Source organism: Pseudomonas sp. PvP028 (genome assembly GCF_017832255.1).
Lineage (GTDB): Bacteria > Pseudomonadota > Gammaproteobacteria > Pseudomonadales > Pseudomonadaceae > Aquipseudomonas > Aquipseudomonas syringae.
This window is the reverse complement of sequence record NZ_JAFIBL010000001.1, coordinates 2,316,596-2,374,266: the sequence shown is the minus strand read 5'-3', so window position 1 is coordinate 2,374,266 and position 57,671 is coordinate 2,316,596. Positions and strand designations below refer to the sequence as shown.

General features: G+C 59.7%; 48 protein-coding genes (2 of these 48 running past the window's edge). 21 read left to right on the top strand and 27 right to left on the bottom strand.

The window, feature by feature from the left end:
• On the bottom strand, positions 1–242 hold the 5' end (the start) of the coding sequence (locus JOE34_RS10600; RefSeq protein ID WP_161421138.1) for an alpha-xenorhabdolysin family binary toxin subunit A. 958 nt of this gene lie to the left of the window's left edge; only the first 242 of its 1,200 coding nucleotides appear in the window; its start codon is at positions 240–242; its stop codon lies beyond the left edge, outside the window.
• Positions 243–525: 283 nt separating this feature from the next.
• Complete coding sequence (locus JOE34_RS10595; protein ID WP_003313775.1) at positions 526–1,689, bottom strand: type III PLP-dependent enzyme; 1,164 nt, start codon at positions 1,687–1,689, stop codon at positions 526–528.
• Positions 1,690–2,157: 468 nt separating this feature from the next.
• Between JOE34_RS10595 and JOE34_RS10590 the strand changes: the two genes are divergently transcribed.
• Positions 2,158–4,638 (top strand): M60 family metallopeptidase, encoded by a 2,481-nt coding sequence (locus JOE34_RS10590; RefSeq protein ID WP_161421139.1) that lies wholly within the window; start codon positions 2,158–2,160, stop codon positions 4,636–4,638.
• Positions 4,639–4,678: 40 nt separating this feature from the next.
• Here JOE34_RS10590 and JOE34_RS10585 read toward each other — a convergent pair whose 3' ends face one another.
• Genes JOE34_RS10585 through JOE34_RS10570 form a run of 4 tightly spaced genes read right to left on the bottom strand, consistent with a single transcriptional unit; the run spans position 4,679 to position 8,121 of the window.
• Positions 4,679–5,836 (bottom strand): ABC transporter ATP-binding protein, encoded by a 1,158-nt coding sequence (locus JOE34_RS10585; RefSeq protein WP_003400013.1) that lies wholly within the window; start codon positions 5,834–5,836, stop codon positions 4,679–4,681.
• The gene (locus JOE34_RS10580; RefSeq protein ID WP_003396269.1) at positions 5,833–6,486 is read right to left on the bottom strand and encodes an ABC transporter permease; all 654 of its coding nucleotides are present in this window, start codon (positions 6,484–6,486) and stop codon (positions 5,833–5,835) included. Before JOE34_RS10580 ends, JOE34_RS10585 begins: the two co-directional genes overlap by 4 nt.
• Positions 6,487–6,499: 13 nt before the next feature.
• Positions 6,500–7,393, bottom strand: a complete 894-nt coding sequence (locus JOE34_RS10575; protein WP_010418548.1) for a glycine betaine ABC transporter substrate-binding protein — start codon at positions 7,391–7,393, stop codon at positions 6,500–6,502.
• A gap of 14 nt (positions 7,394–7,407) precedes the next feature.
• Entirely contained in the window at positions 7,408–8,121 is a 714-nt protein-coding gene (locus JOE34_RS10570; protein WP_003340453.1) for an ABC transporter permease, read from the bottom strand.
• A 344-nt stretch (positions 8,122–8,465) separates the two neighbouring features.
• On the opposite strand from JOE34_RS10570, the gene JOE34_RS10565 reads away from it, so the two are divergent.
• Positions 8,466–10,049 carry a peptide chain release factor 3 gene (locus JOE34_RS10565; protein WP_003396266.1) on the top strand — a complete coding sequence of 528 codons (1,584 nt, stop codon included), beginning with the start codon at positions 8,466–8,468 and terminating at the stop codon, positions 10,047–10,049.
• Positions 10,050–10,306: 257 nt separating this feature from the next.
• Entirely contained in the window at positions 10,307–10,549 is a 243-nt protein-coding gene (locus JOE34_RS10560) for a hypothetical protein (RefSeq protein ID WP_032662667.1), read from the top strand.
• Positions 10,550–10,628: 79 nt separating this feature from the next.
• Here the strand turns inward: JOE34_RS10560 and JOE34_RS10555 are convergent, their stop codons facing one another.
• From JOE34_RS10555 to JOE34_RS10535, 5 genes are all read right to left on the bottom strand, one after another.
• On the bottom strand, positions 10,629–11,246 hold the full coding sequence (locus JOE34_RS10555) for an FKBP-type peptidyl-prolyl cis-trans isomerase (protein WP_003340445.1): 618 nt from the start codon (positions 11,244–11,246) through the stop codon (positions 10,629–10,631).
• Between the two features lie 152 nt (positions 11,247–11,398).
• A complete protein-coding gene (locus JOE34_RS10550) occupies positions 11,399–11,707 on the bottom strand; it encodes a DUF6482 family protein (protein ID WP_032662666.1) in 309 nt (102 codons plus the stop codon).
• A 108-nt stretch (positions 11,708–11,815) separates the two neighbouring features.
• Entirely contained in the window at positions 11,816–12,304 is a 489-nt protein-coding gene (locus JOE34_RS10545; protein WP_003313787.1) for a TIGR00645 family protein, read from the bottom strand.
• Positions 12,305–12,426: 122 nt separating this feature from the next.
• Positions 12,427–12,756, bottom strand: coding sequence for a hypothetical protein (locus JOE34_RS10540; RefSeq protein ID WP_004416072.1), 330 nt, complete (start codon positions 12,754–12,756; stop codon positions 12,427–12,429).
• A 168-nt stretch (positions 12,757–12,924) separates the two neighbouring features.
• Positions 12,925–15,360 carry an ATP-binding protein gene (locus tag JOE34_RS10535; RefSeq protein WP_003424634.1) on the bottom strand — a complete coding sequence of 812 codons (2,436 nt, stop codon included), beginning with the start codon at positions 15,358–15,360 and terminating at the stop codon, positions 12,925–12,927.
• A gap of 276 nt (positions 15,361–15,636) precedes the next feature.
• Here JOE34_RS10535 and JOE34_RS10530 point away from each other — a divergent pair, with 276 nt between their 5' ends.
• The 4 genes from JOE34_RS10530 to JOE34_RS10515 all read left to right on the top strand — a co-directional run bounded on the left by JOE34_RS10530 (position 15,637) and on the right by JOE34_RS10515 (position 19,104).
• Positions 15,637–16,125, top strand: coding sequence for a DUF3015 domain-containing protein (locus JOE34_RS10530; RefSeq protein ID WP_002555221.1), 489 nt, complete (start codon positions 15,637–15,639; stop codon positions 16,123–16,125).
• A 62-nt stretch (positions 16,126–16,187) separates the two neighbouring features.
• Positions 16,188–18,044 (top strand): DUF4105 domain-containing protein, encoded by a 1,857-nt coding sequence (locus JOE34_RS10525; RefSeq protein ID WP_024683021.1) that lies wholly within the window; start codon positions 16,188–16,190, stop codon positions 18,042–18,044.
• 134 nt (positions 18,045–18,178) lie between these two features.
• Positions 18,179–18,532 (top strand): lipoprotein, encoded by a 354-nt coding sequence (locus JOE34_RS10520; RefSeq protein WP_003313791.1) that lies wholly within the window; start codon positions 18,179–18,181, stop codon positions 18,530–18,532.
• A 74-nt stretch (positions 18,533–18,606) separates the two neighbouring features.
• Positions 18,607–19,104, top strand: coding sequence for a GreA/GreB family elongation factor (locus tag JOE34_RS10515; RefSeq protein WP_024663292.1), 498 nt, complete (start codon positions 18,607–18,609; stop codon positions 19,102–19,104).
• Between the two features lie 60 nt (positions 19,105–19,164).
• Here JOE34_RS10515 and ettA read toward each other — a convergent pair whose 3' ends face one another.
• Positions 19,165–20,829 carry an energy-dependent translational throttle protein EttA gene (gene ettA / locus JOE34_RS10510; protein WP_003399986.1) on the bottom strand — a complete coding sequence of 555 codons (1,665 nt, stop codon included), beginning with the start codon at positions 20,827–20,829 and terminating at the stop codon, positions 19,165–19,167.
• A gap of 463 nt (positions 20,830–21,292) precedes the next feature.
• On the opposite strand from ettA, the gene JOE34_RS10505 reads away from it, so the two are divergent.
• From JOE34_RS10505 to JOE34_RS10490, 4 genes are all read left to right on the top strand, one after another.
• A complete protein-coding gene (locus JOE34_RS10505; protein ID WP_245227007.1) occupies positions 21,293–25,048 on the top strand; it encodes an EAL domain-containing protein in 3,756 nt (1,251 codons plus the stop codon).
• A 138-nt stretch (positions 25,049–25,186) separates the two neighbouring features.
• A complete protein-coding gene (locus JOE34_RS10500) occupies positions 25,187–26,179 on the top strand; it encodes a helix-turn-helix transcriptional regulator (RefSeq protein WP_096116295.1) in 993 nt (330 codons plus the stop codon).
• Between the two features lie 96 nt (positions 26,180–26,275).
• On the top strand, positions 26,276–27,211 hold the full coding sequence (locus JOE34_RS10495) for a transporter (RefSeq protein ID WP_170855837.1): 936 nt from the start codon (positions 26,276–26,278) through the stop codon (positions 27,209–27,211).
• A gap of 47 nt (positions 27,212–27,258) precedes the next feature.
• Entirely contained in the window at positions 27,259–28,710 is a 1,452-nt protein-coding gene (locus tag JOE34_RS10490; RefSeq protein ID WP_209995712.1) for an amidase, read from the top strand.
• Positions 28,711–28,794: 84 nt separating this feature from the next.
• Here JOE34_RS10490 and JOE34_RS10485 read toward each other — a convergent pair whose 3' ends face one another.
• Positions 28,795–31,533: a HopW family type III effector protein gene (locus JOE34_RS10485; protein WP_209995710.1), complete on the bottom strand. Its 2,739-nt coding sequence runs from the start codon at positions 31,531–31,533 to the stop codon at positions 28,795–28,797.
• A gap of 342 nt (positions 31,534–31,875) precedes the next feature.
• On the opposite strand from JOE34_RS10485, the gene glyA reads away from it, so the two are divergent.
• Entirely contained in the window at positions 31,876–33,129 is a 1,254-nt protein-coding gene (gene glyA, locus JOE34_RS10480; protein ID WP_024664010.1) for a serine hydroxymethyltransferase, read from the top strand.
• A 105-nt stretch (positions 33,130–33,234) separates the two neighbouring features.
• Here the strand turns inward: glyA and yjiA are convergent, their stop codons facing one another.
• The 3 genes from yjiA to JOE34_RS10465 form a co-directional block, all read right to left on the bottom strand.
• The gene (gene yjiA, locus JOE34_RS10475; protein ID WP_010418440.1) at positions 33,235–34,212 is read right to left on the bottom strand and encodes a GTPase; all 978 of its coding nucleotides are present in this window, start codon (positions 34,210–34,212) and stop codon (positions 33,235–33,237) included.
• Between the two features lie 95 nt (positions 34,213–34,307).
• Positions 34,308–34,505, bottom strand: coding sequence for a YbdD/YjiX family protein (locus JOE34_RS10470; RefSeq protein WP_003313802.1), 198 nt, complete (start codon positions 34,503–34,505; stop codon positions 34,308–34,310).
• Positions 34,506–34,532: 27 nt separating this feature from the next.
• A complete protein-coding gene (locus JOE34_RS10465; protein ID WP_004416062.1) occupies positions 34,533–36,608 on the bottom strand; it encodes a carbon starvation CstA family protein in 2,076 nt (691 codons plus the stop codon).
• A 284-nt stretch (positions 36,609–36,892) separates the two neighbouring features.
• Here JOE34_RS10465 and JOE34_RS10460 point away from each other — a divergent pair, with 284 nt between their 5' ends.
• Positions 36,893–37,267, top strand: a complete 375-nt coding sequence (locus JOE34_RS10460) for a PilZ domain-containing protein (RefSeq protein ID WP_003313806.1) — start codon at positions 36,893–36,895, stop codon at positions 37,265–37,267.
• Positions 37,268–37,281: 14 nt separating this feature from the next.
• Here JOE34_RS10460 and radA read toward each other — a convergent pair whose 3' ends face one another.
• Entirely contained in the window at positions 37,282–38,649 is a 1,368-nt protein-coding gene (gene radA / locus JOE34_RS10455; RefSeq protein ID WP_024664007.1) for a DNA repair protein RadA, read from the bottom strand.
• A gap of 196 nt (positions 38,650–38,845) precedes the next feature.
• On the opposite strand from radA, the gene mscL reads away from it, so the two are divergent.
• Complete coding sequence (gene mscL / locus JOE34_RS10450) at positions 38,846–39,292, top strand: large-conductance mechanosensitive channel protein MscL (RefSeq protein ID WP_003313807.1); 447 nt, start codon at positions 38,846–38,848, stop codon at positions 39,290–39,292.
• Positions 39,293–39,732: 440 nt separating this feature from the next.
• Here mscL and JOE34_RS10445 read toward each other — a convergent pair whose 3' ends face one another.
• Positions 39,733–40,509, bottom strand: coding sequence for a ferredoxin--NADP reductase (locus JOE34_RS10445; RefSeq protein ID WP_209995708.1), 777 nt, complete (start codon positions 40,507–40,509; stop codon positions 39,733–39,735).
• Between the two features lie 336 nt (positions 40,510–40,845).
• Between JOE34_RS10445 and JOE34_RS10440 the strand changes: the two genes are divergently transcribed.
• Both JOE34_RS10440 and JOE34_RS10435 read left to right on the top strand, forming a co-directional pair.
• On the top strand, positions 40,846–41,079 hold the full coding sequence (locus JOE34_RS10440) for a helix-turn-helix transcriptional regulator (RefSeq protein ID WP_003340758.1): 234 nt from the start codon (positions 40,846–40,848) through the stop codon (positions 41,077–41,079).
• 130 nt (positions 41,080–41,209) lie between these two features.
• Positions 41,210–42,334, top strand: coding sequence for a methyltransferase (locus JOE34_RS10435; RefSeq protein ID WP_024664035.1), 1,125 nt, complete (start codon positions 41,210–41,212; stop codon positions 42,332–42,334).
• A gap of 92 nt (positions 42,335–42,426) precedes the next feature.
• Here the strand turns inward: JOE34_RS10435 and JOE34_RS10430 are convergent, their stop codons facing one another.
• From JOE34_RS10430 to JOE34_RS10405, 6 genes are all read right to left on the bottom strand, one after another.
• A complete protein-coding gene (locus JOE34_RS10430) occupies positions 42,427–42,594 on the bottom strand; it encodes a DUF2474 domain-containing protein (RefSeq protein ID WP_002555239.1) in 168 nt (55 codons plus the stop codon).
• A gap of 21 nt (positions 42,595–42,615) precedes the next feature.
• Positions 42,616–43,623 carry a cytochrome d ubiquinol oxidase subunit II gene (cydB, locus tag JOE34_RS10425; RefSeq protein WP_003396217.1) on the bottom strand — a complete coding sequence of 336 codons (1,008 nt, stop codon included), beginning with the start codon at positions 43,621–43,623 and terminating at the stop codon, positions 42,616–42,618.
• Positions 43,624–43,626: 3 nt separating this feature from the next.
• Positions 43,627–45,066, bottom strand: a complete 1,440-nt coding sequence (locus JOE34_RS10420) for a cytochrome ubiquinol oxidase subunit I (protein ID WP_003396216.1) — start codon at positions 45,064–45,066, stop codon at positions 43,627–43,629.
• A gap of 422 nt (positions 45,067–45,488) precedes the next feature.
• A complete protein-coding gene (locus tag JOE34_RS10415; protein WP_209995706.1) occupies positions 45,489–47,690 on the bottom strand; it encodes a xanthine dehydrogenase family protein molybdopterin-binding subunit in 2,202 nt (733 codons plus the stop codon).
• Entirely contained in the window at positions 47,687–48,676 is a 990-nt protein-coding gene (locus JOE34_RS10410; RefSeq protein WP_209995704.1) for a xanthine dehydrogenase family protein subunit M, read from the bottom strand. The genes JOE34_RS10415 and JOE34_RS10410 overlap by 4 nt, the downstream gene beginning before the upstream one ends.
• Complete coding sequence (locus tag JOE34_RS10405; protein ID WP_003368718.1) at positions 48,673–49,203, bottom strand: (2Fe-2S)-binding protein; 531 nt, start codon at positions 49,201–49,203, stop codon at positions 48,673–48,675. The genes JOE34_RS10410 and JOE34_RS10405 overlap by 4 nt, the downstream gene beginning before the upstream one ends.
• A 265-nt stretch (positions 49,204–49,468) precedes the next feature.
• On the opposite strand from JOE34_RS10405, the gene JOE34_RS10400 reads away from it, so the two are divergent.
• The 5 genes from JOE34_RS10400 (at position 49,469) to JOE34_RS10380 (ending at position 55,559) form a co-directional block, all read left to right on the top strand.
• Positions 49,469–50,764 carry an NCS2 family permease gene (locus JOE34_RS10400; RefSeq protein ID WP_209995695.1) on the top strand — a complete coding sequence of 432 codons (1,296 nt, stop codon included), beginning with the start codon at positions 49,469–49,471 and terminating at the stop codon, positions 50,762–50,764.
• Positions 50,761–51,846 (top strand): tRNA (uridine(54)-C5)-methyltransferase TrmA, encoded by a 1,086-nt coding sequence (gene trmA / locus JOE34_RS10395; RefSeq protein WP_003399943.1) that lies wholly within the window; start codon positions 50,761–50,763, stop codon positions 51,844–51,846. Before JOE34_RS10400 ends, trmA begins: the two co-directional genes overlap by 4 nt.
• A 368-nt stretch (positions 51,847–52,214) precedes the next feature.
• A complete protein-coding gene (locus JOE34_RS10390; protein WP_046266174.1) occupies positions 52,215–53,501 on the top strand; it encodes an MFS transporter in 1,287 nt (428 codons plus the stop codon).
• 170 nt (positions 53,502–53,671) lie between these two features.
• Complete coding sequence (locus tag JOE34_RS10385; protein WP_003313827.1) at positions 53,672–54,565, top strand: neutral zinc metallopeptidase; 894 nt, start codon at positions 53,672–53,674, stop codon at positions 54,563–54,565.
• A 4-nt stretch (positions 54,566–54,569) separates the two neighbouring features.
• Positions 54,570–55,559 (top strand): hypothetical protein, encoded by a 990-nt coding sequence (locus JOE34_RS10380; RefSeq protein ID WP_003313828.1) that lies wholly within the window; start codon positions 54,570–54,572, stop codon positions 55,557–55,559.
• Between the two features lie 282 nt (positions 55,560–55,841).
• On the opposite strand, the gene JOE34_RS10375 is transcribed toward JOE34_RS10380, so the two are convergent.
• From JOE34_RS10375 to JOE34_RS10365, 3 genes are all read right to left on the bottom strand, one after another.
• Positions 55,842–56,432, bottom strand: coding sequence for an HAD family hydrolase (locus JOE34_RS10375; RefSeq protein WP_003313829.1), 591 nt, complete (start codon positions 56,430–56,432; stop codon positions 55,842–55,844).
• A complete protein-coding gene (tesB, locus tag JOE34_RS10370; RefSeq protein WP_003313830.1) occupies positions 56,429–57,298 on the bottom strand; it encodes an acyl-CoA thioesterase II in 870 nt (289 codons plus the stop codon). The genes JOE34_RS10375 and tesB overlap by 4 nt, the downstream gene beginning before the upstream one ends.
• Before the next feature lie 139 nt (positions 57,299–57,437).
• Positions 57,438–57,671, bottom strand: partial view of a GNAT family N-acetyltransferase gene (locus JOE34_RS10365; RefSeq protein WP_003313831.1) — the end only. Its footprint extends 336 nt past the window's final position; 234 of the gene's 570 nt are visible here — the last part of the coding sequence; its start codon lies beyond the right edge, outside the window — the gene reads right to left on this strand; its stop codon occupies positions 57,438–57,440.

Here is a 57,671-nt window from a genome sequence, read left to right as displayed (position 1 = left end):
CCGTTGTCCTGCCCCCCTGTCAGCTGGCTGACTTCGTCCAGTGTGGTCGGCAGTTCCAGGCCCGTATTGACATAACGCCTGATGCGGCGAACATCTTCGTTGGTAATCAACAAGCCCGGGGCACGCGCCACCTCTGCGCCCCGACTGGTCAGGGCATCCATCAAGTCCTTGCTGACACGACTGACTTCTTCGACGCTGTGTGCTTCGCCGTCCGTAAATTGCGGTTCAACGGTCGTAACCATGATTAATTTCCTTATTATGTAGAGCCTGTTTTGCGCCGACTATAAATCGGTGCTTCAAGGTCATTGGAAATTAACAAAGGGTATCGACTTCACACAGTGAGCGGAACGGACAACACCTGTAGGAATAAGCAACACATTCTGCTGGGTCTATTATATTACCCCGCAAACGTTTAATAACACGCCCCTCACTTACTGCACGTTTCAGCGCACCGAGACTTATATAATTATTTTTTACGGGCAAAAAAAAAACCCATTTTCATGGGTTTTTTTTGACGCGAGGAAATTACAGGTAGAACGACTTCAGCGGCGGGAAGCCATTGAACTCCACTGCGCTGTAGCTGGTGGTGTAGGCGCCGGTGGACAACCAGTACATACGATCACCGATGGCCAGGTTGAGTGGCAGGCCGTACTTGTAGTTTTCGTACATGATGTCGGCGCTGTCGCAGGTAGGACCGGCGATGACCACCTCTTCCATTTCGCCTTTCTTCTCGGTCCAGATCGGAAACTTGATGGCTTCGTCCATGGTTTCGATCAGACCGGAGAACTTGCCCACGTCGGTGTATACCCAACGCTCGACCGCGGTACGCGACTTGCGGGCAACCAGTACCACTTCGCTGACCAGGATGCCGGCGTTGGAGATCAACGAACGGCCCGGCTCGAGAATGATTTCCGGCAGGTCATCACCGAAGTCTTCCTTCAGGAAGCGGATGATCTCTTCGGCGTAGGTTTCCAGGCTGTTGGTGCGGGTGATGTAGTTGGCCGGGAAGCCGCCACCCATGTTGATCAGCTTGAGAACGATGCCGTCTTCTTCTTTCAGACGCTCGAAGATCACTTTGACCTTGGCAATGGCAGCGTCCCAGACGCTGATGTCACGCTGCTGCGAGCCGACGTGGAACGAGATGCCGTAAGGCACAAGACCCAGGTCGCGGGCAAGAATCAGCAGGTCCATGGCCATGTCGGTCTGGCAGCCGAATTTGCGCGACAGAGGCCAGTCGGCCGTGGTCGAACCTTCGGTCAGGATGCGCACGTAGACTTTCGAGCCCGGTGCCGCCTTGGCAATGTTACGCAGGTCGGCTTCGGAGTCGGTGGCGAACAGACGCACGCCCTTCTCGTAGAAGTAACGAATGTCCTTGGATTTCTTGATGGTGTTGCCGTAGCTCATACGCTCCGGGCCGACACCACAGCTCAGGACCTTGTCCAGCTCGTAGATCGACGCGATGTCGAAGCTCGAACCCTTTTCCTTGAGCAGATTGATGACTTCAACGGCAGGGTTGGCCTTGACCGCGTAATAAACCTTGGCGAATTCGAAGCCCGCACGCAGGTCGTCATATGCCTTGCTGATGATGTCAGTATCAATGACCACGAACGGGGTTTCTTGCTTGTCAGCGAACGCCTTCATTTTCTTGAAGGTTTCGGCTGAGTAGTAGTCTTCGACATTGATCGGCATGCTGCTGGAACTCCTATTGGCAAACGGTATTGGTCAATGGGTACAAATGAACGCCCTCCGTATCCCCACTTTGGTTCGCCTACTTCCCAAGGCATGTCGCCGAAAGCAAAAAGGCCCTGAAGGGCTGCCTTCCTGGCCTTGCTGTCTCGTCGTCAGTACTTGAGCCGGATGGATCGTTTCCAGCATGGACGTTCGGCGCGAACTTTAGGACCTGAGGGGCCGGATATCAACAAAAAATGTCGCGTTTTTGCACAGGGCTTTTGAGTTGCCTTCCCAAAGACCTGTTTAACCGACCTGCATGACAGGCAGATGTTCCCCACCTCCGTCGCCATTGCCTTTTCGCAGCGCTCCAGGCCATCACCTTTTCAACGCCAGGCAAAGCGAATCAGCCTGTCAGTTCTGTCAGTAGACGGATGCAGAGGACGCGCGCTCAATAAATAGCTCAGACCGCCTTTTCAGGTAACGATCATGGATGACCGACACCCTCACGCCGCCAGCTCCGTTGCGCCCAGTGCAGTTCAAGCAGAAACCCGATGGCAAGCCTTCGGCTTCGGCTCTGCCGAAAGCCATCGCCAACGTCACGCCCGTGCCAGGGCACACACCAACTTTCAGCCGACTAACATTTATGTAACGAAAGGCGATCGGCTGGAAATAACCGCAACCAGTCTGTACATGAATCTGGTGTCTGCAGTGATCGGGGTGCCCGAACTGGATACACCCACCCCGTACCCGCTGAAGCGTGGCCTGAACGTCCTTGTCGCTACCAACACAGGCCTGCTGGGCTTTACCAATCTGGACCCGCTCGGTCACGTGATTCTGGATATAGCAGGACAGTACAACCATGTGCCGTTTTTCAGAATGGACATGACCAACCTGGAATGGGAACAGCAGATGGCGCAATACAGCAATGCGCCCGTCGTGCTGCTGACCAGCCCCAGGGCCATCATCGTGGTGCGGTACAACAGCGCTCGGAACTATCTGTCCAATCCAGAGGAATTGATGGCCCGTTACGACAAGGCCATCGAGGCTCAGGACCGGATTTCGGGCGTCGAACAGTACGGCACTGAAGAATGGTCGCTGGACCCCAGCAAACATTTTTATGTAGAGGCCGATAAGGGTTACATGTTTGCTAAAAACGGCCATATGGGGTTTAACGGGGCGACTCCCCTGGCCCAATTACTGTCAACCCTCTCTGACGACGGTTGGGGGCCTTGGCACGAAAGCGGTCATCAACGGCAACTCGCCCCCATGACATGGGGCAGCGGCACTGGAATGACAGAGGTGACGGTCAATCTCTACTCGATGGCGACCCAGGAGTTTTTTTGCGGGCGTGCCCATAACATCGACTCCAGGTACACGGCCGTAAAACAATACCTGCTCGGCACAGTGCGCGAATATGACGACATCAAAGACGTCATGCAAAAACTCGTGATGCTCTGGCAATTGCGTCTTAGCTTCGGTACTTCGTTTTACCCGCAATTGCACCAGCGCTACCGGCTCATGAACAACCCGCCCACCGTCAACGACGATAAAGCGCAGCGCTTCATCGTCGAAACCTCGCTACTGAGCCATCTCAACCTGGCGGAATTCTTTGATCGCTGGGGATTGTACCCAACCCCTGCAACCCTCAACCAGATCGCCGACCTGCCCGCATTGACACTGGCCATTTGGGAAAATGACGCTGAGACGACGATCCCAATCGATCTGCCATTGCTGACTTATATCCCGCAGCTTGCGCATATCCTGTCCAGCGTGCACGGTACCTTTCAAGACCGGATAAAGTTTACCGTTGCCGAGCAATGGTACACGCCATACCGTTACGAGATAACGCTCAACGGAGCGTTAGTGGCGTGGGCAGACAATGGCGAATGCGTGGGTTGTGAAGCGCGTATCGAAGAAGGCATCGCCTACGTGGAAGCCAGCACACCCATCTCCGAAGGGGACGAAGCGTCGGTCAAGGTGGTTGCTGGGGGCAAGCTATACGCTGTGGCCAGTACGGCATCACGCCCCATCCTGCTGTTCAATATCAAGGCATTGTTTACCGATGACCGTTGCACTGAGCTCAGCCCCGGCATTACCCAGCCAAGGCTTGACGTTCTTTTCTCCAATCTGGATGAAGACCGGACCGATGAACTGCACGGTCGCCTATTGAACCGTGCACAACGGTTACTCCTGCAAAAAACTATAAGAAGCGTGATCGTCAGTGCAGGACTTGTCCAGGTGACGTTCGAGGGTGAGGCTTTCAAGAGTCATGATTATACGATTATCTTCGGAGCCCCTCCTTATGCGACGCTTGAAAAAGGCTACCCCAACGGCTCCGAACTCATCGATAACACCTGGATACGCCCCGGCGGCGTAGGCCATCAAGAGGTGACCATCACGGCAGCTGGAGGCATCGGGAAAACTTATACCCTGTTCTCCGGCAACGTCGAGCAGGCAAAAATCGCCCTGCCTATCCGCCAGCTCTTCACGGACTCCACGATGACCCGACTGGTAGCAGGTGTCGATCAGGCAAGCGTTGATGCCCTGTACATGACCGTCAACGGCAACCCGCTCATCAGCGTGACAAACCGGGCAGCGTACCGTTCTTATCTGGCCATTGCCCAGAGCCTGTTGTTACGACTGACCGTCGCGAAGGTCGTCAGAACAGATGACCTGCTGGAGGTGTATTTCGAGGGCGACACGTTCAAAAAGCATAACTACAAGCTTTTCGTCAACGACCTCTATGCCTCCGAGATCACCCAAGGCAACGCCTACTATTCAAGTGTGTCCAACCGGGTCTGGACCAGCAACAAGAAGTTCGGGGGTAATGACCACTGTAAAGTGATCGTCGAGTATCAGGGGGTCGTGACAACGTTGTATGAGAGCGATGCTGCAGACGCCATGACGGCGTCTGCATTGCAGGAAAGCGACGCCACTCAATGTGGCCTGGAGAAGTTCCAAGTGTGAACATTGCCGCCAGCCATGACGCTGGCGGCAACGCAGCCGGTCAGGAAGCCACTTGCTCGGCTGGCGAAACAATACTGGTCTTCATGCCACGCGAACGGCCCGAGCTCAGATAAGCCGCAATGGACTCTTGCGTCACTTCACCCAGGAACACGTTCTCGGCATCCAGCACCGGCAGCCAGGCACGGTTGAACTCGTACATGCGCGACAGCAGGATGCGCAAATGTTCGTCGTAAGCGGCAGTGGCGTTGAATTCACGCAGGAACTGCGCGCACGTGCCCTGCTGACGGTGCAGGTCACGACGACGCACATAGCCCATTGCCTTGTTCTCGCTGTCGGTGACAACGATATAGCGACGGTCGTTTTCGTCCATCACTTCCAGTGCGTCGGCAACCGGAGTTTCCGGGCTGACCGACGGCGCGTTGTCGGCCGCATCTTCGGCCTTGACCAGCAGCAGACGCTTGAGGGTGCTGTCCTGGCCAACGAAGCTGCTGACGAAGTCGTCAGCCGGATGAGCGAGCAAGGTGTCCGGGTGATCGATCTGCAGCAGTTTGCCGCCACGGAAGATAGCGATTTTGTCGCCCAGCTTGATGGCTTCGTCGATGTCGTGGCTGACCATGATCACGGTCTTGTTCAGCGCGCGCTGCATCTCGAAGAACTCGTTCTGGATCATCTCGCGGTTGATCGGGTCGACCGCACCGAACGGTTCGTCCATCAACAGCAGAGGTGCGTCGGCTGCCAGGGCACGGATCACGCCGATACGCTGTTGCTGGCCGCCGGACAGTTCACGCGGGTAACGATGCAGGTACTGCTTGGGCTCCAGCTTGATCATGCTCATCAGTTCGCGAGCACGGTCATGGCAACGCTGTTTGTCCCAGCCGAGCAGCTTGGGCACGACCACGATGTTTTCTTCGATGGTCATGTTCGGGAACAGCCCGATCTGCTGAATCACGTAGCCGATGTTGCGACGCAGGGTCACTTCGTCAAGACCAGTGGTGTCTTCGCCATTGATCAGCACTTTGCCGGAGGTTGGCATGATCAGGCGGTTGATCATTTTCAGCGTGGTGCTCTTGCCGCAGCCCGACGGGCCGAGGAAGACGCAGATTTCGCCTTCGTTGACCGTGAGGCTGACCGAATCGACAGCCTTCACTTCTTTGCCGTTGCTCTGGAAAGTCTTGGAGAGGTTCTGGAGTTCGATCATTTCAGTAATCCTTTTGGAGTCAGCGTGCGTTGCAGCCATTGCAGGAGAAGGTCGGCGATAATGGCCAGAATGCTGACCAGTACCGCGCCGACGATCAGCATCGACATATCGCTGCGGCTGATAGAAGCAAGAATGAGTACACCCAGACCACCGGCACCGATGGTCGCGGCGATGGTCATGACACCGATATTCATCACCACGGCGGTGCGCACACCGGCGAGGATCACAGGCACTGCGATAGGCAGCTCGACCATGCGCAGACGCTGGCCGAAGGTCATGCCGATGCCTTTGGCGGCTTCGCGGATACCCGGTTCTACGCCTGTGAGGGCCAGATAGGTGTTACGCATAATCGGCAGCAGCGAGTAAAGGAACACCGCGGTAATCGCCGGCATCGGGCCAAGGCCCTGGCCGAACTTGGAGTAGAACGGCAGCAGCAGGCCGAACAGGGCAATCGACGGCACGGTCAGCAACACCGTGGCGCTGGCCTGCAAAGGGCCCGCCAGCACTGGAAAACGCGTCATCAACACGCCCAACGGCACACCGACGACAATCGCCAGGGTCACGGCGATGCCAACCAGCGTAATGTGCTGCCAGGTCAGGTGCAGGACCTGTGCCCAGTCCAGATGGGAGAAGGCGCTCAAGAAACTCATATCGTCTCCTTCCTTAATTCAATGGGTGCTGACGCAGAAAATCTGCAGCAACCGCGGATGGGCTTTCATGGCCGACGTCGACACGAGCGTTGAGGTCGATCATGGTCTGGTTGTCCAGCAGATCAGCCAGCGGCTTGAGCGACGTCTCGATGTCCGGATGCTTATCCAGATATTCCTGACGAATCACCGGCGCCGCGGTGTAGTCCGGGAAGTAGTGCTTGTCGTCTTGTAGCACTTTGAGCTTGAACGCGTTCAGGCGACCATCTGTGGTGTAGACAAGCCCTGCGAACACCTGACCGTTCTGCAGCGCGGTGTACACCAAGCCCGAGTCCATCTGCCGAGTGTTTTCACGCCCCAGATTCATGTCGTAATGCTTGACCATGCCGACCAGGCCGTCGGACCGGTTGGCAAACTCGGTGTCCAGCGCGACCAGATGCCCTTCTTTGGCTTCGTCTTTGAACACCTTGGCCAGGTCGGACATGGTGTTGACCTGCGGGTACTTGTCAGCAATCTTCTGCGGCAGCGCCAGCGCATAGGTGTTGTTGAACTTCGACGGCGAAAGCCAGATCAGGCCTTTCTTTGCATCGACTTCCTTGACCCGCGCATAGGTCTGGGCGCTGTCGAGTTTTTCGTCGATGTGGTTGTAGGACACCAGCGACACACCGGTGTATTCCCACAACAGATCCAGCTGACCACTTTCCTGTGCGCTGCGCGCCAGGTTGCTGCCCAGGCCGCCAGTGATTTGCACGTCGTAGTTCTTGGTCCGCAGGTATTGCGCGGTCAGTTCAGCGAGGATGGTCTGTTCGGTGAACACCCGTGCGCCGACACGCAACAGCGGCTTTTCTGCAGCTTGGGCCAATGCCGGAAACAGCAAGGCAAAGCCTAAAAACAAGCATATTCTTTTCATGAGATTTCCTTCGCTCAGCGAGCCAGTCCGCGTTCCAGCCAAAGACGACTGGCCAGTATCACCAGACCATCGAGCAGCAGCGCCAGCAGAGCGGTACACGCCGCACCCAGCACCAATTGCGGTTGGTTGTTCAACGCAATGCCCGGGAAAATCAGACTGCCAAGGCTATTGGCACCGATGAGAAACGCCAGCGGCGCGGTCCCGACATTGATCGCCAGTGCGACCCGCACGCCACCGATGATGATCGGTACAGCGTTGGGCAACTCGACACGCCACAGCACCTGGCGCGGAGTCATGCCAATACCGACGGCAGCTTCCTTGAGTGAACCCTGTACGTTTTTCAGGCCTTCGTAGGTGTTACGCACGATCGGCAACAGCGAGGCGAGAAACAGCGCGAAGATCGCCGGCCCGCTGCCGATCCCGAGAATCCCGAGGGCAATGGCCAGAACGGCGAGAGGAGGAACGGTGTTGCCAATATTGAATATCTGCATGAAGCGTTCGGCGCGTCCAACCATACTCGGTCGGCTGAGGGCAATGCCCGCAGGGATGCCGACCACCAGGGCCGCCAACATTGAAACCACAACCAGAATCAGATGAGCCTGAAGATAGAACAGCAGGTCATCCTGGTATTGCTTGATAGTACTAACGCCGATCCAGTGGATCAGCAGGGCCAGGAGTGCGATCGCAACCGCACCTCCCAATAGCCCCTTGCCATAGCGATTTGCCACAGGCGGACTCCTTATTTCAGTCGGCGAACGCGTTGACCTGGACGTCCGGGGAGGACGCCGGCAATGACGTTCGCGAAGAGCAGCGGGTGGGTCGCCGGTAAGGGTTTAACCTCGGCGAAAACACAAGCCATAAGCGCAGCTTCGTCAAACCAACATGCTGATGAATCAGCCCCTTGCGTTGGCTTCGTTGCGAGCCTTGACGGGGGAGTGGACGTCTCCACGACCTGAAAGGTTCCCACACGAGACATTATCTGGCCATCGTTTATTGTCTGAACGGTTCGGTTATTGCCGCGAGTTGAGCTATAATCTGCGCCCTTTTTCAATCCCATCCCAGGCGATTTCCCATGACCCAACAGGCCGCCGAAGTCGCGAAACGCCGCACTTTCGCCATTATTTCCCACCCGGATGCGGGTAAAACCACCATCACGGAAAAACTCCTGCTGATGGGCAAGGCCATTTCCGTCGCCGGTACGGTCAAGTCGCGTAAATCCGACCGTCACGCCACCTCCGACTGGATGGAAATGGAGAAACAGCGTGGTATCTCCATTACCACGTCCGTGATGCAGTTTCCGTATCGCGACCACATGATCAACCTGCTCGACACCCCGGGCCACGAAGACTTCTCCGAAGACACCTACCGCACCCTGACGGCGGTCGACTCGGCTTTGATGGTCCTCGACGGCGGTAAAGGCGTCGAGCCGCGCACCATCGCGCTGATGGATGTCTGCCGTCTGCGTGACACGCCTATTGTCAGTTTCATCAACAAGCTCGACCGTGATATCCGCGACCCGATCGAGCTGCTCGATGAAATCGAAGCGGTCCTCAAGATCAAGGCGGCACCGATCACCTGGCCGATCGGTTGCTACCGGGACTTCAAGGGTGTCTACCACCTGGCCGATGACTACATCATTGTCTACACCGCGGGTCACGGCCACGAGCGCACCGAAACCAAAATCATCGAGAAGCTCGATTCGGACGAAGCCCGCGCCCACTTGGGCGATGAATACGAGCGCTTCGTCGAGCAATTGGAGCTGGTACAGGGTGCCTGCCACGAATTCAACCAGCAGGAATTCATCGACGGTCAGCTGACCCCGGTGTTCTTCGGTACCGCGCTGGGCAACTTCGGCGTCGATCATGTACTCGATGCCGTGGTGAACTGGGCGCCCAAGCCGCTGGCACGTGTGGCCAACGAGCGCACCGTCGAGCCGGCGGAAGAGAAATTCAGCGGCTTCGTGTTCAAGATCCAGGCGAACATGGACCCCAAGCACCGCGACCGCATCGCTTTCATGCGTATCTGCTCGGGCCGTTACGACAAGGGCATGAAGATGCGCCATGTGCGCCTGGGCAAGGACGTACGGATCGGCGACGCGCTGACGTTCTTCTCATCGGAACGCGAGCAGCTAGAAGAAGCCTACGCCGGCGACATCATCGGCTTGCACAACCACGGCACCATCCAGATCGGCGATACCTTCACCGAAGGCGAAGCCCTGGGGTTCACCGGTATTCCGCACTTCGCACCAGAGCTGTTCCGTCGCGTACGCCTGAAGGACCCGCTCAAGTCCAAGCAACTGCGTCAGGGTCTGCAACAGCTGGCCGAAGAAGGCGCCACGCAGGTGTTCTTCCCGCAGCGCAGCAACGACATCATCCTCGGCGCCGTCGGTGTGCTGCAGTTCGATGTGGTCGCCAGCCGTCTCAAGGAAGAATACAAGGTTGAATGCGCCTACGAGCCAATCACTGTGTGGTCAGCCCGCTGGATCGACTGCGACGACAAGAAGAAGCTCGAAGAGTTTGAGAACAAGGCGGTGGAAAACCTCGCAGTGGACGGCGGCGGTCACCTGACCTACCTCGCCCCTACCCGCGTGAACCTGGCGCTGATGGAAGAACGCTGGCCCGACGTGAAATTCCGCGCCACCCGCGAGCACCACTGACCGGCTGATGGCATCGCTGTGTGACGCAGAGCGTCACGAACGGCACTCCCACGCTGGAGCATGAGGAACGATAGTTTTCTAACTATCGTGCCGATGCTCCGCGTCGGCACGCCGTTCTGGACGCTCCGCGTCCTCGCTCGACCGGCATTCGCTGATCTGGATCAACCATTCAGCGCAAAATGAGAATTAATCTCAATAGAGCCTTGCTATTATCCCGATAAGAATTATTCTCATCTGACTTGCACAGGAGATGAGACATGACCTATTTGATCGATGCATGGCTGGACAGACCCCACCCTTACCTGAGAATTCTCCATCGCGAGACGGGGGAAGTGTGTGCCGTACTGGAAGAGGAAGCGCTGGAGGAGCTACGCGATCAGGGCGATCTGGATGTGTGCAGTTTGAGTTCCAGCGAGCCATTGGTGCTCAAGGAGATGGTGAGAAACCTGTTTCTGTTCTGCTACGCGCGGGCGTTGCGCCCCATGGGTGAGTTGCACTGAGCATGAAGCATCAGCACAACTGCGTCGCTGAACGAATCGGCGCGATCCGTTCAGCGACTATCTGCATCGACCGGGTCGCTTACAGAACGTCCAGCAGTTCCACATCAAACACCAGCACGCTGTGCGGTGCGATGCTGCCTACGCCCTGAGCGCCGTAAGCCAGCTCGCTCGGCACGTGCAGACGCCATTTGCTGCCGGCGTTCATCAGTTGCAGCGCCTCGGTCCAGCCAGCAATCACGCCGCTGACCGGAAATTCGGCCGGCTCGCCACGATCGTAGGAACTGTCGAAGACGTTACCGTCGATCAACGTGCCGTGGTAGTGAACGCGTACCTGATCTTCACGGGTTGGCTTAGGGCCAGTGCCAGCGGTCACGACTTCGAATTGCAGACCCGAAGCCAGCGTGGTCACGCCTTCGCGCTTGGCGTTTTCAGCCAGGTAGGCCTTGCCGGCGCCTGCGGCCTGCTCAGCCTTGGCGGCTGCTTCAGCCTGCATGATTTCGCGGATGACCTTGAAGCTGGCGGACATTTCTTCCTGACCGACACGGCTTGGCTGACCGCCAAACGCATCGCGCAGGCCTGCCACGATGGCCTCCAGATCGACGCCCGGTGGCGGGTTGTCGCGCAACTGATCGCCCAACTGACGGCCAATGCCGTAGCTGACGCGGGTTTCGTCGGTGGACAGATTGACTTCGGACATGACACTGCTCCGTAGAGGGGCACGCAGTCGGTATCACGCAAAACCTGAACGGCAATCACGCTATACGCTGATGCGCCCCGAACCAAAAGGCCGAGCAGCCTAGCACAATTGCCGCTGCAGCCCCTACCGCAGCAGCAATCCGCAGTTGGCGATCAGGACCATGAGGAATGAAACGAGATCGGCAGGCGCATTTCAGAGCGTTCATTGACAGGCATGCCACACAGCTCGTCATGGACCACGCAATGGACCAGGTAAAAAGGCACCACCGGTATTTCCTTGAGCAAGTCCCGGGCGTGCTCTACGGAGCGAAGATGCAGGGTCTTGCCCGCTGGGTCCTTGAGCATCACCGAAGTGCCATTCATGCGCACATCCAGTAGATAGATGCCGCCTTCGATGGAGATCAGGTTCAGCTCATCGACCCGCCCGGCCTGGGCGTGGCCGATAAATTCCTGATAATTCATGATCGAACCTCCTGCGCAAACGCCTGATGCATCGGAACGGACGTTTTACAACACACAGCGCCGACATGCCAGAAACGATAATGCCCGCCCCTGTCATTCAGCGTTGTCTCAGTGCTTGGTGACCTTGTCCAGATAGCCCATCGCAAACGCCGATATCACGAACGTCATGTGGATAATCACGTACCACATCAGGTATTCGGGCTTGATGTTGGTGGCATCCATGAACACTCGCAACAGGTGGATGGAAGAAATCGCCACAATCGATGCTGCAACTTTCATCTTCAGCGAAGACGAATCCATCGTGCCCAGCCAGTTGAGCTTTTCCTTGTCCTCGTCGATGTCCAGCTGCGACACGAAGTTCTCGTAGCCGGAGATCATCACCATCACCAGCAAGCCACCGACCAGCGCCATGTCGATCAGCGAGAGCAGCACCAGAATCAGGTCTGCCTCGGCCAGCGAGAAGATGTTGGGAATGACGTGAAAGATTTCCTGGAAAAACTTCAGACACAACGCCAACAGGCCAAGGGACAGGCCGAAATAGATCGGCGCCAGCAGCCAGCGCGATGCGTACATGGCATTTTCAAAAAAACGTTCCATTGATACTCGCAAGGTGTTTTAAAGGAGCGGGCGAGTATATCAGCGGTAATGCGCCGCTCTGAGCGTGCGACAAAATATCGCACAGCGGCCGTTAGCGCGCTGCTGAGGAACCGGATTGAAGCCTAGAACAGCGACGAGCTTTGACAGACCATCCTGTCGCTATCGATACGGCGCAGTTCAGCCTGGACGTGCAGGGCCCAGATGGGTACGTCATCGGCACATTGATAACCATGCAACGACAGGCTTTCGATAACGCTGGTGAGCACCGATTGCGCTTCGGGCAAGCCTCTGAAAGGCCCCTGGGACTTGATTGCGGAAGGCTGTTCTGCAGCCATTCCGGCCGCGAAGAGCACCATCCACTGTCCGCTGTCACTGCGCAGAGGCCGGATGACACACTCGATACGGGTCATCAGCCCCATGCATTCTCGGGTAAGGCAAAGGCTACGCTGCATGATGCGCTCCTGATCAGCAACAGTATTCATCCTTCTCGTTTAGCAGGATGCACGCCAATCTCCTTGGCCACTGCGATCACCTCAAGACTAGAAGAAAACCATCCTGCGAGAAACTATCCCTGATGAACGGAGCACCGGGCGGCGCTACACCGCCCGGCTCCTGCGCGGTCAGACCTTGAGTTCAGGCTGCAACTGCGCTGGCTCCTTTTCCAGCTCTTCCTTGAGGTCTTCGTCGCTGAGCATCTCTGCGATATCGCGCAGACGCTCCACCACGCGCGCATTGACGCTGCCTTCAGGGAACTCGCCATGCTCGTCAGGCGCACCGGCGGGTTCGCCCACCAGCAGGCTCAGCGCCTCATCGGCCTGACGCACCGCGTAGATGTGGAATTGGCCGGCACGTACAGCCTGCACTACACGCTCGTCCAGCATCAGCGTGGTGACGTTGGCCTGCGGAATGATCGCGCCCTGCTCGCCTGTCAGCCCACGGGCTTCGCAGAGGCGGAAGAAGCCCTCGATCTTTTCATTGACCCCGCCCACCGCCTGAACTTCGCCAAACTGGTTGATGGAACCGGTAATCGCGAAGCACTGCTTGAGTGGCGTGCGTGACAGCGCCGAGATCAGCGTGCAGACCTCGCCCAGCGACGCACTGTCGCCGTCCACGTAACCATAGGACTGCTCGAGCGCGATGCTCGCGGAAATCGCCAGCGGGAATTCCTGGGCATAACGACTGCCGAGGTAGCCGGTAAGAATCATCACGCCCTTGGAGTGAATCGGCTGGCCAAGGTTGACCTCGCGCTCAATGTCGACGATCCCGCTGCCGCCCGGGTAAACCGTGGCGGAAATGCGCGCGGGCACGCCGAAGGCCGAGTCGCCGACCTCCAGAACCGTCAGGCCGTTGCACTTGCCGACTGCCGCGCCGTCAGTATCGATCAGGATCACGCCAGCCATCATGTCATCGAGAATCCGCGCCGAAACCCGCCCGGTACGGGTGGCCTTGGCCTTGAGCGCACGCTCGATATGCCCGGCGTCGGTCTTGTCGTCGTTGGCCAGCTGGCGGATGAAATCGGCCTCGCTGACCAACTGGAACAGGTCGCCGATACGCGCCGACAAACGCCCCTGATGCTCGGCCAATCGGGCGCTGTAAGTCGCCAGCCGCGCCACTGCGTCGGCGGTCAAAGGCGCCATGCCCTCTTCCGAGGTCCGGGTCTTGAGCAACTGAGCGAATTGCTCGAGCGTTTCGTCGACCATCGGAATCTCTTCATCGAAGTCGACCAGCACCCGGAACATCTCCTGGAAGTCAGGATCAAGGTCTTGCAGGGTGTAGTACAGCGAACGCGAACCGATGATGATGATTTTGACGTTCCACGGGATCACCTGCGGCGTAAGGCTCACGGTGGCAACGCGGCCAAGCTCGCCCAACGGCGACTCCATCTTCAGCTTGCGCGATTGCAGGGTACGCTTGAGCGCATCCCAGACGAACGGCTCGCCCAGCATCTTCTCGGCTTCCAGAATCAGGAAACCGCCGTTGGCGCGATGCAGCGCGCCGGGGCGCAGTTGCCGATACGTGGTGTACAGCGCGCCCTGATCGGTGCTGTATTCGATGCGCCCGAACAGGTTGTCATAGGTGGGGTGCTGTTCGAAAACCACCGGCGCACCGCCATCACGAGTATTCCCGACCACCAGACTCGGGCTGTACTGCTCTTCCAGCAGCTTGCGCGCCTGGGCGTCGGTCTTCGCGTCATCGACCAACTGCTCGACCAGCGTCTTGAGCAGGTACACCTGCATGGCCTGCAGGTAGGCGCAGACCGCAGCGTTCTCGGCGTATTTTTCCGAGAGAGGTGCCAGCAAGGGTTGCAGGGTCAGGGTGATGGTTTCTTCATTCAACTGACGCAGCTGATTGTTGGACTCGCGCTTCCACTGCGGCAGGCTGGCCAGCTCTTCGTTGAGACGCTCCTCGAGCGCGGAGATATCTTCGTGGAAGCGCTCGCGATCCGCTTCGGGCAGTTGCGAAAACTCGGCCTCGTCCAGCGCCTTGCCATCGGCCATCGGCGTGAACGCGATGTTGGAACTGTCACGATACAGCGCGATGTCCTTTTCCAGTGACAGGCGCTCGATAACGTCCAGAGCACGGTCGTAACGCTGATTGAACGCACGGTCGATCGAGCTTTTCTTCTGCTGGTAAGACGGGTGCTCGAAAACCGCCGGGAAGGTCACCAGCAGGTTGTCGATCAGGCCGCCGATGTCGGCGGTGAACTCATGAGCTGTGCCTGGAGGCAGCTCCAGTGCCTTGGGCTCGCGGGGCTCGTCGAAATTGTTGACGTAGACCCAGTCCGACGGCGTCTGCATCCGCTTGCCTTCGGCCTTGAGGTAGCGTTTGACGAACGAAAAGCGCCCGGTGCCGGGCTCGCCCATGACAAATACGTTGTAACCGGGGCGCGGCATGGCAACGCCGAACTGCAGGGCCTCTACGGCTCTCTCCTGGCCAAGGACACCGCGAAAAGGTTCGAGCTCATGGGTGGTCGCAAAGCTGAACTGCTCAGCGGAAAACGGACGGGTCAGCGCGTTGGGCGCCAGGCGTAGGTTGGCTGCGACAGAATCGGGCATCAGTAATCCTTACATCAGGCGGGGCAGATGTCGGCATTCTGGCGCTCGCTGTACACGACTTGCAAGGCAGGAAAGAGCCGAAAAGCATTTGCGTGGGTGCTGCCATGAGCCATGTCCTTAAAAAAGCCGTTTTCAAGCAATAATCTGTAATCGATGACGGAACCCTTGGAACGTGCCTAAACTCCAAACTGCACAGGTGGTTGTTGGTTGGCCGCCTGTCTTGATGTAACGACTCAAGAAACTCGACCCTTGGCTGAACTAAAAAGAGAAAAAGCTATGAAACGGATTCTTCTTGGAACGCTCTTCGCCGCTGTATCGATCAACGCTATGGCTCAAGCACCAGGCGGTCCTGACTGCGGTTGGGGCAACATGCTGTTTGAAGGTCAACGCGGTACTCCAGCTCACTTCCTGGCTTCGACCACCAACGGTACTTCAGGTAACGCCACCTTCGGCATGACCTCCGGCACCAACGGCTGCTCCACCAACGGCGCACTGACCTATGGCGGTAAATCCTGGCTTGCCATGAACGGCATGATGGATGAACTCTCCAAGGACATGGCCATGGGTCAGGGCGAAGCACTGACGACCTACGCTGTGGTACTGGGCGTTGCACCAGAAGACCGCGAGCACTTCGCCGCCGTCACTCACGAGCACTTCTCGCAAATCTTCAGCAAGGCCGACGCCACTGCCGAAGACGTCCACACCAACACCGTCAATGTTCTGAAAAACGATCCGACTCTGGCCAAGTACGCTACCCAGGCTTAAAGTCGTTCGCCCGCCCTTTGTTCGCAAAGGGCGGGATTCCCTTTTCTGACTAGTTGCCCTCTATGCTCAAACGTCTTGTATCGCTGGCGCTGTTCGTCTGTGCCCCTTTTTTGTCCGCGGCACCTCATGCCAGCGCTGAACGTTTGCAGCAATTGGCCAATGAACCGTTCTGGATTTCTCTGGGTCACTACGAAGCCGGCAAGCTCGGTGGCTGGCGCAGCTATGTCACAGACCCCAAATTCTTTCTCGCCGCCAACGGTGCACACGACCCGCAGGCGGAGCTGAGCGCAACACTCGACGCTATTTACGCACCCGTCAGTAACGAACAGACCCACGCCCAGTGCGTGTACCCGGCACGCACCCGCTGGCTGCGTGACCAGTTGCACCTGACCGACCTGCCGACCCCGGACTGCAAGGAATTCAAGGCCTGGTACAAGGATGTGGCCCCGGACAGCACGGTGCTGATTTTCCCGGCCGCTTACCTCAATAGCCCCTCGTCGATGTTTGGCCATACGCTGCTGCGCATCGATCCGGCCAGCGCGAAAACCAACAACACCACCTTACTGAGCTACGCGATCAACTTCGGTGCCTACATCGAAGGCATGGACAACAGCATTCTGTACGCGTGGAAAGGTCTGGCAGGCGGCTATCCTGGATTGTTTGCGCTAGTGCCGTATCAGGAAAAACTGTCGGAATACCGCAGCCTGGAAAACCGTGACCTCTGGGAATACCGGCTGAACCTGACTGCGGAAGAAACCGGGCGCATGGTCGAGCACGTCTGGGAGCTGAAACAGATCCGCTTCAGTTATTTCTTCTTCGACGAAAACTGCTCGTACCGGCTGCTGGAATTGCTGCAGGTCGCCCGCCCGGGCCTGAAGCTTACCGATCAGTTCGGCCTGACCGCGATCCCGACCGATACGGTCAAGGCGATCAAGGCCGCCGGGCTGGTGGAGAAGATCGACTATCGCCCGTCACGCGAACGCGAACTGCTGAGCCGCGCCGAACCGCTCGATGCAGACGAGCAACAGTGGGTATTGAAGGTCAGCGCCGACCAGAAGCAACTGCAGAACAGCGAGTACCTTGCGCAGCCCAAGGAACGCCGCGCGTTGATTCAGGACGCCGCGTATCGTCTGGAACGCTACCGCGCCAACGGCCTTGAGCGCGATACACAACGCTCGCAGCGCAGCTTCGAACTGTTGCAGGCGATCAACCAGAACCCGCCGCCACAACTGGACATCCCGCGCCCCGGCCTGCCGGAAGAAGGCCATGAATCACGCACCTGGCAGTTGGGAGCGGGCACACGCAGTGACAAGGCGTTTGCCGAATATGGCCTGCGCATGGCCTATCACGACCTGAACGACAACGCCTATGGCTTCCCGCTGGGTGCGCAGATCGAGATTCTTCAGCTCAAGGTGCGTCAATACGAAGGCAATGACTGGCAGGTACAGCAACTGGACCTGGCGACCATTCGCTCACTGACTCCGCGCACTGAACTGCTGAAACCCTGGTCATGGCAAGTCACCGGCGGCCTGGAACGGGTTCTCGGCAAGCACGGCGACGAAAACCTCGTCAGCCATGTCAACGGTGGTGGCGGCGGCACCTGGCAACTGGCCGATGACATGCTTGGCTTCGCACTGGGCACCGTGCGGGTCGAACACAATAACGATTTCGCCGAATTCATCTCCCCCGCTGCAGGCTTCAACACGGGCGTGCTATGGCGCAACCCGCTGGGCAACCTCAGCCTGGAAGCCAAGGGCGACTATTTCACCAATGGCGAAGTGCGCCGCAGCGTCAGTCTCAACCAGCAATGGGAGCTGTCCCGCAACCTCGGCCTGCGCCTGAGCGCCCAGCGTGAATTCAGCCAGATGAGTTCGCCACAGAACGAAGTGATGCTTGAGGTGAAGTGGTATCACTACTGACCGGATCAGTAGCGAGTCGCCGGCAGTGTGCGTCGAAAATAAAAGCACACTGCCATTACACGTTCCCTACATCGCTTTTACAAATAACTCACAAATTACCTTCTAGACTCCTCTCATAAGCAGAGGGAATCACCATGAAGCGGTATTGGCTGTTGTTGTCGCTGGCCATCGTGCTGGCGGGTTGTCAGTCCACCCGTGACCAGATGCTGGCGGAGGGTTATCCGCCGGGTTTTGCAGACGGCTATCAGGACGGCTGCAGCAGCGGCAGGGATGCAGCAGGCGCCACTACCGGCCAATTCCGCAAAAACGTGCCCCGTTACTTGAAAGACAAGCTCTACGCCCAGGGCTGGACCGATGGCTTTCGTCAGTGCGAGACCTCGCAGGACAATCGCGACCGGCTCGATCCCGGCCAGGTCTTCAATGAGCGTGACCGTGCCTGGGAGCGGGAAAAGACCCGCAGTGCCGCCAAGGCCTACCGCCCGAACTGACCCACAAAGCCTGGAAAATCGACGAAACCAATGATGCCCTGCTGTGGCCCAAAGCCTATTAGGGAGAACATTTCATGAGCCGCGCATTCGTAAACGAAGACAACGCTGCCGCCGAGGCCGAGCAACCGGTCGAGCGGCTGGTCAGTACACAGATCAACTACGTCACGGCCGAAGGCCTGACCATGTTGAAGAAACACGTCAACAGCCTGCAGGCGCAGCACAGCACGCAAACCGCATTGGGCGAAGCGGCAGACAAGCAGCGACTGGCCGACCTGGAACGCGACCTGCGCTACTTCAACCAGCGCCTGCAAAGCGCGCAGGTCGTCGCACCGGCCGTGTCGACCGAAAAAGTGCAGATAGGCAGTTGGGTAACGTTCGCGGATGAACAGGACAACCAGCAGCGCGTGCATCTGGTGGGAGAGGATCAGGCCGATGCAGCCAAAGGACAGATCAATTGGGGGTCGCCACTGGGCCGCGCCCTGATCGGTGCGCAGAAAGGCGATGAAGTGTTGTGGCAGCGCCCGGCAGGCGATCAGTCGATTGAAGTGCTGCTGATCGAACCTGACGCGTGAGCCAGGCCGACCAGCGGCAGTGCCGCTCCTTGCAAGGAGCGGCGCGTGCCTGAACGCGGATCAGGCCAGCTTTTTGTGACGCACACGGTGCGGTTGGGCAGCCGCTTCGCCCAGACGCTTCTTGCGATCGGCTTCATACTCGGTGTAGTTGCCTTCGAAGAAGATCGCTTGCGAATCGTCTTCGTACGCCAGGATGTGCGTGGCTACACGGTCAAGGAACCACCGATCGTGAGAGATCACAATGGCAGCGCCCGGGAAGTCCAGCAGCGCTTCCTCCAGTGAACGCAGGGTCTCCACGTCGAGGTCGTTGGACGGTTCGTCGAGCAGCAGCACATTGCCGCCCTCTTTCAGGGTCAGCGCCAGGTGCAGACGACCACGCTCACCACCGGACAGGTCCTTGACGAACTTCTGCTGATCGCCGCCCTTGAAATTGAAGCGACCGACGTAGGTACGCGACGGAATCTCATAGTTACCGATACGGATCACATCGGAACCGTCGGACACTGCCTGGAACACCGATTTGCTGCCGTCCAGGTCATCACGGCTCTGATCCACGCAGGCCAGCTGCACGGTTTCACCGACTTCGATGCTGCCCGAATCCGGCTGCTCCTTGCCCATCAGCATGCGGAACAATGTCGACTTACCGGCACCGTTACCGCCGATCACGCCAACGATGGCGCCTTTGGGCATGGAGAACGACAGGTTGTCGATCAGCACGCGGTCGCCATAGCCCTTGGTGACGTTCTTGAACTCGATAACCTTGTCGCCCAGACGCGGACCGGCCGGGATATAGATCTCGTTGGTCTCGCTGCGCTTCTGGAATTCCTGCGACTGCATCTCTTCGAAGCGTTGCAGACGCGCCTTGGATTTGGACTGACGCGCCTTGGCACCCTTGCGGACCCATTCCAGCTCGTCTTTCATGGCTTTTTCGTGAGCGGTCTGCTGCTTGGATTCCTGCGCCAGGCGGTCCGACTTGGCTTCAAGCCAGCCGGAATAGTTGCCCTCGTAAGGAATACCCGCGCCGCGGTCGAGTTCCAGAATCCAGCCAGCCACGTTGTCCAGGAAGTAACGGTCGTGCGTGATCGCAACCACAGTCCCCGGGAAGTCGTGGAGGAAATGCTCCAGCCAGGCGACCGAGTCGGCATCCAGGTGGTTGGTCGGTTCGTCGAGAAGCAACATGTCCGGTGCGGAGAGCAGCAGGCGGCACAGCGCGACGCGGCGCTTTTCGCCACCGGAAAGGACCGAAACCTTCGCATCCCAGGCCGGCAGGCGCAGCGCGTCGGCGGCGACTTCCAGCTGACGCTCCAGGTTATGGCCATCGCTGGCCTGCAGGATCGATTCGAGCTTGGCCTGCTCGGCCGCCAGCTTGTCGAAATCAGCGTCCGGCTCGGCGTATTCGGCGTAGACCTGATCGAGACGCGCCTGGGCGTCCTTGATCACGCTGACCGCCTCTTCGACGACCTCACGGACCGTCTTGTTCGGATCAAGTTGTGGCTCCTGCGGCAGATAACCCACATTGAGCTCCGGCATCGGACGCGCTTCGCCATCAAACTCGGTGTCGACACCCGCCATGATTTTCAACAGCGTGGATTTACCCGAACCGTTGAGGCCCAGCACGCCGATCTTGGCACCGGGAAAGAAAGACAGAGAGATGTTTTTCAGGATTTCACGCTTCGGCGGCACAACTTTGCTCAGCCGATGCATGGTGTAGACGTATTGAGCCATGAAATGAAAACCTAGCGTCTGTAATGAGGACCGATTTGGGTAACGAGCTTAAAGCTCCGGCCGGAAAAAAGCTTTTATTTGTCCTTGAGACTTGCCGCGAGACCGTTCCGAGCCTTGAATAAACTCAGTTGGAAATATATCGGGGCAGTGCTGGCAAATATAAAGCCTGATCGATATTGCAAAAAGTGGAGTCACTCATGCAGGAGTCGGTGGATACCACACGTTGCGCAAAGCTACCCGAATGCTGCGTGCAGGGCAAACGATACGGCCCAATGGCACTGGCACTTTGCCACAACTAAAGGCATGCTAGCCGCCCTCTTTGGGCGACCGCCTATTTTATCTAAAGCACCACTGCTTCAGTCCAGCAGTCAGGAACAGCGATTTGCCCACTTCAACGCCTCTGTCGTCATCAAGTGTTGCTACAGACAGTGCGACCAGGCCTCTGCGTGGGTCAGTGAAAGGCATGCTGGCGGGCCTGGTTCTGGTGGTGCTTGCCCTGTTGCTCTGGCAGCTGATCGAGCAATTTCATCAGACTCAGGAGCGCCAGCGTCAGCGCAGTCTGGAGTACAGCGTCCAGTTGTCAGACCGGATGAGTCTGAACATGGCGCTCAAGGCGCAGATCGCCATGAACCTGCTGGACGAGGCGCTATCCTCGGGGGAGCGGCTGGAGCAGCCGACGACGCTGGTGAACCTGCGCACTGCCCTGCCCGCACTGCGCAGCGTCGCTCGCCTGAATCGGGAGAGTGAAATTGTCAGTGACAGTGCCGAGGCCTCGCGCGACGGTGAGTTTCTCGAACAAGCCATGAAGCAGGCGCGCGGTCGCCCCTACTTCTATACCGGCTCCGAAGACGGCAACCAGATTTATATACTGATTCGCCTGGGCAACGGCGTGAGCGGCGACTACTGGGCAGTGCGCGTGGCACCCGACGCCTTGAAAGAACTTGCCAGCCAGCCGGCGCAGAACTTTCAGCACCTGTGGCGTCTTGAACAGCGCAAGACGCAGCGGGTCATTCTCCATGAACAGGTGCCGGCCAACGAAGCGGACAGTGGTCTGTCCGATACCATTCTGCTGCAGCCGCTGAGCAACAGTGACTGGCAACTGCGGGGGCTGTTCGACACCTACAAGGCCCGCAGCGAACTGCTTGCGCCACTGATCGGCAAGTGCCTGATCGGCCTGCTGCTGTCGATCCTGCCGCTGATCGCGCTGATCAGCCTGCGCCGACGCCAGCGTCAGATGCTGCAGAGCAGGCGCCGCTACCGGGATATCTTCGAAGGCGCGGGCGTCGCGATCTGTGTCATGGACATGTCCGGCCTTCAGGAGCAACTGGAAGCACTTGAGGTCAGGACCAGCGAGGACTTCGAGCGTCTGCTCAAAAGCCAGCCAGCCTCGCTCAAACGCCTGCTGCAGCAATTGCGCATCAGCGAACTCAACGAAGTTGCCTTGAGCCTGCTGGACATCGAGCACCGCGAACAGGCATGGCAACCATTGATCGAGGGCGAATCACGCTCGCGTCCGGGCGTCGGCATTCCGATCATTCAGGCGGTTCTCGCCGGGCAGCCACGACTGGAACTGGAAATCTGCCTGACCCGCGCAAGCGGTGAGGATCAGCACCTGTGGCTGGTCATGCGCCTGCCCGAGACACGCAGCGACTTCGATGCGGTGATTCTCAGCATTGGCGACATCACCAGCCGTAAACAGGTCGAGCTGTCATTGCTGGACCGCGAGAGCTTCTGGTCCGACGTGGTACGCACCGTACCGGACCATTTGTACGTTCAGGACGTACTCAGCCAGCGGGTGATCTACAGCAACCACCACTTCGGCTACACGCTGGGTTACAGCAAGTCAGAACTGCACGCCATGGGCGAGTTCTTCTGGGAAGTCCTGCTGCACCCTGAGGACGCCCGAAACTATCAGGACATGCGCCTGCGCCAGCGTCACCACGGGCACAATGAATTACTGCAACGCGTGCTGCGCTTCCGGGACCGCGAGAGCAACTGGCGGTCTTTCGACATTCGCGAGCAGGCGCTGGCCTGGGACGCAGAAGACCGGGTCACCCGTATCATCGGCATTGCCAAGGACATTACCGAGCAGGTCGCGTCCAGCCAGTCACTGCGTGACAGCGAACAGCGTTACCGCATGCTCGCCGAAAGCATCAGTGATGTGATTTTCTCCACCGACGGCCGGCTGGCAGTCAACTACGTCAGCCCTTCGGTAGAACGTGCGCTGGGCTACAGCGCCGAGTGGATCCTGCAGAACGGCTGGTCCGCCGCTATTGCCAACCCCCAGCAAATAGTCGGTTTTGATGCGCTCATGGACCGCATCGACAAGGTCCTCGACAAACCTCAGGAACTCGCCAGGCTGCGCGAAGAAGTCACCATCCGAATGTTCCTGTTCGACTGCCTGCGTGCCGACGGTCGCAAGATCCCGGTGGAACTGCGCGTGGTTCTGGTGTGGGGCGAACACGGCAATTTCGAGGGAATCTTCGGCGTGGGCCGGGACATCAGTCAGCAGCGTCGGGCCGAGAAAGACCTGCGCATGGCTGCCACCGTATTCGAGCATTCGACATCCGCCATTCTGATTACCGACCCCGCTGGCTATATTGTGCAGGCCAACGAGGCCTTTACCCGCGTCAGTGGCTATGAAGTGGCTCAGGTGCTCGATCAACTGCCGGGCATGCTCACCGTGGAGTCCGAACAGGAAACCCGGCTGCGCCACATCCTCAGGCAGTTGAACGGACAAGGCACGTGGGAAGGTGAAATCCGGCTCAAGCGCCGTAATGGCGAACACTACCCGGCCTGGGTCGGCATTACCGCAGTCCTCGACGATGAAGGCGACCTGGCCAGCTACGTGTGCTTCTTCAGCGATATCAGCGAGCGCAGGGCCAGCGAGGATCGTATCCACCGTCTGGCCTACTACGACGCGCTGACTCATCTGCCCAACCGCACCCTGTTTCAGGATCGACTGCATTCGGCGCTGCAGCACGCCGAGCGCCAGCAGGCCTGGGTGGTGCTGATGTTCCTCGACCTCGACCGCTTCAAACCGATCAACGACTCCCTGGGCCATGCCGCGGGCGACCGGATGCTGCAGGAAATGGCCACGCGCCTGCTCGCCTGCGTATCGGTGGATGACACCGTGGCCCGCATGGGCGGGGATGAATTCACCCTGCTGCTGGAACCGGATGAAACCCGCGAAGCCGCGCTGAATCGCGCGATTCACGTTGCCGAACGCATTCTGACCAGCCTGATAACGCCTTTCGTACTCGAAGGCCGCGAGTTCTTTGTGACCGCCAGTATCGGCATCGCCCTCAGCCCGCAGGACGGCAAGGAACTGAGTCAGTTGATGAAGAATGCCGACACAGCGATGTATCACGCCAAAGAGCGCGGCAAGAACAATTTCCAGTTCTATCAGGCAGACATGAACGCCACCGCTCTGGAGCGTCTGGAGCTGGAAAGCGACTTGCGCCACGCTCTGGAGCAGAAGGAGTTCACCCTCTTCTACCAACCGCAGTTCAGCGGCGACGGCAAACGCCTGACGGGCGCAGAAGCCCTGCTGCGCTGGCGCCATCCACGTCGCGGGCTAGTACCGCCCAACGACTTCATCCCGGTGCTCGAAGAGCTCGGGCTGGTCGTGGAAGTCGGCGATTGGGTTCTGGCCGAAGCTTGCCGCCAACTCAAACACTGGCATCAGGCCAGGGTTCGCGTGCCCAAGGTGTCGGTCAACATCTCGGCACGGCAGTTCTCGGACGGCCAGCTCGGCAAGCGAATCGCCCTCATACTCGAACAGACCGGCCTGTCACCCGCCTGCCTGGAGCTGGAACTGACCGAAAGCATCCTGATGCGCGAGGTCAACGAGGCCATGCAGATCCTCGATGGCCTCAAAAACCTTGGCCTGAGCATCGCAGTCGATGACTTCGGCACCGGCTACTCGTCGCTGAACTACCTCAAACAGTTCCCGATTGACGTGCTGAAGATCGACCGCACCTTCGTCGATGGCCTCCCATCCGGCGAGCAGGACGCCCAGATCGCCCGCGCCATCATCGCCATGGCTCACAGCCTGAACCTCTCGGTGATCGCCGAAGGCGTGGAGACCCATGAACAACTGGAGTTTCTTCGCGAACACGACTGCGACGAAGTCCAGGGCTACCTGTTCGGCCGCCCGATGCCCCCTGCGCAGTTCGAAGCGCAATTCAGCAATGATGCGTTGTTCATGCTGGATTGAATGCGGGCCTCGCGCCCCGGCCATCGTACATTTGAACGATAGCCGAACCCTTGAATATGAGTAGACTTGAGCCACTGCCTCGCACAGCGTCGATGACAGCGAGCGCTCTACCCATAATAAAGAACACAAGGGGGTAGCATGATCAGCGATACAACATCCCTGGACAGTGTTTCCTGTCAGGTCGTTGAAGCCTTGAACAAGGTGATTCTCGCGCTTCAGACCGAGGTCAGCAGCGCGTCGATCTCTACGTTTCATCAACAGGCGCTTGAGCGGGCGTGCGCGCTGGTGCCGTTCGACAAGGCCTGGTGGGGAAGATCCACCTGGCGTGACAACTGGCCCGTCGAGCACAGTTCCTTTTTGCTCGGCCTGCCCACCGGCTATCCCGCCGAGTGGGAGCAACTCAAGACCTCGGATGCCAGCGTCGGCAGAATGCATCAGACCCAAGGCGTCTGTCAGGTCATTCACTGTACGGCAGCGGATGCACCTCCCGCGCTGGCCGAACTCGGACGCCAGTACGACCTTTGTTTCGCTCTGGGCATTGTCCTGACCGACCCGCACACCCAGCAGGGCGTGCATTTGACGCTGTTTCGCTCGGCTGACCATACGTCCTTTTCGCCTTTGGACAAACGCCTGATCGAGTGGCTGATGCCGCATCTGATCGCCGCCGAACAGGCCAGTTATCTGCGCACGCTCACGACCCTGCGGGAAACTCAGGGCGCCTACGATGAGACCGCCATGGCGGTGAGCGATCGTTACGGTGTGCTGCTTTCCATGGAGCCTGCGTTCTCGTCGATGCTGGGCTCGGAATGGCCCGACAGACCGTCCAATCGTCTGCCCAGACAATGCAACCCTCAAGAGGGCTATTCGAGTCAGAACCTGCACATCACGTCGCAGCCGGTGGGCGACCTCGTTCTATTGACGGCGCGTCGACGCAGCAGTCTGGAACTGTTGAGCACGCGCGAACTTCAGGTCGCCCGAGGCTTTGCGGTCGGACAGACTTACAAGGAAGTCGCGCGCAACATCGGTATGTCGCCCTGCACCGTCCGGCACCACTTGAGAAAGATCTACAACAAGCTCGGTGTCACCCGTAAAGCGCAGATCGCTCAGTTACTGCATTTGACTGACGGCTGACGCCAACGCGTTCCAGCCCATTTCCGGTTTTTCCAATAACTGCCACCCCGCAAGGGAGGGCTGTGCTCGCCCATAAAAATAACAAGGCGCTTACCGATGTCATTAAAAAACCACTTCCTTAGCGCTTCAGGGCTCGCCATGGCGATCCTGTGGTTATCGTCCACAGCCTGCGCCACCGAAAATGCTGCACCTACGACAGCCGCCGGCGTTTTCGACTTTGGCGCAGGCTTCATGCCGCCCACCACCCCCAATGGCACCGTCGGCATGCGCATCAGCAACTACCGGGCGAACGTCATCAAGGACAGCCACGGCAATGACAGCCCCAACGATTTCCAGATCAACGTCCTGGCAATCGGCCTCGCTTATTTGCGAATGACCGAGCAGGAGTTTTTGGGGGCGCGCTATGGTTTCGCGGTGGTGCCGATCTTCTTCAAGATGGATGCAGACCTGGGCGTGAACGCCGGGGGGCAACGGGTCTTCAGCGACAGTGCATCGCTGTTTCGTCAGGCGGACCTGCAAGTGGTGCCGATCATCCTGGACTGGAAGCTCGGACCGGGGCTGGGCATCAATGCCCAACTGATGTTTCAGGCGCCCACCGGGGACTATGACAAAAACCGTCTGGTCAGCCCTGGCACCAACCACTGGACGGTTTCTCCGCTGTTGAACGCGACCTACATTTCACCCGGTGGCTTCGAGGTTTCCTCGAGTTTCCAGATCGATATAAACGCGCGTAACCCCGACACCGATTACCGCAGTGGCGTTGAGTACCGACATGAGTTTGCAGTGGGCCAGCATGTGGGCGACTGGACCGTCGGCATTGGCGGCTACTACTACCGACAGCTGTCGGACGACGACGCGCCGGGACTGACCCGCGGCAATCGCGCCCGAGTACTCGCCGCAGGCCCTGCAGTGAGTTACTTCAAACCCGGCGCCGGTCTGCCGCCCATCTGGTTGCACGCCTACAAGGAGTTCGACGCCCACAACCGTGCCGAGGGCTACACCGTAGCGCTGCGTACCGGCATCAGCTTTTAAGTGGCGTGCGCAACGCGACGACACGCTTTCAATCCTGGAGACGATCGATGAAAGACCTGCACGAATTATTCAATACGCTGGACGGCCGAGGCCTGGCAACACTGGTACGCAATGGCGAGGTGACCCCCGGCGAGCTGCTGGAAACCGCTATTGAGCGGGTAGAACAGGTCGAGCCCGGCCTGAACGCCGTCAGCGAAAGGCTTTACGATCAGGCGCGCAGCCAGGCGAGCGGGAGCAGCGTCAGACAGGGCGTCATGGCAGGCGTACCAACGCTGGTGAAAGACATGTTCACCCCGATGACCGGGGCTCGCATGACCAGTGGCTCGCATGCGCTGGGCGAGTTTCGCTCAGACATCGACTGCGAAATCGTCAGCCGGCTGCGTCAGGCAGGCTGCCAACTGATCGGAACGACCACCGCGCCTGAATTCGGCGTGTCCTACAGCACCGAATCGCAACGCTTCGGCGCGACCCGCAATCCCTGGAATCCGCAATACAGCGCGGGCGGTTCCAGCGGGGGTGCAGCAGCGCTGGTTGCGGCGCGCGCCATCCCTTTCGCCCATGGCAACGATGGCGGCGGCTCGCTTCGCGTACCGGCCTCCTGCTGCGGCGTATTCGGCTTCAAGCCATCGCGTGGTCTGCTGCCGTCCGGCCCGATGATTGGCGAGGGCTGGGCAGGCCTGAGCACGGCCCATGCGATCACCCTGTCGGTAGGCGACAGCGCCGCCCTGCTCGACGCCACTGCAGGGAGTGACCTGGGGGCTCCCTATGCGGCGCCCATGCCGGCGACGCCGTTTGCACACGCCGCAGGACGCGATCCCAGGCGCCTGAAAATCGCTCTGATCTCGGCAATATCACCCTGGCCCGCCGAACCGGAAGCCCTGGCTGCACTGCAGCACACGGCGGCCTTGCTAGAGGCGCTAGGGCATTACGTGGTACCGGCGACGCTGCCGGTCCAGTTGCCTGAATTCCTCGACGCGACGTTCGACATCATCGGTTCACACACCCAGGGCTACCTCGATCTGTTGGGCAAAATGCGCGGTTTCCCGGTCTCTATGGACGAGCTGGAGCCGCGCACCCGCGTCATTCTGCGCGAACGCGGGCAACTGTCGGCGACACGCTACATTTCCGCGGTCGAATCGATGCATGCACTGGGCCGGGCGATGGCCGGCTTCTTCGAAGAGTACGACGTTGTCCTCACCCCGACGCTCAACCGCGCGCCGCCCCGCCTGGGAGACTTGGCCTTCGACGACGACAGTCGGTCCCTGCAGGACTTCATCGCGCTTTCACACAGCTACTCGCCCTACACGGCGATCTTCAACGCGACTGGCCAGCCAGCCATGTCCGTGCCCCTCTACTGGACAGCCGATTCGCTGCCACTGGGCTCGCACTTCGCCGCGCGGTTTGGCGACGAACTGACCTTGCTGAGCCTCGCCGGCCAACTGGAGCGCGCCCAGCCGTGGGCCGCACGCAGGCCGCCGTTAAACGCTTGCGCGGGTTGATGCGAAGGGATTATTGGCGGTGATGGTGGTAAGCCAGGCAAGACCACCGCCTGCGTTGCTGGCGGCGGTCTACCGGCTACAGGCTTATGGCTCGCCAGCCGCTTGCTGTGCAGACGCCGGAAGCGACCCGGTCAGGTACCGGAAGCGGTCGTAGAGACCCGCCACTACCTGCCCGCCTGCGATCCTGCCCGGAATTGCCGTTTGCAGGGTGCCGACCGCGCTCCCCAGAGGCGAGGCGCTGACGTAATTTCCGGCCCAGGACGCTGCCGCCCTGCCAGCCTGATGCGCCGCCTTGCCTTTGTCAGTCAGGTAGCTCAACCCCTTGCCAGCTGCTGCGCCAGCCACTTCTCCAACCATACCGGGAAGCGTGAGGTTGGCTGCGGTCAGGACCGCAGCACCGGAGGCGTAGCCTTTGATCCCCTTGTCGAGAAAATTCCAGACTTTGTTGACGCCCAGAAACCCCGTCATCACCAGATTCAGGCCGACGATCTCCTTGAAGACCTGAACCGCCTTTTGCATGTCGACTTCAGGGTTCATGGCCAGTTTGAGCATCTCCGATACGCACCAGACGCCGTCCGCCGCGTAATCGGCTTTGCCGACCATGCTTTTCATCAACATCACCAGCGCCGCACCGATACTCGCAGTCAAGGCCACCAGCCCCAGCTTGGTGTAGAAGTCAGGGTCCGCCTTGCGCTCCCCCTCGGCCAGCTGCAGCCCTGCGCGCAGGGCATCGGCGCCTTCGAACCTGGCCTGGAATTCGCTGCTTTGGGTGCCCAGGTACGTCAGGCTCGAGTTCATGATGTCGGTGATGCTTTTGTCTTGCTTGTACAATTCGGTCGCCACTTTCATCTGCTGGGCAAAATGCTCGCTGACCTCGAAATGCCTGACCACGGCAAGATGGTCTTCCTCCGGGATGCTGGCGTTCCCGGTGTCTGGCCTGGAAAGCTTGCTCTTGGCGAGCTTGAAGGCGGCGACGATCGATTCGCGGTTGAATACGCCCAGCGTGGCTGCGCCCGATGCTACGGCCGTTGCGATACCGAAGCCGACCTGCTCCAGCAGGTGTTCGTTTCTGGCAAAGGTGGGCTGCGCCACGATGGCGTTGGCCAGCACGGTAACGAAGTAGCGGTTCAGACCGTGATCGACATTGGTCCGTGCGTTGGTCAGCTCGTTCATCATCAGGCCAGCCATGAACACTGCGTTCTTGGTGAAGTGGGCAACCAGCGATGAGCTGTAGGAGTTGTCCTTGCTGACGAATGCCACGGCCAGTGGCAAGGGTGCCAGCGCGAGCAGCATCGCCGGACTTGCAAGGACGCGACTCTTGAGCGAGGCGCCGTTCTTGAGCGTGCCCAGTTCGGCATTCATGCTTTGGTTAAGGCTGAGCAACTCGTCTTTCACATCAGAGGGTAGCCCCGAGCGGCTCAACACTGCAGGCAACTTTTCGTTGTGAGCGCGCCAGGCGTCGAGTTGGCCCTGACCGTTGGCCTGAACGATTGCGCCCAACATGTCACGCTCGGCTTCGCTCAGCGCCGACGATGGCTTTTCCAGTAGCGTCTTCACAACATCGGACGTCGTGGTAGCAGCACTTGGCAAATGACCAAGACGTGCCAGTTGCTCCTCGCTCAACACCAGCGAACCGCTGGCCAGCGCCAACCGCAGTTTTTCATCGAACCCCATGCCGCACCGGGCCTCGATGTCTCCTTCAGGGGCGAAGGGCAATGGGGTATTGCTGACGATATCGCGTTGTTCCTGTGTGAGATGCAGCACATGCTTGTTCAGGAAGGCATGCATCTGATCGGGCGACAGGTGTGGCGCCGGGGTGCGCATCAAGGCCAGCAACCCCTTGTCGTCCATCGGCGCGAGCGCCCCGTAGGCATCAAACTTGCGCACCAGATTACCGCCGGCCTTGAGCAACGCCTGGCTTCTCGTCAGCCGGGGCTCGGCAGGCTCGTGGCCGGGTGCAGGTGCTTCACCTGGCTCGATGGAGATTTCTTCCGGCCTCGGCAAAAGATCGTGTTCGCGCAATAGCTGCAGCAGCGCCCCCGCCACTTCCGCCAGCTCGCGCAATTCATTGCAGGCTGGCGCGTCCTGGCAATTTTCGGTCAATGCCTGCAATGCGCCGGGCAACGTCTCCAGGTGATTGAGCGTGTCGGCATGTGAGCGCAGCAGACAGACGATCGCTTCGGGTTGACGCTGGAGGCTGTCATTCAAATCCGCCGTACGCTGCTTGGCCGTGCACACGAAATGGCTGAAGAGCGTGTAAGACGAAACAACGGGTGGCTCTGCGCCCAGCGTCTCGGGATCCAGATGAGTCAACGCCAGCAGATCCGGAACCGCCCGGGCTAACGCAGGCGACTTTGCAGTCAAACGAGCGACCGATTGGTGCAGGCGCGCGGTCCTGAGCCCCTCGCAGGCCAGTGACAGCGAGTCGTGAGATGCGTGAGAAGCAGGCATGTCCGCCAGCCGGCCAATACAGCGCTCAAGCAGGTCTTTCAGCGCCGGCGCCTGATCCTCGCTGGCGAGTTGGTGCCAACCCTGCTCGGTCGTGGCGACCTCGGCCAGGCTGTGGCAGAGCTGGGCAACTGTGGGCCAGGACGGCTGCTGTTTATCCAGCTCACGCTGGAGAGCAGACAACAGACGCACAGAGTCCTGCGCTGGCGCGGCCGAGGTGCGACCAAATGCCACAGCCAGCTTGCCGGAGGCAAAAAACGCTACGGTACGAGCCTGCTGCGGAGCTTGCTCACTAACGCCGGCTGCATCGCCGGACGCAGGAGCAACCTCCGGCAATGAGGAATGAGAGGAGCGCGTGATCTGAGAGGGCATCATGGCGTTTTTACCTACTGTCGGTGGGTACGGGCAACAGACCGACTGAGTGTCGTCCGGACCGGAACGGTTCCGGCAGTTGAAGGTAAATAGATGCGTGATCGCTGAAATTTCGAGTGAATGTGCCCGGTTCACGCTGCAGTTCACTCAATCGACCTCGACAATCTCATGTGGCCGGGCCCCACACAGAACAAGCCTTGCGCCTGCAGCACGGCCATGATTTTGGCCCTGGTCGAAACCCGCGTGAACGCCCTCACTGTTCAAGATGACTGCCTTTCATATGCCAGATAAAACCCGATGGGGTAGAATAGTCGCCTTTTCCGCCATGCCCCCTTGAGGACTGCCATGTTCAGCCGTGATTTGACTATCGCCAAGTACGACGCCGATCTGTTTGCCGCCATGGAGCAAGAAGCTCTGCGTCAGGAAGAACACATCGAGCTGATTGCCTCGGAAAACTACACCAGTCCGGCCGTCATGGAAGCTCAAGGCTCGGCCCTGACCAACAAGTACGCAGAAGGCTATCCAGGCAAGCGCTACTACGGTGGTTGCGAGTACGTCGACATTATCGAGCAACTGGCCATCGACCGCGCCAAGGAACTGTTCGGCGCTGACTACGCCAACGTTCAGCCACATGCGGGTTCGCAAGCCAACTCGGCGGTCTACCTGGCCCTGCTGCAAGGCGGCGACACCATTCTGGGCATGAGCCTTGCTCACGGTGGTCACCTGACCCACGGCGCCAGCGTTTCGTCCTCGGGCAAACTGTACAACGCCGTTCAGTACGGCATCGATGCCGACGGCATGATCGATTACGACGAAGTCGAGCGCCTGGCTGTCGAGCACAAGCCAAAAATGATCGTCGCCGGTTTTTCTGCCTACTCGCAGATCCTCGACTTCCCGCGCTTCCGTGCAATCGCTGACAAGGTCGGTGCCTACCTGTTCGTCGACATGGCTCACGTAGCCGGTCTGGTCGCCGCAGGCGTCTACCCGAACCCGGTGCCATTCGCCGATGTCGTGACCACCACCACGCACAAGACCCTGCGCGGTCCACGTGGCGGCCTGATCCTGGCGCGCGCCAACGCCGAGATCGAGAAGAAGCTGAACTCTGCAGTATTCCCTGGCTCCCAGGGCGGTCCGCTGGAGCACGTCATCGCAGCCAAGGCCGTGTGCTTCAAGGAAGCGCTGCAGCCTGAGTTCAAGACCTACCAGCAGCAAGTGGTGAAGAACGCCAAGGCAATGGCCGGTGTGTTCATCGAGCGTGGCTTCGACGTCGTGTCCGGCGGTACCGAGAACCACCTGTTCCTGCTGTCGCTGATCAAACAGGACATCTCCGGTAAAGACGCCGACGCCGCTCTGGGTCGCGCCTTCATCACCGTCAACAAGAACTCCGTACCAAACGACCCACGCTCCCCGTTCGTCACCTCCGGCCTGCGCTTCGGCACCCCGGCAGTGACCACTCGCGGCTTCAAGGAAGCAGAGTGCAAGGAGCTGGCCGGCTGGATCTGCGACATCCTGGCTGACCTGAACAACGAAGCCGTGATCGACGCGGTTCGCGAGAAGGTCAAGGCCATCTGCGCGAAGCTGCCGGTTTACGGTGCTTGATAAGCCTGGCTTAAACGCAGTACCAAAAGCCCCGACTCGTGAGAGCCGGGGCTTTTTGTTGGGCGGTTCACTGTACGGGCAGAAGCTCAGCCGCTGTTCGACCTCTCAACCGCATACCTTCTCGAACCCCGCCCGAATCTTCTCCTCCGGCAACTCATCGGCAATGAACACAATCACGCTCTCGCGTTTTTCGCCTTCGGCCCACTCGGTGTCCCAGTCGAAGCCATACAGTTTGAGCACGCCCTGAAACACCATCTTGCGTGGTTCGTCTTCGATGTTGAGCACGCCCTTGTAACGCAGCAATTGTTTGCCGTGGTCTTCCAGCAGTTCGTTCATGAACTCGCTGAGGCGGTCCAGGTTCAGCGGTTTTTCGCTGCGCAGGACCAGGCTGCTGATCCGGTCAGCGGAATTGCCGGCCGGGGCCAGCGGGCGCAGGATCATGCCGCCGCCGAGGTCAGCATTGAGGTTGAAGCCGCGTACGTCGAGCAGTTCGGCGAGGTCGATCCTGCCGTGCTCGACAATACGGATTGGCGCACGGCGGTTGATGCGGGTCAGGCGTGCACTGAGGGCCTCGAAGGCTGCGTCGTCAACCAGATCACGCTTGCTGACCAGCAACCGGTCGGCAAAACCGATCTGCGCCTGGGCGATGGTTTGCGCCAGGTGGGTATCGGCGTGCGCGGCGTCGACCAGGGTAATGATGCCGTCGAGGATGTAACGCTCGCGCAGCTCTTCATCGATGAAAAAGGTCTGCGCGACCGGCGCGGGATCGGCCAGACCGGTGCATTCGATCACCAGTCGGTCGAAAGCGATCTCGCCGCTGTCCAGACGCTCCAGCAACAGGTAGAGCGCCTTGGTCAGGTCAGTGTGGATGGTGCAGCACACGCAACCGTTGGACAGGGTCATGATCTGCACAGGGTCGGTGCCGAGCAACTGGCTGTCGATGCCTGCATCGCTGAATTCGTTTTCAATCACGGCGATTTTCAGGCCGTGTTCGGCCTTGAGCAGGTGGCGCAGCAAGGTGGTCTTGCCGGCGCCCAGAAAACCGGTCAGCACGGTCACGGGGATGGGTTGCAACTCAGTCATAAGGCTCCTGGCGTGAGGCATTCAGCTGAAATGAAAACGCGCCACAGGTGATGGCCTGCGGCGCGTCGGATCAAACCATAACGCAGATCAGCGGATCAACAGCACTTCGGACCGGCCTTGCCGCCGTAACGGGCCTCTTGCCGCTCCCGAAAGAACTGCTCGTAGGTCATCACCGGCTTGTCCGGGTGAGTGTTCTGCATGTGCTCGACATAGGTGTCGTAGTCCGGCATGCCCACCATCAGGCGCGCGGCCTGACCAAGGTATTTGCCGAGGCGACTCAGGTCATTGAACATGGGCAAATCCTCTGTGGGTATCCATCATCACACCTGTGACGCTGGCGGCATGGCCTGGAACGGAGCTTCCTTGTCGGTGCGCTCCTTGGTGCTCCAGGCCGCACGGCCGACTTTAATGGCGTAGAACAGGATGCTGACCACCACGAACAGGAACAATATGGTCAGCCCGGCGTTGGTGTAAGCGTTGAAGATAACGTGCTGCATCTGGTCCATGGTTTTGGCCGGGGCAAGAATCTGACCGGCATCGGCCGCCGCGCTGTATTTCTTGGCCAGAGCCAGGAAACCTACCGCAGGGTTGGCGTCGAACAGCTTGATCAAACCAGCGGTCACGGTGCAGATCAGCAGCCAGACAGCGGGCAGCATGGTCACCCAGACATAGCGCTGACGCTTCATCTTGATCAGCACCACGCTGGCCAGCATCAGGGCGATACCGGCAAGCATCTGGTTGGAGATACCGAACAGCGGCCACAGGGTATTGATGCCGCCCAGCGGATCGATCACGCCCTGATAGAGCAGATAGCCCCACAATGCCACGCAACCGCCGGTACCGATGGCGTTGGCCGTCCACGACTCGGTGCGCTTCAGGGCCGGAACGAAGCTGCCCAGCAAGTCCTGCAGCATGAAGCGTCCGGCACGTGTACCGGCGTCGACTGCGGTCAGGATGAACAGTGCCTCAAACAGAATCGCGAAGTGGTACCAGAACGCCATGGTGTTTTCACCCGGCAGCACCTGATGGAGAATCTGCGCGATACCGACGGCCAGCGTCGGAGCACCACCGGCACGGGCCAGAACAGTGTTTTCACCGATGTCTTTCGCGACAGCGGTCAGTTGCTCCGGCGTGATGGCAAAGCCCCAGCTGGACACGGTCTGCGCAACGGTTACCACGTCACTGCCGACCACCGCAGCCGGGCTGTTCATGGCGAAGTACACGCCCGGCTCGATCACCGACGCGGCAACCATCGCCATGATGGCCACGAAGGACTCCATCAGCATGCCGCCGTAACCGATGTAACGGGCGTTCTTCTCGTTATCCAGCAGTTTGGGCGTCGTGCCCGACGAGATCAGTGCGTGGAAACCCGACACTGCACCGCAGGCAATGGTGATGAACAGGAACGGGAACAGTGCGCCCTTCCAGACCGGGCCTGTGCCGTTGGTGAACTGGGTCAGGGCCGGCATTTTCAGCTCGGGCGCCAGAATCAGGATGCCGATCGCGAGTGCCAGAATGGTGCCGATTTTCAGGAAGGTCGACAGGTAGTCACGGGGCGCAAGCAGCAGCCAGACCGGCAGCATGGCCGCTACAAAGCCATAACCGACCAGCATCCAGGTGATCTGCACGCCGGTAAACGTGAACATCGGCCCCCAGGTCGGATCCGCCGCAACCATGCCGCCGACCCAGATGGAGCCGAGCAACAGAATGACGCCGACGATGGAGATTTCACCAATGCGTCCTGGACGGATGTAGCGCATATAAATGCCCATGAACATCGCGATCGGGATCGTCGCCATGACCGTGAACATGCCCCACGGGCTCTCAGCCAGGGCCTTGACTACGATCAGCGCCAGCACCGCGAGGATGATGATCATGATCAGGAAACAGCCGAATAGTGCAATGGTGCCGGGAATACGGCCCATTTCCTCGCGGACCATGTCGCCCAACGAGCGTCCGTCACGGCGCGTCGAAAGGAACAGGATCATGAAGTCCTGCACCGCACCGGCCAGCACCACGCCGGCAATCAGCCAGAGCGTACCGGGCAGATAGCCCATTTGCGCTGCCAGTACCGGGCCTACCAGCGGGCCTGCGCCAGCAATGGCTGCAAAGTGGTGACCGAAGAGGATGTGTTTGTTGGTCGGCACATAGTCCAGACCGTCGTTGTTGACCACCGCCGGTGTCGCGCGCAGCGGATCGATCTGCATGACGTGAGTGGCGATGAAAAGACTGTAGTAACGATAGGCAACCAGGTAGATAGCTACCGCGGCGACCACGATCCACAAGGCGTTGATCGCCTCTCCGCGACGCAAGGCCACGACCCCAAGGGCACATGCCCCGACAATTGCGACGATGAGCCAGGGAACATGGCGCATCAGACTATTATTATTTTTCATTTTTTTATTCCAGCAGAGTTGACTAGAAGGCAAGCCATGCGAGTTTAGCGCCGGATCAGCGAAAGACCACCCCCAACCAAGGTCTAGGTCGAAATTTGATCAATTGCGGCAGATACCCGGCATAGAGGGCTGGAATGGCCTCGACAGATGGCGTTCCGATCACAAAACAGCGATGCAGAACTGTTCTGCAATTGCTTTCCGGTCTATCGTGCATGGATAACAGAATCGATCAGATAACGACCTGCCCGCTGACTCCGGTGGCGGTCACCAAGAGAGTTCATTCGATGACCGACTCACCCGAAGATCGCCGTCGTTTCAAACGCATTGCCTTTGATGCCAAGACCGATCTGAAGCAAGGCGACAAAAGCTGGAAAGTGCAACTGGTCGACCTGTCCCTCAAAGGGTTGCTGATCGACCGGCCTGATCCGTGGAACGGTGATCAGACGCAGCCCTTTGAAGTCGACATCATTCTGAGCAACGATGCCCATGTGAAAATGGATGTCGAAATCACCCATGACAACAACCGGCAACTGGGATTCGTTTGCCGGCACATTGGGCTGGAGTCAATCAGCCACCTTAGGCGGCTGGTCGAATTGAACCTCGGAGACCCCGAGGAACTGGATCGGGAACTGGCAGCCTTGATCGAACTGCAGGAATAATCCTCAGGGCGAAGTTACTCGAACAGCGCATCGAGGGCCTGTTCAAGTCGCGTAACGGCAATGATCTGCAAGCCGGGCGGCGCTTCTTTCGGCGCGTTGCCCTTGGGCACGATGGCGCGCTTGAAGCCGTGCTTGGCGGCCTCCTTGAGGCGCTCCTGGCCGCTGGGCACCGGCCTGACTTCACCGGAAAGCCCCACCTCACCGAACACCAGCAAGTCATGCGGCAGCGGACGATTGCGCAGGCTGGACATGACCGCCGCCATCAAGGCCAGGTCGGAGGCGGTTTCCAGCACTTTCACGCCGCCTACCACGTTGAGGAACACGTCCTGATCGTGAGTAGGAATGCCACCGTGACGGTGCAGGACTGCCAGCAGCATCGCCAGACGGTTCTGATCCAGTCCCAGCGTTACGCGGCGCGGGTTGGACATGTGACTGTCGTCCACCAGCGCCTGCACTTCCACCAGCATCGGCCGCGTGCCTTCCCAGGTGGCCATGACCACACTGCCTGGCACTTCTTCCTGCGCACGAGTGAGAAAGATCGCCGACGGGTTGGAGACTTCTTTCAGGCCCTTGTCGGTCATGCCGAACACGCCCAGCTCATTGACCGCGCCAAAGCGGTTCTTCACCGCTCGTAACAGGCGCAGGCGACCATCCGACTCGCCCTCGAAATACAGCACGGTGTCGACCATGTGCTCAAGCACACGCGGACCGGCCAGGGCGCCTTCCTTGGTGACGTGGCCGACCAGGAAGATCGCCGTGCCGCTCTGCTTGGCGTAACGCACCAGCAAGGCGGCGCTTTCACGAACCTGCGACACGCCGCCAGGGGCCGACTGCAGCTGTTCGGTGAAAATCGTCTGGATCGAATCGATCACCATCACCTTGGGCTTCTCGACCTTGGCAGTGGCAATGATGGTCTCGATGCAGGTTTCGGTCATGACCCGCAGCTTGTCCTGCGGCAGACCCAGGCGCCGGGCACGCATGGCAACCTGCTGTTGGGATTCCTCACCGGTGACATACAGCGCAGGCATGCGCTGGGCGATGTTGCACAGCGTCTGCAAGAGGATCGTTGACTTGCCGATGCCGGGGTCGCCGCCAATCAGAACCACCGAACCGTCAACCAGACCGCCGCCGAGTACCCTGTCCAGCTCGGTGGAGTTGGTGGAGAAGCGCGGGATTTCTTCGACGCTGACCTCCGCCAGGGTCCTGATCTGCGCCTGCGAACCGGTCCAGCCGGTACGCCCGGTGGGCGGCGCGGCGGCACCGCTTTCAATCATGGTCTCGACCAGTGTGTTCCAGGCACCGCATTCGCCACACTGGCCCGCCCACTTGGGAAATGTCGCGCCGCACTCGGTGCAGCCGTACAAGCGTTTGGCCTTGGCCATGACAACCCCAGTCGTTAGAAAACGCCCATGATAACGCAGGTTGCAACACCTGCCAGTCGCTGGGCGACGACTGCTTTTGAAAACCGGATAAAACTTACATGGACGACTCCGGTCGATTGAATGTGGCACGGGCGGCAACAGTACGTCTGGGCTACACTCATCCGGATCAAATTTATCTGCTACAAGGAATTACCCCATGAGCGTGCTTAAGGAATTCAAGGCATTCGCGGTCAAAGGCAACGTAGTTGATATGGCCGTCGGTATTATCATCGGCGCGGCATTCGGCAAGATCGTTTCCTCGTTCGTCGGCGATGTCATCATGCCGCCGCTGGGCCTGCTGATTGGTGGCGTGGACTTCAGCGACCTGGCCGTCACCCTGCGCCCCGCGCAAGGGACTGCACCTGCGGTACTGCTGGCGTACGGCAAGTTCATCCAGACCGTCCTCGACTTCATCATCGTCGCGTTCGCGATCTTCATGGGCGTCAAGGCCATCAACCGCCTGAAACGCGAAGAAGCCAAGGCACCTACCCTGCCGCCAACACCCTCCAAAGAAGAAGTCCTGCTGGGCGAGATACGCGACCTGCTCAAAGAGCAGAGCAAACCGGCAGCGCCCATTACCGTGGATCCTGCGCGTACGCTTTGATTGAGTAAGGCCTGCACCTGCAGGCCATAGGCCCTAAGCAGTGCTTTTCAACCGCGATGGCACTGACAACGCAGAGTGCGACGTAAGTGACGGCTGAGTCCTGGCGCTGATCCGGGGGTAGCCTGGCAGGACGCCAGGCTAGTCGCACCGCGCCATGGATGGCGCTTTGCGGCGACCCCCGGATCAGTGACAGGGCGAAGGAACCCGACGAAGTCGGGCCGGAAACGGAGCTAAGGACTTTGCTTACTTTGGTCCCTCAAAGTGAGTCGCCGAGGGGCGAAAAGGTGACCTGAGTCGAACCTCAATCTACCTGACATCACAGAACAGCTGTGTGACGCAGAGCGTCACGAACTGCATTCCCAAGCTGGAGCGTGAGGAACGATAGTTATGTGACTGTCGTGCCAATGCTCGGCACGACAGCCATCGTTAGCCGCCAACCCTCACCAATACGTCTCCACCGCCACCTGCCCAGGCTTGCGTGACAGGCTCAAGCGCATCTCGCGCTGCTTGAGAATCGCCCGAGTGTCATCAATCATCTGCGGATTACCGCAAAGCATCACCCGCGAATGCTCCGGCGTGAGAGCAATGCCGGCCGCGCGCTCCAGCTCCCCGTTTTCGATCAACTGCGTAATACGTCCATTCAATGCGCCCGGATGCTGCTCGCGGGTCACCGTGGCCAGAAACAGAAACTTGTCCGCGTATTCAGCCAGGTACTCACGCTGCATCAGCTCGGCAATCAACTGCTGATAAGCCAGCTCGCGCGACTCACGAACGCTGTACACCAGAATCACCCGCTCGAACTTCTCCCAGACCTCGAAATCCTGAAGGATCGACAGAAACGGTGCGACACCCGTCCCTGTGGATAACAGCCAGAGATCGCGCCCATCGACAAAGCGATCCAGGGTCAGATAACCAAACGCCTGCTTTTCCACCAACAGACTGTCGCCCTCACACAAGCGGCTCAACTCGCTGGTGAACTCGCCATCCGGCACCACGATGGAAAAGAACTCCAGAAACTCGTCATGCGGAGAAGAAACCATCGAGTAGGCACGCCATACGACTGAACCGTCGGCCTTGGTCACCCCGAGACGCGCAAACTGTCCGGCACGAAAGCGAAAACCGGGATCACGCGTGGTGCGCAGGGTAAACAGGTTCGCGGTCAGCGGCGTGACACGCTGCAGTGTCTGTCGGGTGAATTTGTCGTCACTGACGGTCATGGTGCGCTTTGAACTCCTGAATATGGAAAGCAGAGCCCAGTGTCCCGCAAAGCAGGCTCGATAAACACCGGCTGTTTGTGATGGATTACCCGGCAACGCGCTCTGCCGCTTAGAGTATTTGGTTCTTGGATCAGCCCTTCCCGGGTCGAACATCCACAGAGCCGATTACCCCGCCCCCTCTCGCGCGGGGGTTTCAGCCGACAGCCCGAGAATGCACTGCCAAGTGCCATCAGCCCATCCGTCCGGCCAATCCGCAGCCCGACGGATTGCGGTCTATTTGTTCCTAGACTGGATAAACACCCAGCAAGGTCTGTACACGTACTGCAAGGAGGCTACATGAACACAATGGACATAAATTTCTCACAGCCCTCGCCAGCAAAAAACCTGACTCAGAGAGAAATCGAAGTCCTCAAATGGTCCGCTGAAGGCAAAACAGCTGGCGACATCGCAATGATCCTCTGCCTGAAGGAGCGCACCATTCACTTCCACATTGCCAGCGCCATTCAAAAAATGGGCGTTTGCAACAAGACGGCTGCCGCCGTACAAGCCGCACTCAGCGGGATGTTCTGACAAAACGGGCAATCACCGCGTAATCAGACAGGTATCGAAACGAAAAAATACGTAAAATCGTCTGTCTCAGCGAGCCCACCTGTCATCGGGCTCACTGACATACCTTCGATTGCACAGAGTTCTCCCGCCAATGCCCCTGCTCATCAGTCCCTTCGCTGAACTTGATCTCATTCGCCAGCCCGAGCAACAGGATGAGCCCCTGCAGGCCTTCGATGCCGCTGACGAGTATCTGCTCAATCATGTTGCACAAACAGGGCTGAGCCTGCCAAGCCGGGTTCTGGTGCTCAATGACAGTTTCGGCGCGCTGGCGGCAAGTCTCGCGCCGCATGCCACGGTGATCAGCAGTACCGACTCGTTTCTGGCGGCACAGGCGCTGGAAAAGAATCTGGCGCGCAACGGCATGAGCTACGACGCAGTACCGCACATTCCGGCCAGCGAAGCGTTGCAGGGGCCATTCGACTGGGTGCTGATTCGTGTGCCCAAGACCCTGGCGCTCCTCGAGGAGCAACTGATACGCCTGCAAGGCCAGCTGGCCCCCGGCGCACGGGTTATCGCTGCAGCAATGGTCAAGCATTTGCCGCGTTCGGCTGGCGACTTGCTGGAGGAATATGTCGGACCGGTCCAGGCCTCGCTGGCAGTGAAAAAAGCCAGGCTGTTGTTTGCCACGCCACAGCCCATGGAAGTGCGCACCTCGCCCTACCCGACGCGCTACCGGCTGGATGAACCGGCCATCGAACTGCTCAACCATGCCAATGTGTTCTGCCGCGACGGGCTAGACATCGGCACCCGCGCTTTCCTGCCGCATCTGCCAAAAAATCTTGGCACGGCACGGGTCGCGGACCTGGGTTGCGGTAACGGCGTACTGGCCATCGCCAGTGCGCTGGACAACCCGCAGGCGCACTACACGCTGGTCGACGAGTCGTTCATGGCCGTGCAATCGGCAGCCGAGAACTGGCAAGCGACGCTGGGTGATCGCGCCGTACGGATTCAAGCAGGCGACGGTCTGGAGATGCAGGAGCCTGATTCGCTGGATGTGGTGCTGTGCAACCCGCCCTTCCACCAGCAACAAGTGGTCGGCGACTTTCTTGCCTGGCGGATGTTCCTTCAGGCCCGGGCCGCTCTGGTGACTGGCGGGGCGCTGTACATCGTCGGCAATCGCCACCTGGGTTATCACACCAAGCTGTCGCGCCTGTTCCGCGGCGTCGAACAAGTCGCCGCTACGCCGAAATTCGTGATCCTGAAAGCCCGCAAGTAACCCACGCCCACGGCACAAAAAAAGACCCCCTTGCCACGCGAGTGGCAAGAGGGTCGCAAAACGTGTCCGCAGACACGAACGGGAATTCAGTATCAGTGTGTCGTCAGGCCCGCTGCGCTCATGAACATGCGCATCAGGCTGGCCACGATGAACAGCGCGAATACGCTGCCCGCCCAGATTCCGACCAGCCAGGCCAGTCGTTGCCAGAGCGGCTTGCTCAGCGCCGGATCAGGATCGTGCATGGAATTTTTACCAGACATCGTCATTCTCCTCGGTTCGGACTAGTGATAACCGTCTGCAGCCGTCACCTTGCCGCGGAACACGTAATAGCTCCAGAAGGTGTAGCCCAGGATGAACGGAATGATGAACAGCGTGCCCACCAGCATGAAGCCCTGGCTCTGCGGCGGCGCGGCGGCGGTCCAGATCGATACCGACGGCGGGATGATGTTTGGCCACAGACTGATGCCCAGACCGCTGTAACCCAGGAAGATCAGCAACAGGGTCAGCAGAAACGGCGTGTAGTGGGCATTGCGGGCCACCGCCTTGAACAGACCATACATGGTCACCAGCACCAGAATCGGTACCGGCATGAACCAGAACAGGTTGGGCATGCTGAACCAGCGATGCGCGATATCAGCGTGGGCCAGCGGCGTCCACAGGCTGACCACGCCCATGACCGCGAGCACCGCAAGGGCCAGCGGACGCGCCAGATCATGCATCGCCTTCTGCAGCGAGCCTTCGGTTTTCATGATCAGCCAAGTGCAGCCCAGCAGCGCATAGGCGACGATCAAGGCCAGCCCGCAGAACATCGGGAACGGCGAGAGCCAGTCCAGCGAGCCCCCGGCAAACTGGCGATCGACCACCGGAATACCTTCAATGTAGGTACCCAGCGCCACGCCCTGGAAGAAGGTCGCAGCCAGCGAGCCGCCAATGAACGCCTTGTCCCACCAGTGGCGCTTCAGTTCGGTCGCCTTGAAGCGGAACTCGAATGCCACGCCACGGAAAATCAGGCCCATGAGCATGAACATCAGCGGCAGGTACAGCGCAGACAGGACCACCGAGTAGGCCAGCGGGAATGCGCCGAACAGTGCTGCACCGCCCAGCACCAGCCAGGTTTCGTTGCCGTCCCAGACCGGCGCGACGGTGTTCATCATCACGTCGCGGTCGGAACTGTCTTTCATGAACGGGAAGAGAATCCCGATACCCAGATCGAAGCCGTCCATCACCACGTACATCATGATGCCGAAGACGATGATGATGGCCCAGATCAGCGGAAGATCGATACCCATGGCTTAAATCCCCTTGCCGTGACGGTCAAGATTGTCGCCATCTTCTTCGCCTTCAACAGCGGCGGAGAGTGGACGGGCCGGTGTACGTTGCTGGCCGGGACCACCGTGAGGCACATGTTCGACATAGGCCTTCGGCCCTTTGCGAACCAGACGCATCATGTAGCCAAGGCCTGTGCCGAAGAGCACGAAGTAGACGACCACGAACAGCACTAGGGTGATGCTCATCTGCGCCACGCTGTGCCCGGACGAGGCATCGGCGGTACGCATCAGGCCGTACACGACCCACGGCTGACGACCGATTTCGGTGGTGAACCAGCCGGCGAGAATCGCGATCAGACCAGACGGCCCCATCCACAACGCCAGGTACAGGAACGGACGCGAGTTATACAGCGTGCCGCGCTTGCGCAGCCACAGGCTCCACAGGCCGGTGAAGATCATCAGCATGCCAAGGGCGACCATGACCCGGAACGACCAGAACACGATCGTCGAATTAGGGCGATCCTCGGGCTTGAACTCCTTGAGCGCAGGCACCTGCTTGTCGAGACTGTGGGTCAGGATCAGGCTGCCCAGGTACGGAATTTCCACCGCGTACTTGGTTCGTTCTTCCTTCATGTCGGGAATGCCGAACAGGATAAGCGGGGTCGGTTCGTCACCGACGTTCTCCCAGTGACCTTCGATAGCCGCAATCTTCGCAGGCTGATGCTTGAGCGTATTCAGACCGTGGAAGTCACCGACGACAGCCTGGACAGGCGCGACCAGCAGGGCCATCCACATGGCCATCGAGAGCATCTTGCGCACCGCAGGTGTGTCGCGGCCCCGCAACAGGTGCCAGGCGGCCGACGAACCGACGAAGAACGCCGTCGCCACGAACGCGGCAATGGCCATGTGCGTCAGACGATAAGGGAACGACGGGTTGAAGACCACGGCGAACCAGTCAGTGGGAATGATCCGACCGTCGATGATCTCGAACCCTTGCGGTGTCTGCATCCAGCTGTTGGACGACAGAATCCAGAAGGTGGAGATCAGCGTGCCGATGGCAACCATTACCGTGGAGAAGAAGTGCAGTCTGCGGCCGACACGATTCCAGCCGAACAGCATCACACCGAGGAAGCCCGCTTCCAGGAAGAACGCGGTCAGCACCTCGTAGGTCAGCAGCGGCCCGGTCACAGCACCTGCGAAGTCGGAGAAGCGGCTCCAATTGGTGCCGAACTGGTAGGCCATGACAAGCCCGGAAACCACGCCCATGCCGAAGTTGACTGCAAAAATCTTCGACCAGAAGTGGTACAGGTCACGGTAGACGTCATCGCGGGTCTTCAGCCACAGACCTTCGAGCACAGCCAGGTAACTTGCCAGACCGATGGTGATGGCAGGAAACAGAATGTGGAACGAAATCGTGAATGCGAACTGAATCCGGGCGAGATCTATAGCCTCTAAACCGAACATAAGATGTTCCTCTCTCAGATGAAACGTGCTGCCGGCCACAAGCCAACAGCGATTGCCCCCACGGTAATGAGTGCTTGTGTTTCTTTATTCTGGCGTTTCCAAAAGCGAAAACGCTGGTCGATGCACTGATCATTGACTTAACGCAATGACGCAGATCAATCGACCATCAAAGAGTAGTCCTGTTCAGCCATTAAAGTTGTGTGGTCTATTGTCGCGTGGCGGTTTGTCTCACCTGCAGAGCAAGTGCAGACGCTGAGCCCTTCCGGACACCTATCGTTCCTCACGCTCGGTGTGGGAATGCAGCTCGTGACGCTGCGCGTCACATCTGCGCCGCACCGCCTGCACAAGAGGACGCAGAGCGCCACCCACTGCGTGCCAATGCAGAGCATTGGCACGATAGGCAGTTGGCTGTGCGTTTACTGTTACAACAGCTTATCCAGCGTGATCGGAAACTCGCGGATCCGTTTGCCGGTGGCGTGATAGATCGCGTTGGCAATCGCTGCCGGCACACCCACGATGCCGATCTCGCCGACGCCCTTGGAACCCAGCGCGTTGACGATGTCGTCGTGCTCTTCGACAAACAGCACGTCGATATCACCAATGTCAGCGTTCACCGGGATGTGGTACTCGGCCAGGCTGTGGTTCATCGGACGGCCCAGGTCGTGGTCAAGCATCGCCTCTTCCTGAAGTGCCATGCCCATGCCCCAGACAACGCCACCCAGAATCTGACTGCGCGCCATTTTCGGGTTCACGACCCTGCCCGCTGCGACGGCACTGACCACACGATTGACCTTGATAGTGCCCAGATCCTCGTCGACCAGCACTTCGACGAACACCGCCGAGTGCGTGGCTGCCGCATAGGCTTCGCGCTTCTTGTCCGGCTCGGCGTCGACTTGCACCTCAATGACACCATGGGCCTGAGACGCTGCCAGTTCAGCCATCGATAGCGCCTGGTCGCCGACATACAGCTTGCCCGCTTCGAAGCGAACCTCATCCGGCGTCACAGAAGCGAATTGCGGATGCAGCCCTTTGGCAACTTCCAGTACCTGACGCTGCAACGCCTGGCAGGCCTGTTGCACCGCAGTACCGACTGAAGACACCGTGAACGAGCCGCCCTGCAACGGCGCAGTCGGCAACGAAGAGTCGCCCAGCAGGAAGCTGACGTTATCCACCTCGATACCCGACGACTCTGCAGCGATCTGCGTCATGACGGTATAAGTGCCGGTGCCGATGTCGGTGGTAGCACTGCTGACCACCAGCTTGCCGTCCGCTTGCAGGCGCGCCTTGGCGCTGGCCTTCATCTGCATGGCCTCCCAGACACCACCCGCCATGCCCCAGCCGACCAGTTGACGGCCCTGACGCATGCTGCGGGGCTCAGGGTTGCGGCTGGACCAGCCAAAGCGTTCGGCACCCTGGGCGTAGCATTCGCGCAATTCCTTGCTCGAATACGGCTTGTCTTCGTTGCCATTGCGCTCGGCGTAGTTGGTCAGGCGCAGGCGCACCGGGTCGATGGCCAAGGCGTAAGCCAGTTCGTCCATGGCGCATTCCAGGCCGATCATGCCCAGGGCAGCACCGGGCGCACGCATGTCGAGCGGCGTAAAGACGTCCAGCGGCACCAGTTTGTAGGTCAACTGCACGTTGTCGCAGTGGTAGAGCATGCCGCTCCACTCCACGACGTGCTCGCTGAAGTCCTCGAAGCGCGAAGTCTGCCCGATGGCCTCATGACCGACCGCCAGCAAACGACCGTTGGCAGCCGCGCCCAGACGCAGGCGCTGAACAGTGCGCGGGCGATAACCGAAGGTGAACATCTGCTGCCGGGTCAGCGTCAGGCGCACGGAGCGCTTGAGGTGCAGTGCAGCCATCACCGCCAGCGGCAACTGATACTGCGGGCGCAGGCCAGAACCGAAAGCACCACCGACAAAGGCGGCCAGCACACGGATCTTGTCCTTTTCCAGGCCGAAGACCTTGTGCAGGTAGTCCTGACAGTTTTGCGTGCCTTGGGTCTTGTCGTGAATCTGCAAGCTGCCGTCGGCCCGATACAGGACGGTCGATGCATGCGGTTCCATCGGGTTGTGGTATTCGCTGGGCGTGCTGTACGTCACGTCCACGCTCAACGCCGAGCTGGCAAGTTCACCTTCGAAGTTGCCACGCGGCGGCGGCAATTCGGCAGGCGCTTTGTAGGCCGTATCGAGCATGGCCTGCAGATCGGTCTGGTGCTCCTGCTGCTCGTATTCGATACGCACCAGCGAGCCGGCGTGCCGCGCCAGCTCCAGCGTATCGGCGACGACCAGCGCGAGTGGTTGGCCGCTGTACATCACGTTGTCGTTGTAAAAAGGACGAAACGGCGAACCGTCGGCCGAATCGGCGTCCTCATAGTTTTCGTCGTAACTGGCCAGCCACGGACGATTGGTGTGGTCAATGACAGCGACCACACCCGGAACCTTCAACGCTTCGCTTGTATCGATGCTGGCGACGCGACCGTTGGCGATGGTGCTGGAGACCACGCTGCCATACAGCAACCCTTCCTCAGGGTATTCGCCGGCGTAACGTGCGCCACCGGTCACTTTCAATAGGCCGTCGACGCGGTCCACAGGCTTGCCCATTGGCGAAAATGGCTGGTTCATTGGGCGCTCCCTCCTGTTGCGGCATCGCTCAGGGCACGGATGATCGCGCGGCGGGCCAGTCTGACTTTGAAACCGTTGTGCTCCAGAGGCTGGGCATCTTCCAGCATGGCGTCCGCGGCAGCGGCGAAGTTCTCGCGGGTGACCGGCTTGCCGACCAACAGTGTTTCGACGGCCTTGTCGCGCCACGGCTTGTGCGCGACACCGCCCAATGCCAGACGCACGTTGCGAATCACGTCGCCGTCCAGATCGATGGCGGCAGCCACCGATATCAGGGCAAACGCGTAGGACGCACGGTCGCGGATCTTCAGATAAGCGTTGTGGCTGACAAAGCCGTTTGCAGGCAGCTCGACGGCGACAATCAACTCATCGTCAGCCAACTGATTGTCACGTTGCGGCGCATCACCTGGCAGGCGATGGAAATCCGCGAACTCGATGGTGCGGCGACCGGCACGTCCCTGAACATGCACCACGGCTTCCAGCGCAGCGAGGGCCACGCACATGTCGGATGGGTGAGTCGCGACGCAGTCCTCGCTGGCACCAAGGATCGCGTGAATGCGATTAAGGCCCGTGCGCGCCGGGCAGCCACTGCCCGGCTCGCGCTTGTTGCACGGCACGCCGGTGTCATAGAAGTAGTAGCAGCGGGTGCGTTGCAGCAGGTTACCGCCGGTACTGGCCATGTTGCGCAGCTGCGGCGAAGCACCGGCCAGCACCGCTTTGCTCAACAGCGGGTAACGCGCTTCGATCAGCGGGTGGTAGGCCAGGTCGGCGTTGCTGACCAACGCACCGATCATCAGACCGCCCGAGGCAGTCTCACTGACATCCCTTAAAGGCAGGCCAGTGATGTCGATCAGGTGCTCTGGCGTGGCGACGTTTTCTTTCATCAGGTCAAGCAGATTGGTGCCGCCCGCAATGAAACGCGTGGCCGGTCCGCTCAGGTTGACCGCCGCAGTGATGTCGGTCGGCTTGCTGTAGGTAAACGGATTCATGCATTCACCTCCGGCTTCGGCGCTGCATTGTGGAACTGAGGCAGCGCCTCTTCGACGGCGGCGAGGATATTGCTGTAGGCACCGCAGCGGCACAGGTTACCGCTCATCAGTTCCTGAATCTCGGCACGCGTGCTGGCGCGCCCCTCATTGGCAAGCCCGACAGCCGAGCAGATTTGCCCGGGCGTGCAGTAGCCGCACTGGAACGCATCGTTCTTGATGAACGCCTGCTGCATGGGGTGCAACTGGTCGCCATCGGCCAGGCCTTCAATGGTGGTCAGCTCGGCGCCGTCACACATGATCGCCAGCGTCAGGCAGGCATTGATGCGCGTGCCGTCGCGCAGTACGGTACATGCACCGCACTGGCCGTGGTCGCAGCCTTTCTTGGTGCCGACCAGATCGAGCTGATCGCGCAGCAGGTCAAGCAAGGTGGTCCAGGGCAGCACATCCAGTTGGCGGAGCTGTCCGTTCAGGGTCAGGGAAATCGCGTGGGTGGCGAAGTCCTGGGGATTCGGGGTCGTTGCACTCATGGAAACCTCACGGTAGGCGGTCACTTAGCGCACTTTTTATGCGTCTTAAGGGGTGGGACTTCGCGAGGTTTGCAACGTTCAGGCTTTCTTGATGAGCGTACTTGTCATCGAAAGGCCTTCATCCACAGGCAGCCATCCCGCCAAGCTGCTGGTATGATGCGCGGCTTTTTCCGACCCGCAAAAATCAAACGGGCTGCCCTGCAGTCTGTGCATTGCTGTTGGAGTCGATCATTCACGACGCGCGCCGCGTCACGGAGAGCCAGACATGCTGGAAAGGCTGTTTCAACTCAAGGCACACAACACCAACGTGCGGACCGAGATTCTTGCGGGCGTCACGACTTTCCTGGCGATGGCTTACATCCTGTTCGTCAACCCGAGCATCCTCGGCGAAACCGGCATGGACAAGGGCGCGGTATTCGTCGCCACCTGCCTGGCAGCGGCCATCGGCTCGACGGTGATGGGCCTGATCGCCAACTACCCGATTGCTCTGGCACCGGGCATGGGCCTGAACGCCTTCTTTACCTACACCGTGGTCCTGCACATGGGCCACAGCTGGCAGGTAGCGCTGGGCGCGGTGTTCATTTCAGCGGTGATGTTCTTCATCCTGTCGATCTTCCGCATCCGTGAATGGATCATCAACAGCATTCCCCTCCCCCTGCGTTCGGCGATTGCGGCCGGTATCGGCCTGTTTCTGGCGCTGATCGCCCTGCATAACGCAGGTATCGTGGTCAGCAACCCGGCGACCATGGTCGGCATTGGCGATCTCAAGCAGCCCGCCCCGGTACTGGCGACGCTGGGCTTCTTTCTGATCGTGGCCCTGGACTACCTCAAGGTGCGCGGCGCCGTGCTGATCGGCATCCTAGCGGTGACCTTGGTGTCCATCGCCTTGGGCTTCTCGCCGTTTGGCGGTGTGGTGTCGATGCCGCCTTCGCTGGCACCGACCTTCATGCAACTGGACATCATGGGTGCGCTGGACGTCGGTCTGGTCAGCATCATCTTCGCCTTCCTGTTCGTCGACATCTTCGACAACTCCGGCACCCTGATCGGCGTGGCCAAACGCGCCGGGCTGATGGGCAAGGACGGGCACATGCCGAAGATGGGCCGTGCGCTGATCGCCGACAGTACTGCCGCGATGGCCGGCTCCCTGCTGGGCACCTCGACCACTACCAGCTACATCGAGTCGGCTGCGGGCGTCAGCGCCGGTGGCCGCACAGGTCTGACTGCCGTGGTGGTCGCCGTGCTGTTTCTGCTGGCGCTGTTCTTCGCTCCACTGGCCGGCAGCGTGCCCGCCTTCGCGACCGCACCCGCGCTGCTGTTCGTCGCCGTGTTGATGGCGTCCGGCATGGCGGAAATCGACTGGGATGACATCACGGTCGCAGCGCCAGTAGTCATCACGGCCCTGGCCATGCCATTCACCTACTCCATCGCCAACGGCATTGCCTTTGGCTTCATTTCCTGGACAGCGATCAAGCTGCTGTCGGGACGCTGGCGCGAGCTGAATTCGGCGCTGGTGATCCTGTCGATCCTGTTCGTGATCAAGCTGGGCTGGTTCAACGCATGAGTGTTCCCTTCGACCCTGCGAGCTACGACCGTCAGCTCGAAGAAAAAACCGTCCGCCTGCGCGAGTTGCTGGCACCGTTCGATGCACCCGAACCGCAGGTGTTCGACTCGCCACGCGAACACTATCGGCTGCGCGCCGAGTTCCGCCTGTGGCGCGAAGACCAGAAGCGCTACTACGCGATGTTCGCACCGGGCGACAACAGGACACCGATCCTGCTCGAAGGCCTGCCGATCGCCAGCGAGCGCATCAACGCGCTGATGCCGGTGCTGCGCGAGCGCTGGGAAGCCAGCCCGACGTTGAACCACAAGCTGTTTCAGGTGGACTTCCTGACCACGCTGGCAGGCGACGCGATGATTACCCTGTGCTATCACCGCCCGCTGGACGCCGAATGGCAGGCCGCAGCCGAGCAACTGGCCGCCGAACTGGACGTCAGCCTGATTGGCCGTTCCAAGGGTCAGAAGCTGGTCATCGGCCATGATTACGTGACCGAGAAGCTCGACGTGGCTGGCCGCACCTTCAGCTACCGGCAACCGGAAGGCGCTTTCACCCAGCCCAACGGCACGGTGAACGGCAAGATGCTCAACTGGGCCTTCGATGCGCTGGGCGAGCGGCAGGACGACCTGCTGGAGCTGTATTGCGGCAATGGCAACTTCACCCTGCCGCTGGCCACCCGCGTACGCAAGGTGCTGGCGACCGAAATCAGCAAGACCTCGGTCAATGCGGCGCTGAGCAACCTGGATGACAACGGCGTGGACAACGTCACGCTGGTGCGCCTGTCCGCCGAAGAACTGACCGAAGCCCTGAATGAAGTGCGCCCGTTCCGCCGTCTGCACGGTGTGGACTTGAAGAGCTACGATTTCGGCAGCGTGTTCGTCGACCCGCCCCGCGCCGGCATGGACCCGGACACCTGCGAACTGACCCGGCGCTTCGAGCGCATTCTGTACATATCCTGCAACCCGGAAACCCTGGCAGCCAACATCGCCCAACTGCACGACACCCACAGGGTCGAGCGCTGCGCACTGTTCGATCAGTTTCCGTACACCCACCACATGGAATCGGGTGTGCTGCTGGTTAGGCGCTGAGGATGTTTGGGTTATCGTGCCGATGCTCCGCGTCGGCATGCCGTTCTTGACGCTCTGCGTCCTATCCTGAACATGCGGCGCGACGCAGATCTGTGACGCAGAGCGTCACCCACGGCATTCCCACGCTGGAGCGTGCGGAACGATAACCTCGACTATCGTGCGGCGCTCTGCGTCGCATGCCTTTCTGGACGCTCTGCGTCCTCTTGCAACGCGGAGCGTCGTGAAATGCATTCCCACTGGAGCGTGAGGAACGAGAGTTCTTTCATACCCGTCACTGCGAAACTGTCAGAATATTTATTAGCTTCCTATCGATACGCTGGGGTATAAACCAAAAACCTGAATCAGCTGCTTCAATGGGATCCTTTTTCTTGAGCTCCGAGCCTTCCGCGCCTTCTGCACCGGTCAAGTTGTCCAGCCAGCCCGGTTTCGTCAGTTTTATCCTCTCGCGTCTGATGGCCGTGTTTGCCATGCAGATTCAGGCGGTGGTCGTTGCCTGGCAGGTTTATGACATGACCCGCGAGCCAATGGCGCTGGCCTATGTGGGTCTTGCTCAGTTCATTCCCATGTTGCTGCTGTTGATGCCTGCCGGGGATCTAATCGACCGCTACAACCGCAAGGTCATCCTGATGCTCAGTTGGGGTGTGCAGGCGATCTGTGGCGTCATTCTGCTGGTGTTCTCGGCGCTGAAGCTGCAAGACCTGCGGCTGATCTACGGCGCGCTGATGCTGTACGGCTGCGCCCGCGCCTTTACCGGTCCGGCGCTGCAAAGCCTGTTGCCGCAGATTGTCCCGCGCGACCAACTGGCCTCGGCCATCGCCACCAACAGCGTGATCATGCGCTGCTCGACCGTTGGTGGCCCACTGATCGGTGGCTATCTGTACTGGCTGGGCGGCGCAGAGCTGACGTATTCGGTCTGCGTCGCAGCATTCATTGCCGGCATCCTGTTTCTGGCCCCCGTGGCAACGCCCTTTGCCGGTAAACCGGTGGAACTGGGCTCCAGCGCCTGGGGCCGGTTCACCGCTGGTATTGCCTTCATTCGCTCGCGGCCGATCATCCTTGGCACCATTTCGCTGGACCTGTTCGCCGTGCTGCTCGGCGGCGTGGTGGCGCTGCTGCCGATCTACGCCCATGAAGTGCTGCACCTCGGGCCGCAAGGGCTGGGCATGTTACGTGCGTCGATGAGCCTGGGTGAACTGGGCGTCGGCATTTACCTGAGCATGCGCCCGTTGCAGCGCAACGTCGGCATGACCATGTTTCTCGCCGTCGGCCTGTTCGGCGTAGCGAATCTGGTGTTTGCACTGTCGACACTGTTCTGGCTGTCGTGCCTGGCCCTGCTGATCGCGGGCGCGGCCGACATGGTCAGCGTATTCATCCGTTCGGCGCTGGTGCAGTTCTCGACGCCGGACAACATGCGCGGCCGGGTCAATGCGGTGAACATGCTGTTCATTGGCTCCTCCAACGAGCTGGGCGAGTTCCGCGCAGGCACCAGCGCCTCGCTGGTCGGCGCAATCCCTGCCGCAATTCTGGGGGGTGTCTGCACGCTGGGCGTGGTCGGCGCCTGGATGACGGGCTTCAAATCGTTGCGCCAGGTCGACCGTTTTGCCGACGCCTCGCCGCCGGACGTGCTCAACGCGCAGCCCGTGAAACAGGCCTGACAGCGGCAGGTTTCAGCAAAACACAGCCACGGCACAGCTTGCGCGAACCAATCAGCCCCGTTACACCTCTATACCCTCGCATTCTGCACACGACGCTGGCCGGAACGCCGGACTGGCGTATTCGCGTATCAGCAGCGACACTCATTGCACGAAAAGAAGAGGGATCCGACATGCTCTGGAAAAAAGGCCGACGCAGCGACAACGTAGTCGATGCGCGCGATGGCGGCAGCAGTGGCGGTGGTGGCGGTGGCATGCGCATCGGCGGCAAAGGGCTGGGTATCGGCGGCATCGTGATCATCGTCGCCATCGGCCTGCTGACCGGCCAGGATCCGATGCAGATTCTCGGGCAACTGACCGGTCAAGTGACCGAGCAGAGCGCCCCGCCCAGCGCGCAAACGCGTGAAGCGCCGCCGGCCAACGACCAGCAGGCGGAATTCGTGCGCAGCATCCTTGGCGATACCGAAGACACCTGGCGCGCCGTATTCGCCCAGAACGGTCGCGAATACAAGGACCCTACGCTGGTGCTGTTCAGCGGCCAGGTCAACTCCGCCTGCGGTCGCGCCACGTCGGCAACCGGTCCGTTCTATTGCCCGGCTGACCAACAGGTCTATCTGGACATGGAGTTCTTCCGTGAAATGGCTCAGCGCTTTTCCGCCGCTGGCGACTTCGCTCAGGCTTACGTGATCGCTCATGAAGTCGGGCACCATGTGCAGACCCTGCTGGGCATTTCCGCCAAGGTCGACAAGGCTCGCCAGGCCGGACAGAAAATGGAAGGTGCCAACGGTTTACTGGTCCGCCAGGAGCTGCAAGCGGACTGCTTTGCCGGTGTTTGGGCCTACAACGCACAAAATCGTTTGAACTGGCTCGAGCCGGGTGATATTGAAGAAGCATTGAACGCGGCCAACGCTATCGGCGATGATCGCTTGCAACAGCAAAGCAGTGGTCGAGTCGCCCCAGACTCCTTCACTCACGGCACGTCTGCACAGCGTGTACGCTGGTTCAAGGCAGGCTTTGCCCAAGGTCAAATCAATCAATGCGATACATTCGCCGCCAAGAGTCTCTGAGCACATGATTAAACCGCTTCTGGTCCTGTTGTTGAGCACTGCCTTCGTGAGCCTCGGGGCGCATGCCGAGGATCAAGCGGTCAATTCCATCAGCCCGGATCGCCTCGCCATCAATGGTGCCGAGGCGACCCTCGGGTTGAGCCAGGAGTGGGTACATCCCAAGCCGAAGATCGAACGCGTGGTGATCGTCCTCCACGGTCGCCTGCGCAATGCGCAAACCTACCTGCGCAGCATCGAACGGGCGGCCAACCAGTCCCGAGAGCGCGGCAAGACCTTGCTGATCGCCCCGCAATTTCTGGATGAAAGGGATATCGTTGCGCACCACTTGCCTGACTCGATCCTGCGCTGGCGCCAGAACAGCTGGATGGAAGGCGCAACGTCCACCGATCCCAAGCCGGTCAGCTCGTTCCTGGTGCTGGACCACATCCTCAAGCGCCTGAGCGACAGCAAACTGTTCCCTAACCTGAAGGAAATCGTCATTGCCGGGCACTCCGGTGGTGCGCAGGTGGTGCAGCGCTACGCGATGATCGGCGGCAAGGAAGACGCCCTGCTGCAACGTGAAGGGGTGAAGCTGCGTTACGTGATCGCCAATCCGTCGTCCTACGCTTACTTCGACGCGGAACGGCCTGAACCGGTAACTGCGCAAAGCTGCCCGAACTTCAACGACTGGAAATACGGCCTCAACAAGATGCCGTTCTACTCGGGCAAGGAAAAGCCGGCTGACATCGAGAAGAATTACGTGAAGCGCGACATCACTTACCTGATGGGCGAGCTGGACACCGACCGCAATCACCCGGCGCTGGACAAGACCTGTGCCGCCGAAGCGCAAGGCGCCTACCGCCTGATTCGTGGGCAGAACTACTTCAACTATCTGCAGAAGCGTCACCCGGAAGGGCTGAACCAGCGTCTGGTGATCGTGCCGAAAGTCGGCCACAACGGCGACGGGATCTTCACCTCACCGCAAGGCCAGGCGGTGCTGTTCAAGCCGTTTTGAGTGATCTGGATATAACTATCGTCCCCACGCTCCGCGTTCAGCGCTACATACAAGGTTTAGACCGCCTGGAATAAAGGGCTTCCAGGCTTCTGCCTGAAGGGCGTAGGAGCGAACCGGGCGACGCTTAGTTCGTTCGCAAAGACGGTGTTTCAGTCGATGCATTTTCGGCGCTTATACAGCCCCCTTCGCGAACAAGTTCGCTCCTACGGCCTTCGGCCAGAATCAAAAGCAGACTTGTGGATAACGATGAGCGCTCCGCATTGGCACGATAAGCAGCTCAGATCACCCCAGCATCCCGCGCAGCTCTGCGCAATCCTGCGCATGCCAGTCAGTGAGCTCTGGCCATGGGTTGTCCTTCAGGTTGACCAGAATGGTCTTGGCGCCCGCCGCACGGCCGCAGTTCAGGTCATGCATGTAGTCGCCGATCATGACCATCTGCTCCGGCTCGACACTCCAGCGAGTGGCCAGTTGCAGTAAGCCTGCCGGGTCCGGTTTGGGAGTCGCCTCGTCGCGGCCCAGTACATCCTCGACGGCAAAGCAGTCATCCAGGCCGATGGCCTTCAAGGTGATATAGGCCAGCTCCTGAGCGTTGCGGGTGAGTATGCCCAGCTGATAACCGCGCGCTGACAATTCACGAACCAGCTCGACCGCACCCTCGGCAGGCTGCGAAGCCAGCGCCAGCTCGCGTTCATGCTCCAGCAGCCAGGCGTGCTTGGCCGCCGATTCCTCAGCGGGCAGCGCAGCAAGATGCCCAAGAATGTCGTCGTCCTGGGGGATGCCCAATTCACGTTTGATGGCCGGAAAGTCGTGGATAGGGACGGTCAAGGTACCGTCCATGTCGAATACCCAGTGCCGTATACCTTCGAGTGTCATGCCCAATCCTTACGATGGCGGATCAGCCCTTCCTGACTGACCGATGCGACCAGTTGCCCGTCGCGGTTGAAGATACTGCCGCGCGAGAAGCCGCGCGAGTTGCCTGCCCAGGGGCTGTCCATTGCGTAGAGCAGCCAGTCATCGGTGCGCAGGTCGTTGTGGAACCACAGCGAATGGTCAAGGCTGGCAACCTGCATGTCGCGCTGCCAGACGGTTTTGCCGTGTGGCAGCAATGAGGTGGTCAGCAAGTTGAAGTCAGAGGCGTAGGCGAGCATGTAACGATGCAGCGCCTGCACGTCCGAGAGGCTGCCATCGGCGCGGAACCACACGTATTTCACGGGCTCGCCAGGCTTGGGATCGTAGGGATCCTCGGAGGTCACCGGGCGGAACTGGATCGGCTTGGGGCGCAGAAACTTGTCGTGCATCGCTTCAGGAATCAGGTGCGCGCGGCGGGTCAGCAACTCCAGCTCGGACGGCAGGTCTTCCGGGCCGACAATCTGCGGCATCGTCGCCTGGTGCTCGAAGCCCTCTTCGTCGTACTGGAACGAAGCGCTGCAGGTAAAAATCGGCTTGCCCTTCTGAATGGCAGTGACGTGGCGCGTGCTGAAACTGCCGCCGTCACGTACGCGGTCCACCTGATAGACCACCGGCAAACCGGCATCGCCGGGACGCAGGAAGTAGCCGTGCAGCGAGTGAACATGACGGTCCTCTTCGACCGTCTGACTGGCGGCGGACAGCGACTGACCCAGCACCTGACCACCAAACAATTGGCGAAAGCCCAGATCCTGGCTATGCCCGCGGAACAGGTTTTCTTCAATGGCTTCCAGCGTCAGCAACTCAACCAGATCATCCAGCACTTGGCTCATTCTCATTCCTCTCGTACATCGACTTTGCACTGGTACGGCAACAGCAGTCGCTGCATTTTCCGACAGGCCTCGGGCCCATCCCACTGGAACGGAATGATACAGACTTAAGATGGTTGGCTTAATTCAATCTGCACCCTGATCAAGGCTTCAGCGTCTTGAGCCACTGCTCATGGCTGATCCGGTACAGCACGTGCGGCTTGAGCGGGTGGCCGTCCTCAAGGTTCGGGTGATCGAAACTGCCGGACTCATCCTGCTGCATACCGATTGCCTGCATCACCTTTTGTGACGGCTGATTATTGACCGCCGTGAACGACACGATCTCCTTCAGCTCCAGGCGCTCGAAACCACAGCCCAGCGCGGTCCAGGCCGCCTC

Coding starts and splice junctions, on each gene's coding strand:
- JOE34_RS10595 (WP_003313775.1), bottom strand. CDS start 1,689: ATGCCGATCAATGTCGAAGACTACTACTCAGCCGAAACCTTCAAGAAA.
- JOE34_RS10590 (WP_161421139.1), top strand. CDS start 2,158: ATGGATGACCGACACCCTCACGCCGCCAGCTCCGTTGCGCCCAGTGCA.
- JOE34_RS10585 (WP_003400013.1), bottom strand. CDS start 5,836: ATGATCGAACTCCAGAACCTCTCCAAGACTTTCCAGAGCAACGGCAAA.
- JOE34_RS10580 (WP_003396269.1), bottom strand. CDS start 6,486: ATGAGTTTCTTGAGCGCCTTCTCCCATCTGGACTGGGCACAGGTCCTG.
- JOE34_RS10575 (WP_010418548.1), bottom strand. CDS start 7,393: ATGAAAAGAATATGCTTGTTTTTAGGCTTTGCCTTGCTGTTTCCGGCA.
- JOE34_RS10565 (WP_003396266.1), top strand. CDS start 8,466: ATGACCCAACAGGCCGCCGAAGTCGCGAAACGCCGCACTTTCGCCATT.
- JOE34_RS10560 (WP_032662667.1), top strand. CDS start 10,307: ATGACCTATTTGATCGATGCATGGCTGGACAGACCCCACCCTTACCTG.
- JOE34_RS10555 (WP_003340445.1), bottom strand. CDS start 11,246: ATGTCCGAAGTCAATCTGTCCACCGACGAAACCCGCGTCAGCTACGGC.
- JOE34_RS10550 (WP_032662666.1), bottom strand. CDS start 11,707: ATGAATTATCAGGAATTTATCGGCCACGCCCAGGCCGGGCGGGTCGAT.
- JOE34_RS10545 (WP_003313787.1), bottom strand. CDS start 12,304: ATGGAACGTTTTTTTGAAAATGCCATGTACGCATCGCGCTGGCTGCTG.
- JOE34_RS10540 (WP_004416072.1), bottom strand. CDS start 12,756: ATGCAGCGTAGCCTTTGCCTTACCCGAGAATGCATGGGGCTGATGACC.
- JOE34_RS10535 (WP_003424634.1), bottom strand. CDS start 15,360: ATGCCCGATTCTGTCGCAGCCAACCTACGCCTGGCGCCCAACGCGCTG.
- JOE34_RS10530 (WP_002555221.1), top strand. CDS start 15,637: ATGAAACGGATTCTTCTTGGAACGCTCTTCGCCGCTGTATCGATCAAC.
- JOE34_RS10525 (WP_024683021.1), top strand. CDS start 16,188: ATGCTCAAACGTCTTGTATCGCTGGCGCTGTTCGTCTGTGCCCCTTTT.
- JOE34_RS10520 (WP_003313791.1), top strand. CDS start 18,179: ATGAAGCGGTATTGGCTGTTGTTGTCGCTGGCCATCGTGCTGGCGGGT.
- JOE34_RS10515 (WP_024663292.1), top strand. CDS start 18,607: ATGAGCCGCGCATTCGTAAACGAAGACAACGCTGCCGCCGAGGCCGAG.
- ettA (WP_003399986.1), bottom strand. CDS start 20,829: ATGGCTCAATACGTCTACACCATGCATCGGCTGAGCAAAGTTGTGCCG.
- JOE34_RS10505 (WP_245227007.1), top strand. CDS start 21,293: ATGCTGGCGGGCCTGGTTCTGGTGGTGCTTGCCCTGTTGCTCTGGCAG.
- JOE34_RS10500 (WP_096116295.1), top strand. CDS start 25,187: ATGATCAGCGATACAACATCCCTGGACAGTGTTTCCTGTCAGGTCGTT.
- JOE34_RS10495 (WP_170855837.1), top strand. CDS start 26,276: ATGTCATTAAAAAACCACTTCCTTAGCGCTTCAGGGCTCGCCATGGCG.
- JOE34_RS10490 (WP_209995712.1), top strand. CDS start 27,259: ATGAAAGACCTGCACGAATTATTCAATACGCTGGACGGCCGAGGCCTG.
- JOE34_RS10485 (WP_209995710.1), bottom strand. CDS start 31,533: ATGATGCCCTCTCAGATCACGCGCTCCTCTCATTCCTCATTGCCGGAG.
- glyA (WP_024664010.1), top strand. CDS start 31,876: ATGTTCAGCCGTGATTTGACTATCGCCAAGTACGACGCCGATCTGTTT.
- yjiA (WP_010418440.1), bottom strand. CDS start 34,212: ATGACTGAGTTGCAACCCATCCCCGTGACCGTGCTGACCGGTTTTCTG.
- JOE34_RS10470 (WP_003313802.1), bottom strand. CDS start 34,505: ATGTTCAATGACCTGAGTCGCCTCGGCAAATACCTTGGTCAGGCCGCG.
- JOE34_RS10465 (WP_004416062.1), bottom strand. CDS start 36,608: ATGAAAAATAATAATAGTCTGATGCGCCATGTTCCCTGGCTCATCGTC.
- JOE34_RS10460 (WP_003313806.1), top strand. CDS start 36,893: ATGACCGACTCACCCGAAGATCGCCGTCGTTTCAAACGCATTGCCTTT.
- radA (WP_024664007.1), bottom strand. CDS start 38,649: ATGGCCAAGGCCAAACGCTTGTACGGCTGCACCGAGTGCGGCGCGACA.
- mscL (WP_003313807.1), top strand. CDS start 38,846: ATGAGCGTGCTTAAGGAATTCAAGGCATTCGCGGTCAAAGGCAACGTA.
- JOE34_RS10445 (WP_209995708.1), bottom strand. CDS start 40,509: ATGACCGTCAGTGACGACAAATTCACCCGACAGACACTGCAGCGTGTC.
- JOE34_RS10440 (WP_003340758.1), top strand. CDS start 40,846: ATGAACACAATGGACATAAATTTCTCACAGCCCTCGCCAGCAAAAAAC.
- JOE34_RS10435 (WP_024664035.1), top strand. CDS start 41,210: ATGCCCCTGCTCATCAGTCCCTTCGCTGAACTTGATCTCATTCGCCAG.
- JOE34_RS10430 (WP_002555239.1), bottom strand. CDS start 42,594: ATGTCTGGTAAAAATTCCATGCACGATCCTGATCCGGCGCTGAGCAAG.
- cydB (WP_003396217.1), bottom strand. CDS start 43,623: ATGGGTATCGATCTTCCGCTGATCTGGGCCATCATCATCGTCTTCGGC.
- JOE34_RS10420 (WP_003396216.1), bottom strand. CDS start 45,066: ATGTTCGGTTTAGAGGCTATAGATCTCGCCCGGATTCAGTTCGCATTC.
- JOE34_RS10415 (WP_209995706.1), bottom strand. CDS start 47,690: ATGAACCAGCCATTTTCGCCAATGGGCAAGCCTGTGGACCGCGTCGAC.
- JOE34_RS10410 (WP_209995704.1), bottom strand. CDS start 48,676: ATGAATCCGTTTACCTACAGCAAGCCGACCGACATCACTGCGGCGGTC.
- JOE34_RS10405 (WP_003368718.1), bottom strand. CDS start 49,203: ATGAGTGCAACGACCCCGAATCCCCAGGACTTCGCCACCCACGCGATT.
- JOE34_RS10400 (WP_209995695.1), top strand. CDS start 49,469: ATGCTGGAAAGGCTGTTTCAACTCAAGGCACACAACACCAACGTGCGG.
- trmA (WP_003399943.1), top strand. CDS start 50,761: ATGAGTGTTCCCTTCGACCCTGCGAGCTACGACCGTCAGCTCGAAGAA.
- JOE34_RS10385 (WP_003313827.1), top strand. CDS start 53,672: ATGCTCTGGAAAAAAGGCCGACGCAGCGACAACGTAGTCGATGCGCGC.
- JOE34_RS10380 (WP_003313828.1), top strand. CDS start 54,570: ATGATTAAACCGCTTCTGGTCCTGTTGTTGAGCACTGCCTTCGTGAGC.
- JOE34_RS10375 (WP_003313829.1), bottom strand. CDS start 56,432: ATGACACTCGAAGGTATACGGCACTGGGTATTCGACATGGACGGTACC.
- tesB (WP_003313830.1), bottom strand. CDS start 57,298: ATGAGCCAAGTGCTGGATGATCTGGTTGAGTTGCTGACGCTGGAAGCC.